Here is a 57,382-nt window from a genome sequence, read left to right as displayed (position 1 = left end):
TCACGAGACCGGATGTCGCTCGCGTTCGGTCTCGTGACGCCAGCGCGCCTGCGGCGCGGTGGCTCCTCGACCTACGAAGCGGCAACGCCAGCGCGCCTGCGGCGCGGTGGCTCCTCGACCTACGAAGCGGCAACGCCAGCGCGCCTGCGGCGCGGTGGCTCCTCGACCTACGCGGCTGCGGCGCAGCCTCGCGCTTCTACGCCCGTAGGTCGAGGAGCGGGCGGCGAAGCCGCTCGCGTCACGAGACCGGATGGCTCCTCGACCTGCGCCGCAACGGCGCAGCCGCGCTAGAGGATGACCGCGCCGCGGACGCGGTGGCCCGAGGCGATCGATTCGCTCGAGACCGCCAGCCGCGGCGACAGCAGCATCACGACCAGGTCGGCCACCTGCTGCGGCGTCGAGTCGCCCGGCTTGCCCGGCGCTACCTCCGCGCTGGCAGCTGCGGTGACCGGGCCGGGATTGACGACGTTCACCGCGACCCCCGTCCCGGCGAGGTCGTCGGCCAGGCTCTCCGCGGCGATGATCAGAGCGGCGTTGCGCACGGCGCCGGTGATGTTGCCGGTCAGCAGTGCGTTCTGCCCGCTGACGCCGACGATCCGACCGGATCCCGCGCGGCGCATGGCGGGTATCACGGCGTTCGCGAGCCGCAGGAACGTCATCGCCTTGTCGTCGATGGCCTGCGCAACCTGCGCGGGGTCGTTCGCGCGCGCGGGATCGAGCGTCTGCGCCGCGGGCGCGGCGGCGACGACCAGCGCATCGATCCGCCCGTGGCGCTCGATCACGCGCTCGATCGCCTGCTGCACGGAGCGGTCATCGCCGGCGTCGAGCTGCACGTCCGCGCCCTCGCCGCGCGCCGCAGTGATGACGATCGCGCCCTCGGCGCGTGCGGTCGCGGCGACGGCGCTGCCGATGAGGCCGGTGCCGCCGACGATGAGGGTGACGTGGTCTGCGATGCCGAGGTCCATGGCGCCAAGGCTAGCCAGTTCCTGCGCGACCTCCCGAGAACGAGCAGAGCCGGCATCGTGGGATGCCGGCTCTGTGTGGTGGGCGATGCGGGACTCGAACCCACGACCTCTTCGGTGTGAACGAAGCGCGCTACCAACTGCGCCAATCGCCCGTGCCGCGGTGAAGCGGACCGCATAAGTCTGCCACATCCGACGGGCGGCGCGTGACCGCGCGCGCGGCCCGCTGGTTCCGCGCGGCTCGATTTGGTGCGCACCGGATCGGTCGGTATAGTCTTCCAAGTGCTCAGCGATGAGCCCCGCGGATGTGGCGCAGTGGTAGCGCATCACCTTGCCAAGGTGAGGGTCGCGAGTTCGAATCTCGTCATCCGCTCGACAGCAATGTCATGAGAGTCAATCTCACACCACCTGGTGGGGTGGCCGAGTGGTGAGGCAGCGGCCTGCAAAGCCGTCTACGCGGGTTCGAATCCCGTCTCCACCTCGTTCCCCCAAGAGGGCGATTGGCGCAGCGGTAGCGCGCTTCCCTGACACGGAAGAGGTCACTGGTTCGATCCCAGTATCGCCCACCACAAGGACCCGCGGCTTGCCGTGGGTCCTTGCTCGTATCCGCCTCCGGGTCGGGGACCGGCAGACGAGCTGGCGTCGGCCGGACGTCACTCGGTCTCGCGGGCTGCCCACACGTCGAGCGCATGGGTGCGCGCTGCAGCAGCCGCCGCGATGGCTCCCGAGACTATGACGCGCTACGGGTCGTACAGGCTGCCGAGCACGCTCACGATGCGTGCCAGCACGGTGCCGACACGGGCGACGATCGCCAGGGCAGGCGTTCAACTTCTGGCTGCGCGCTCGAGCACCGACGGACCGAGTGCAGATGAGGGTCCGCTCACGCGCGTCTCATCGCGGCGCGCTCACTCATCGGATAGACAGGTCGCGAACTGCTCACGGAGGAGAGGGTCCATGTCGCGCACCACCCCGATCGATCCACTCGGGCTGCGGGCAGTGCGCAGCGATCGGGCGTCGTTCACCCTGCTGTTGATGATGCTCGGTGTCGATGCCGTCCTCATCGCCCTGCACATCGCCGCCGCGGTGCGCGACGAGCAGGAGTCGCTCAACTACCTCGATCTCGAGTACGGCCACCCCGAGGCCGTGCAGGCGCTGCGCTGGCTCTGGTGCATCGGGCTGCTCGGTCTCTTCGTCCTCCGCACCCGGCGGTGGGAGTTCGCCACGCTCGCGCCGCTCCTGATCTTCATGCTCGTGACCGACGCGCTCGAGTTCCACGAGCGCAACGGCCGCGCGCTCTCCGAGGCACTGGGGATCCCCGGCGTGCTCGGCATGCGACCGCAGGACATCGGCGAGATCCTGGTGGTGATGCTCGCGGCGGCCGTGGTCATCCCGCTCGCAGTCTTCGGCATGCGCGTGGCCGCACGCGACCATCGTCGGCACTTCGTGCGGATCCTGATCATCGTCAGCCTCATCGCGTTCTGCGGCGTGGCCGTCGACGCGATCCACATCATCGCGGCCGATGACGTCGTCGCCCTCTCCAGCGGCAGCATCCTCGGGCTCGTGGAGGATGGCGGGGAGATGATCGGCGCCTCGCTGCTGGTCACCTACCTGTTCTGGCTATCGCTCGATCGCGCGGCCGACGCAGACGCAGCGGCGCACCGTTCGAAGGACACGCTGCCGCCCACGCGATAGCGCGTGGCGGCGCGCCGGAGGCTGTCTTGCAGTTGGGGTACAAGAGTAGCCTGGCAGGGTGACCGCGCTTCCCGCATCCACCCTCGCGCTGGCGAATCGCTACGCACGGGAGTTCCCGGAACTGGCGCTCCCGTGGCAGGCCGCGGAGGCGCTCGACCCCGAGCTGCTCGTGCTCAATGTGCCGCTCGCGCTCGAACTGGGCATGGATCCCGAGCGGCTGCGCAGCCCGGAGGGTGTGCGGATGCTGATCGGCACCGCCGTCCCGGCGGGCGCGACGCCGGTGGCGCAGGTCTACGCGGGACACCAGTTCGGCGGCTACTCGCCGCGGCTGGGCGACGGACGAGCGCTGCTGCTGGGCGAGATCGAGGAGGACGACGGACGACTGCGCGATCTGCACCTCAAGGGATCCGGTCGCACGCCGTTCGCGCGCGGCGGGGACGGGCTCGCCGCCGTGGGCCCGATGCTCCGCGAGTACATCGTCAGCGAGGCGATGCACGCCCTCGGCGTCCCGACGACGCGCTCGCTCGCCGTCGTCGAGACGGGTCGCACAATCCGGCGCGAGGAGCCGCTGCCCGGTGCGGTCCTCGCCAGGATCGCGAGCAGCCACCTGCGCGTGGGCACCTTCCAGTACGCACGGTCGACCGGTGACATCGAGCTGCTTCGCCGCCTCGCCGACCACGCGATCCGCCGGCACGCGCCGAGCGCCGCGGAGGCGGACCGACCGGGCCTCGCGCTGCTCGAGGGCGTGATCGGGGCCCAGGCGGAGCTGGTCGCGAAGTGGATGCTCGTCGGCTTCGTGCACGGCGTCATGAACACCGACAACATGACCATCTCGGGCGAGACGATCGACTACGGCCCGTGCGCGTTCATGGAGCGATTGGACCCTGCGACGGTCTTCAGCTCGATCGACGACCACGGCCGCTATGCGTACGGGAACCAGCCGGCGGTCGCCCGATGGAACCTCACGCGTCTCGCAGAGGCTCTGCTGCCGATAGTCGCCGACGACCAGGACGAGGCCGTTGCACTGGTGACGGCGGCGCTCGGGACGTTCCCCGCGCGGTACAACGCCGCGTGGTCGAGCGGCATGCGGGAGAAGCTCGGTCTGCGCCCCGGCGTCGACGACGCCGCTTCCACCCTTGCGACCGACCTGCTGCCCATGCTTGAGGACAGCCAAGTCGATCTCACCTCATTCTTCCGGAGCCTCAGCGGCCTCATCCGAGGCCGGCGGGATGCCGTGCGCGATGCGTTCGTCGACCGCGACGCGTTCGATGCGTGGACGCAGCGGTGGCTGCAGCTCGGACCGGATGCGGACGCGATGGACCGCGTGAACCCGACGTACATCCCCCGGAACCACCTGGTGGAGGAGGCGCTCGCGGCCGCGACCGAGGGCGACCTCGACCCGTTCGCGCGTCTGCTCGATGTCGTGCTCCGACCCTTCGAGGAGCGCCCGGGGCTCGAGCGCTACGCCGCCCCGAGTCCGCAGCGCAGCTTCCGCGCCTACCGCACCTACTGCGGCACCTGAGGATCAGAGCGCTCTGCAGAGCCGCTCGTTCGTTCAACAGCGGGCCGCTGATACCGCGAGCCGCTGGTCTCGGACGCGGGATGGCACCACGCACCGAGGCACTCGCACGCCTGCTCGCCGATGATCGATCGCCGTGGAGCCGTAGAACGGTGCGTTGAGCGCGAGCCGCGGTCCTTCGGCGGCGTCCTTACCAGGGTGGGAAGCTCGATGCGCCCGGCATCACGGGGCAGGCGCGAAGAACTCCAGTGCGTTGCCATCGGGGTCGCTGAAGCTCAGTGCGCTGCCGTACGCCGCATCCTGCACGTCGCTGTGGCGCACCCGCAACGCATCGAGGTGCTCCCCCCACGCCAGCAGCTCGTGCCGCGATGCGCAGGCGAACCCGACGTGGTCGAGTCCAGGATTCGTCGGATCGAACGGCCTCCCGCTCCCGGTGTCGTGCTGGGTGAGGCCGAGGTGCGTCGGCCCCGGCAGTGCGAGCACCGCTCGGCGGAACGGTCCGTCGTCCATCGTGCCCATCACGGACGCGCCCAGCACGGCCTCGTAGAAGGTGATGCTGGCGGCAAGGTCGATGACCGTCAGTGCGACGTGGTCGATTCCGGTGATCTCAGGCATGGCGTGCTCCTCGCCGGTCAGCCTACGGCGCTCGCCCCGTCGCATCGATGTGCGTGTCAGCCGGACGGGCGCGGCGATCTACGATGGATGCGTGACCACCGGATTCGATCTCTTCGCCGACCGTGCCATCGTCGCCATGCGCGTCGACGGCGAGCTGCAGGATCTCGCCCGCGAGGTGACCGAGACGCAGACGGTCGAGCCGGTCACGATCGACAGCCCGGACGGGCTCGACATCCTCCGTCATTCGGCCGCGCACGTGCTCGCGCAGGCTGTGCAGCGTGTGAACCCCGAGGCGAGGCTGGGCATCGGTCCGCCCATCCAGGACGGCTTCTACTACGACTTCGACGTGAGCGAGCCGTTCTCGAGCGATGATCTCAAGTCGCTCGAGAAGGAGATGCAGCGCATCGTCAAGGCCGGGCAGCGCTTCGTGCGTCGGGTCGTGACCGATGAGGAAGCCCGTGCCGAGCTCGCGGACGAGCCGTACAAGCTCGAGCTCATCGGGCTGAAGGGCGGCGCGGCCGCCGCCGCTGAGGGAGCAGCCGTCGAGGTCGGCGCGGGCGAGCTGACGATCTACGACAACACCGACCCGAAGACCGGGGAGGTGCTGTGGAACGACCTGTGCCGCGGGCCGCACCTGCCCTCCACCCGCCAGATCGGCAACGGCTTCGCGCTCACCCGAGTCGCCGGCGCCTACTGGCGCGGCAAGACCGACCTGCCGCAGCTGCAGCGCATCTACGGCACCGCCTGGCCGTCGAAGGACGAGCTGCGCGCGCATCAGGAGCGCCTCGAGGAGGCGGCCAAGCGCGACCACCGCAAGCTCGGGCGCGAGCTCGACCTCTTCTCGTTCCCGGAGGAGATCGGCTCCGGCCTCTCGGTCTGGCACCCGCGCGGCGCGATCGCCCGCGGCGAGATGGAGCAGCATGCGCGCAAGCGCCACATCGAGCAGGGCTACAGCTACGTCTACACGCCGCACATCACGAAGCAGGACCTGTTCGCGACTTCCGGCCACCTCGAGACCTACGCCGACGGCATCTGGCCGCCCATCCACATGGATGAGGAGCGCGACGAGGCGGGCAACGTCACCAAGCAGGGCGTCGACTACTACCTGAAGCCGATGAACTGCCCGATGCACATCCTCGTCTACAAGGATCGCGCGCGCAGCTACCGTGACCTGCCGCTGCGGCTGGCCGAGAACGGCACCGTCTACCGCAACGAGCTCTCGGGCGCGCTGCACGGCCTCACGCGCGTGCGCGGCTTCACGCAGGACGACGCGCACCTATTCGTCACCCCTGAGCAGCTGGAGACGGAGACCACGAAGGTCCTCGAGTTCGTGCTGTCGCTGCTGGGCGACTTCGGCCTCACCGACTTCCGCCTCGAGCTCTCGATGCGCGACGACGAGAAGGAGAAGTGGATCGGTGACGAGGCCATCTGGGAGACGGCCACGGATGCGCTGCGGCGCGTCGCACGCAACTCGGGCCTTGACGTCGTGGAGGAGCCGGGCGAGGCCGCGTTCTACGGACCGAAGATCGACCTGAAGGTCACGGACGCCATCGGTCGCTCGTGGCAGCTCTCGACGGTGCAGCTCGACTTCAACCTGCCGGAGCGCTTCGACCTGGAGTTCACCGCCGCCGACGGCTCGAAGCAGCGCCCGATCATGATCCACCGCGCGCTGTTCGGCTCGGTCGAGCGGTTCTTCGCCATCCTGCTCGAGCACTACGCGGGCGCCTTCCCCGTCTGGCTCGCGCCCGTGCAGGTCGTCGGCGTGCCGGTCGCCGCGGACTTCGCCGACTACCTCGAGGACATCGCCGACAGGCTGCGCGCGAAGGGCGTGCGCGTGGAGGTCGATCGATCCGACGAGCGCATGCAGAAGAAGATCCGCAGCCACACGCTGCAGAAGGTGCCGTTCCAGCTCATCGCCGGTGCGAAGGACCAGGAGGCCGGCAGCGTCTCGTTCCGATTCCGCGACGGCACGCAGGACAACGGCGTGCCCGTCGACGAGGCCATCGCGCGCATCGTCGATGCGATCGAGACGAAGGCCCACGTGTGAGCGAGGAGACGCCACGTCACCTGGACGAGCCCGCGGAGCGCGCGGCCGTGCATCGCGACTCGCTGCCGCAGTTCGAGCCTGCGCCGGACCAGCAGCCTCCGCTCGTGGGCGAGCACGCGTGGGGCGCGCCGACGCAGATGTCGAGCGAACTGCCGGGGGTGCCGGACCACTTCCAGCGGCTCTGGACGCCGTACCGGATGGTCTACATCCAGCAGGGTCAGATGCCCGATGAGCACGCGTGCCCGTTCTGCCGGGCGCCGGAGCTGAGCGATGACCAGGGGCTCATCGTCGCGCGCGGCGAGACATGCTTCGTGCTGCTGAACCTCTTCCCCTACAACACCGGCCACATGATGGTGTGCCCCTACCGTCACGTCGGCATGTACGACCAGGCGACGACCGACGAGGTCGCGGAGATGGCCGTGCTGACGCAGACCGCCATGCGCGTGCTGTCCCAGGTGACGAACTGCCAGGGCTACAACATCGGCATGAACCAGGGCCGCATCGCGGGCGCCGGCATCGCCGACCACCTGCACCAGCACATCGTGCCGCGATGGAGCCTGGACTCGAACTTCTTCCCGATCATCGCGAAGACGAAGGCGCTGCCCATCCTGCTGGAGGACATGCGCCAGGACATCCAAGCCGCCTGGCCCGCCTGATCCGCCAGCCGCCGACCCGCACGAGAGACACACCATGACTGAATCCACCACCGGCTCCGCACGCGTCAAGCGGGGTCTCGCCGAGATGCTGAAGGGCGGCGTCATCATGGACGTCGTCACGGCAGAGCAGGCCCGCATCGCCGAGGACGCCGGCGCCGTCGCCGTCATGGCGCTCGAGCGCGTGCCGGCCGACATCCGCGCGCAGGGCGGCGTCGCGCGCATGTCCGACCCCGACCTGATCGATGCGATCAAGGCGGAGGTCTCGATCCCGGTGATGGCGAAGGCGCGCATCGGGCACTTCGTCGAGGCGCAGGTGCTCGAGGCGCTCGAGGTCGACTACATCGACGAGTCCGAGGTGCTGAGCCCCGCCGACTACGTCAACCACATCGACAAGTGGCCCTTCACGGTGCCGTTCGTCTGCGGCGCCACCAACCTGGGCGAGGCGCTCCGCCGCATCACCGAGGGCGCGGCGATGATCCGCTCGAAGGGTGAGGCCGGCACCGGCGACGTGTCGGAGGCCACGAAGCACATCCGCACGATCAAGGGCGAGATCCGTCGCCTGCAGAGCCTGTCGAAGGATGAGCTGTTCGTGGCAGCCAAGGAGCTGCAGGCGCCCTACGAGCTCGTCGCCGAGGTGGCCGAGCGCGGCTCGCTGCCCGTCGTGCTCTTCGTCGCCGGCGGTGTCGCGACGCCTGCCGATGCGGCGATGATGATGCAGCTGGGCGCCGACGGCGTGTTCGTGGGCTCCGGCATCTTCAAGTCGGGCCAGCCCGAGGCGCGCGCGGCGGCGATCGTCAAGGCGACGGCGGCGTTCGAGGACCCCAAGGCGATCGCGGATGCCTCCAGGGGCCTCGGCGAGGCGATGGTCGGCATCAACGTGGCAGACCTGCCGGCGCCGCACCGCCTCGCAGAGCGCGGCTGGTAGCCGTGATCGGCCGACGCGGCGGCAGCCGCGTCGGCGTCCTTGCGCTGCAGGGCGACGTGCGCGAGCACGTGGCCGTGCTCGCATCGCTGGGCGCCGACGTATCGCTCGTGCGCACGCCCGCCCAGCTGGCCGACGTCGATGGCCTCGTGCTGCCCGGCGGCGAGTCGAGCGTGATCGACAAGCTCGCCCGGCTGTTCGACCTGCGCGAGCCCATCGTGGCGCGCATCCGCGACGGCATGCCTGTCTACGGCACCTGTGCTGGCATGATCATGCTCGCCGATCGGATCCTGGACGGCCTGCCGACGCAGCTGCCCTTCGGCGGTCTCGACATCGATGTGCGGCGCAACGCCTTCGGCAGCCAGGTCGACTCCTTCGAGGCCGAGCTCGACGTGCCCGTGCTGGGCTCCGCGCCCGTGCACGCGACGTTCATCCGCGCGCCGGCGGTCGAGCGCGTCGGTGAGGGCGTCGAGGTGCTGGCGCGCGCCGGTGGTCGCGTGGTGGCTGTCGAGCAGGGCGTGCTGCTGGCGACGGCCTTCCACCCCGAGGTCGACGGCGAGGTTCGGTTCCACCGCCGCTTCCTCGACCGCGTAGCCGGCCCGCGCCCGTGACGGTCGCGGCCGCAGGGTGGCGGCGATGACGGCGCTCGGTCGCGTCCCTTGGCAGGTGCTGTGGATCTCGCTCGCTGTCATCTGGGGCTCGTCGTTCCTGCTCATGAAGGTCGGGCTGGAGGCGCTGCACCCCATGCAGATCGCGACGCTGCGCATCGGCATCGCGGCCGTCACGCTCGTGCTGCTCGCGCTGGCGACACGCTCGAGGCTGCCGAAGGACGTCGGCACCTGGGGACTGCTCGCGGTGTGCTCGCTCTTCCTCACCGCACTGCCGTTCACGGCGTTCGTGGTCGCCGAGACGCGCGTGTCCTCTGCGGCGGCCGGGCTCGGCAACGCCATCACGCCGGTCGCGACGGTGCTGTTCGCGCTGCTGCTGCTGCCCAGCGACCGCCTCACCACCCGCAAGCTGCTGGCGGTGCTGCTCGGGCTCGCCGGTGTCGTGCTCATCGCGCAGCCATGGACGAGCGACTCCGGTCCCGACCTGCTCGGCTTCGGGATCGCCGTGCTGGGCGGCGCCTCCTACGGCGTGGGCTGGACGCTCAACCGGCGTCTGCTCGCGCACCGCGAGGTGCCGGGTCTCGCGCATCCCACTGCCATCATGATCCTGGGCCTGCCGATGGCGCTCGTCGCGCTGCTCGGCTGGAGCGCGGTCGAGGGATGGTCTCCCGTCGCCGTTCCAGGCGACCCGGATGCGCTGCCGCTGGCGATGCTCGCGGTGCTCGCGCTCGGCTCTGTCGGCACGGGGGTCGCCTACATCCTGCAGTTCGAGGTCGTCCGCGCCGTCGGGCCGACGGTATCGGCGACGGTGACCTACCTGATCCCGGTGGTCGCCGTCACGCTCGGCGTCGTCGTGCTGGGGGAGCAGCTGGGGCTCTGGCAGGTGCTGGGGGCCGTGGTCGTGATCGGCGCCGGCATCCTCGTGGGCCAGCGGCCGAAGCCACGGGTGGCGCCCGCCTGATCGGCTGCGCCGCGGCGCCATCGCTCACGAGCCCTGGTTGAATCGGCACCGTGCAGCTCTACTCCAGCCGACCCGTCCGCGCGATCTGGCAGGCGGTCGGCGACCTGGTCTCCATCGCCACCGTCGTCATCGCCATCTGGATCTCGCAGCAGGTGCGCGACGCGATCGCATCGCTGGGTGCCTTCGGCACCCAGATCGAGGATGCCGGTACCGGCTTCGCCACGACCATGACGGATGCGGGCGATGCGCTCGCGCAGGTGCCGCTCATCGGCGACGGCGTCGCCCAGCCCTTCCGCGACGCTGCGGCACCCGCCGGTGACCTCGCGCAGGCCGGTTCCACCCTGCGCGCCGGCGTCGAGACGCTCGCCGGCACCGTCGGCACCGCCCTCTGGCTGCTGCCGCTGCTGCTGGTGGTGCTGGTCTGGTGGCTGCCGCGGCTGCGCTTCGTCACCCGGGCGCGTGCCAGCCGGCAGCTGGCGCAGACGCCTCAAGGCCGCGACCTGCTCGCACTGCGCGCGCTCGTGGCGCAGCCGACGGCACGCGTGCTGCGGGCGGTGCCGGATCCGGTCGGCGCGTTCCGCAGCGCCGACCCCCGATCGCTCGAGGCGCTCGCCGACCTGGAGCTGCGCGCGGCCGGCGTGCGTGCCTGATGGCTCAGCCGCCGCCCGGATAGGATGGGGCGACCCCGACCCGCGATCAGGAAGCACCATGTCCGGACACTCCAAGTGGGCGACCACGAAGCACAAGAAGGCCGTCATCGACGCCCGCCGTGCCAAGTCGTTCGCGAAGCTCATCAAGACCATCGAGGTGGCGGCCAAGATCGGCGGTGCCGACATGAGCGGCAACCCGACCCTCGTCGACGCCGTGCAGAAGGCGAAGAAGACGAGCGTTCCCAACGACAACATCGACCGCGCCATCAAGCGCGGCGCTGGCCTCACGGGTGAGTCGATCGAGTACGCCACGATCCTCTACGAGGGCTACGGCGCGAACGGCGTGGCGCTCATGATCGAGTGCCTCACCGACAACCGCAACCGCGCGGCCGCCGAGGTGCGCACGGCCATGACCCGCAACGGCGGCACGATGGCGGACCCCGGCTCCGTCGCCTACAACTTCAACCGCAAGGGCGTCGTCTCGGTCACCAAGACCGACGACGTCACCGAGGACGACATCCTGCTCGCGGTCCTCGACGCCGGCGCGGAGGAGGTCACCGATCGCGGGGGCGGCTTCGAGATCATCTCCGAGGCGACCGACCTGGTCGCCGTGCGCACCGCGCTGCAGGACGCCGGCATCGACTACGACTCGGCGGATGTCGAGTTCGTGCCGAACCTCAAGGTCGAGGTCGACGCCGAGACCGCGCGGAAGGTCTTCCGCCTCATCGATGCGCTCGAGGACAGCGACGACGTGCAGAATGTCTACGCGAACGTCGACGTCACCCCAGAGGTGCAGGCGCAGCTCGACGAGGACGACGAGTAGCGCCCGTGCCGGGGTCGGTGCGCGTGCTCGGCGTCGACCCGGGCCTGACGCGCTGCGGCGTCGGCGTGATCGACGTCGTGCAGCGCACGCCGAGCCTGGTGCACGTGGAGGTGCTGCGCTCGGTCGCGGATGAGCCGATCGAACTGCGCCTGCTGCGCATCGGCCGCGGCGTGGAAGCGGCGATCGACGCCCACCGACCCGATGCGATCGCGCTCGAGCGGGTCTTCGCCCAGGCGAACCTGCGCAGCGTCATGGGCGTCGCGCAGATCTCGGGCATCGTGCTGCGGGCGGCGGCCGAGCGCGAGATCCCCATCTCGCTGCTGACGCCCACCCAGGTGAAGGCCGCCGTCACCGGCTACGGAGCCGCCGACAAGCGTCAGGTGGGCGAGATGGTGCGGCGCCTGCTGCGGCTCGACACGGCGCCGAAGCCCGCGGATGCGGCGGATGCCCTCGCGATCGCGATCGCGGAGGGCTGGCGGCCGCAGCGGGTGACGCGCAGCGCAGGAGCGGTGACCCCAGCCCAGCGCGCGTGGGCCGCGGCCGAGGCCAGCGCGCGCTCCGGTCGCGGTGGGCGCGGCTGAGGAGACTACTGCTGCGAGCGGCGGTGCTCGGCGCGCCAGAGCAGCACCGGGACGGCGGACGCGATGAAGAGCGTGATGAGACCGGCGGAGAACATGATGAGCTCGAGGCCGGGCGTGTCGAAGGCGTAGCCCATGAGCAGCAGGCCGCCGACGAAGAGGACCATCGCCAGCAGGAAGGTCAGCACGGTGGTGACGTTCATGGGACTCCGTTTCGCAGTGCAGGGGTGTCGGTACCCACCGTATCGTGCGGGCGCCGCCTAGGCTGACGTGGTGATCTCCAGGCTCGACGGCACCGTCCTCTCCGCCCGCGGGCAGCGTCTCGTCGTGGGCGTCGGCGGGATCGGCTACGCGGTCTCGGTCACGCCCCAGTGCTCGCTCGCCGCCGCGGCCGGCCGCGAGGTCTCGCTGCACACGCACCTGGTGGTGCGCGAGGACGAGCTCTCGCTCTACGGCTTCGAGAGCGAGGCCGAGCTCGGCGTCTTCGAGCTGCTGATCGGCGTGTCCGGCGTCGGGCCGAAGTCGGCGCTCGGCGTGCTCGCGCACCTCACGCCGGACGCGCTCGCTCGCGCCGTGGAGGAGGAGGACGAGCGCGCATTCAAGGCGGTCAGCGGCATCGGCCCCAAGACCGCGAAGCTGCTCATCCTGCAGCTGAGCGGCAAGCTCGCGGCGCCCGCGGCTCGCGCGACGGCCAAGGGATCGGATGCGCGGGCCGACGTGCTCACCGCGCTCACGGGCCTCGGATGGCCGGAGCGCACCGCCGCGGACGCCATCGAGCGCGCCGCCGTCGCCGCTCCCGACGCCGTCGGCACCACCGGTGCGCTGCTGCGCGCGGCCCTGGCGATCCTCGGCCCGGGAGCCCGGCAGTGACCGACCCGCTGATCGATCCGGGTGCGACACCGGACGAGCTCGCCTTCGAGGGCGCGCTGCGCCCCACGACGCTGCAGGAGTTCATCGGCCAGCCCAGGGTCAAGGGGCAGCTGGAGGTGCTGCTGCACGCAGCGCGCCTGCAGGACCGGGCGCCCGACCACATCCTGCTCGCTGGCCCCCCCGGGCTCGGCAAGACGACGCTCGCGACCATCATCGGCGTGGAGACGGGCAGACCCATCCGTCATTCCTCGGGACCGGCGATCCAGCACGCGGGCGACCTCGCCGCGGTGCTCTCGGCGCTGGTGCCGGGCGAGGTGCTCTTCATCGACGAGATCCACCGCATGTCGCGCGCCGCCGAGGAGATGCTGTACCTCGCGATGGAGGACTTCCGCATCGACATCATGGTCGGGAAGGGCGCCGGCGCCGCGTCGATCCCGCTGGAGCTCGCGCCGTTCACGCTCGTCGGCGCGACGACCCGCTCCGGGATGCTGCCGGCCCCTCTGCGCGACCGCTTCGGCTTCACCGCCCACCTGGAGTTCTACGAGACGGACGACCTCGAGCGCGTGCTCGCCCGATCGTCGCGGCTCATGGATCTGGGGATCGAGCCCGCTGCGCTCGCGGAGCTCGCGGGGCGCTCCCGCGGCACGCCGCGGATCGCGAACCGGCTGCTGCGCCGCGTGCGCGACTGGCTGCTCGTGCACGCCGGCTCGAGCGACCTGGACGGCGTGCGCGCTGCCCTCGACCTCTACGACGTGGATGCAGCGGGGCTCGACCGCATCGACCGCGCGGTGCTGCACGCGATCGCGCACCGCTTCGGCGGAGGGCCGGTCGGCCTCTCGACGCTCGCCGCAGCGGTGGGCGAGGAGGCGGACACCATCGAGTCGGTGGTCGAGCCGTTCCTGGTGCGGGAGGGCCTCATCGGACGCACGCCGCGCGGCAGGATCGCCACGCCCACCGGCATGCGCCACGTGCGGGCCGACACGGCAAGCGGCAACGGGGACGCGACGCTCGACGGGGTATGATGGGTGATTGGTCCTGGCGCAGATGCGCTGGACGAACCACCCCGAGAGGCCCCTTCAGACGATGCTGTTCCTGCAGACGACCGCCACCGCCCAGTCAGGGTTGCCCTTCGACCCGCTGACGATCATCATGCTGGTCGTCCTCGCGGCGATGATCTTCTTCATGTTCCGCAGCAACAAGAAGCGCAAGGCGCAGGCTTCGCAGCTGCAGGACCAGATGATCCCTGGGGCAGAGGTGATGACGAACTTCGGCCTCTTCGGCGAGCTGCGCGAGATCGACGAGGAGCGCAACGAGGCGCTGATCGAGATCTCTCCCGGCACCATCATCCGCGTGCACCGTCAGACGCTCGCGCGCGTGGTCGACGACCAGCCGGAGCTGACCGACGAGGCTGCTGACGACACTGGCGAGGCCGGCGAGCCCCGCGACCGCGCCTGAGCCGTGGCGAAGGCTCGTACCCGGGGCGCGCGCGTCCTCATCTGGCTGGCTGTGCTCATCGCCGGTCTGATCGGCGTCAACTTCGCGGCGGTCCAGTTCGGCGGCGGGGCGTGGACGCCGCAGCTCGCGCTCGACCTCGAGGGCGGCACGCAGATCGTGCTCGAGCCCAAGCTCGCCGAGGGCGACTCGATCTCGCAGGAGCAGCTCGACCAGGCCGTCGCGATCATCCGCCAGCGCGTCGACGCGTCCGGCATCTCGGAGACCGAGATCACCACGCAGGGTGGCCGCAACATCGTGGTGGCGCTGCCGGGCGAGCCCGACCAGGCGACGCTGCAGCGCATCCAGGCGAGCGCCAAGATGGAGTTCCGCCCGGTGCTGGCCGCAGCGCCGGCCACCGCTGACGGCTCGACCCCGCCGCCGGCCGAGCCGGTCGAGGAGTCGTCGTCGCCCGAGCCCACCGATCCGTGGGATCAGGCATGGGTCACGCCCGCTCTGCAGGCCCAGTTCGCGGCCTTCCAGTGCAGCGATGTCGACCCGACCCAGGTGGCGGACCCCGAGCAGCCGTTCCTCACCTGCTCCACCGACGAGACGGCGAAGTACATCCTCGGCCCCGTCGCCGTGGACGGTGCGAACATCGCCGACGCGCAGTCGACCCCCGCGGTCAACCAGCAGGGGCAGGCGACGGGCGGCTGGGCGATCAACGTCGAGTTCTCGGGCGAGGGTCCAGAGGCCTTCGAGGCCGTGACGCGCGCCATCACTGGCCTGCCGGAGCCGACCGATCAGTTCGCGGTCGTGCTCGACTCGAGCGTGCTGCTGTCGATCACGTCGAACACGATCATCACCGACGGCAAGGCGCAGATCACCGGTGGATTCACCCAGGAGGGGGCACAGTCGCTCGCCGACCAGCTGCGCTTCGGTGCGCTGCCCGTGAGCTTCCAGGTGCAGTCGAACGAGACGATCTCGCCCACGCTCGGCGCCAGCCAGCTGCAGGCCGGGCTCATCGCGGGTCTGATCGGCCTGCTGCTCGTGATCGGCTACTCGGTGCTGCAGTACCGGGCGCTCGGTGTGGTGGTCATCTTCTCGCTGCTCATCGCCGGCACCGTCAGCTACCTGGTCGTGACGTTCCTCTCGAGCACCGAGGGCTACCGCCTCTCGCTCGCGGGCATCGCGGGACTGGTGATCGCGATCGGCATCACCGCCGACTCGTTCATCGTCTACTTCGAGCGCATCAGGGATGAGCTTCGCGAGGGCAAGCACCTCTCGAGCGCGCTGGAGACCGGCTGGAGCCGCGCCTTCCGCACGATCCTGATCTCGGATGCGGTCAGCTTCCTCGCCGCCGTGATCCTGTTCCTGCTGTCGGTCGGCAACGTCCGCGGCTTCGCGTACACGCTCGGCATCACGACCTTCATCGACGTCGTGGTCGTCGCGCTGTTCACGCACCCGCTGCTCCGGATCCTGTCTCGCACCAGGTTCTTCTCCTCCGGCCACCGGCTTTCGGGGCTGAACCCGGATGAGCTCGGCGCCGTATACCGCGGCCGCGCGAAGTTCCGCGAGCCCGTCATGGCAGGCGGCAAGGGCGGCAAGTCCGCCAAGGAGGCGCAGCGGCGCCAGACCATCGCGGAGCGCAAGGCCGCTGCTGCGACGACGGGCAAGGAGTCCTGATGGCATCGCTGACCACCATCGGCAATGAGCTCTACACCGGGCAGCGCTCGGTGCCGGTCGTCCCGAAGCGCAAGCTGTGGTTCACCGTGACGGCCGTCATCCTGATCGTGCTGGCGCTCGGCACGATCGTGCGCGGCGGCTTCACGTTCGGCATCGAGTTCACCGGCGGCAGCGAGTTCCGCGTCGCGGGGCTCGAGTCGGCGTCCACCGAGGGTGTGCAGGAGACCCTCGACAGCATCGTGCCCGACAGCGCGGTGCGCGTCGCAACGCTCGGTACCGACACGGTGCGCGTGCAGACCGACGAGGTCTCGCAGGAGCAGGCCGCAGAGATCCGCGGCGCGCTGGCAGAGCAGTACGGCGTCGAGACCGGCGACGTCGCGTTCTCGTTCATCGGCCCGTCCTGGGGGCAGGACATCTCGCGGCAGGCGCTCATCGCGCTGGTGGTCTTCCTCGCGGTCGTCTCGCTCGTACTGGCGATCTACTTCCGCACCTGGAAGATGTCGCTCGCGGCGCTCTCCTCGCTGGCGTTCGACCTGCTCGTGACGGCCGGCGTCTACGGCGTGATCGGCTTCGAGGTGACGCCCGCTGCGGTGATCGGGTTCCTGACGATCCTCGGCTACTCGCTCTACGACACCGTGGTGGTATTCGACAAGGTGCGCGAGAACACCGCGCCCGGCTCCGGCGGCACGATGCTCGGCCAGATCAACCTGGCCGTCAATCAGACCCTGGTGCGGTCGATCAACACCTCGATCGTCGCATCGCTGCCGATCGCCTCGATCCTGTTCATCGGCGCGTTCGCCCTGGGTGCCGGCACGCTGCGCGACATCGCGCTCGCGCTGTTCATCGGCACCATCGTCGGCACCTGGTCGTCGATCTTCGTGGCCGCGCCTGTCTATGCTCAGCTGAGGCAGGGCGACGAGATCGGCGCGGAGCAGGTCAAGGTCAAGCGCGACCAGGGGGCCGTGGTCTGAGCCAGTAGGGGAGGGACAGCATGAGCGAGGTGCAGCCGAGCGGCTTCCGCACGCTGCTGCCGTTCCTCTTCTCGCGATCGCACCGAGTGGGCGCGATCGACGAGCTCATCCGTGCCGTCAAGGCCCAGCATCCGAAGGGCGACACGGGGCTGATCCAGCGGGCGTACATCGTCGCCGAGGAGGCGCACCGCGGGCAGTACCGCAAGTCGGGCGAACCCTACATCACGCACCCCGTCGCCGTCGCGCAGATCCTCGCCGACCTCGGCATCGGGGCGATCACGGTGGCGGCAGCGCTGCTCCACGACACGGTCGAGGACACCACCTACACGCTCGACCAGTGCCGCGCCGACTTCGGCGATGAGATCGCCATGCTCGTCGATGGCGTCACGAAGCTCGACAAGCTGAAGTACGGGCAGAGCGCGCAGGCCGAGACGGTCCGCAAGATGGTCGTGGCGATGTCGAAGGACATCCGGGTGCTCGTCATCAAGCTCGCCGACCGGCTGCACAACGCACGAACCTGGGGCTTCGTCTCGGACGAGTCCGCGCAGCGCAAGGCGCGGGAGACGATGGAGATCTACGCGCCGCTCGCGCACCGGCTCGGCATCCAGACCATCAAGGTCGAGCTCGAGGACCTCTCGTTCGCCGTGCTGCAGCCCAAGGTGTACCTGGAGATCAAGAACCTCGTGGATGCCCGGGCACCGGAGCGCGAGCGCTACCTCGACGAGGTCGTGGCGGCGCTGAGCGAGGACATGCGGGCGGGGAAGATCCGCGGTCGCATCGCTGGCCGCCCGAAGCAGTACTACTCCATCTACACGAAGATGCAGGTGCGCGGCCACGACTTCACCGACATCTACGACCTGGTCGGCGTGCGCGTGATCGTCGCGTCGGTGCGCGACTGCTATGCGGTGCTGGGCGCGATCCACGCGCGCTGGCAGCCCATGCCCGGCAGGCTCAAGGACTACATCGCGACGCCGAAGTTCAACCTCTACCAGTCGCTGCACACCACCGTGATCGGTCCGCGTGGGCATCACGTCGAGGTGCAGATCCGCACCGAGGAGATGCATCGCCGAGCGGAGTTCGGCGTCGCGGCGCACTGGAAGTACAAGCAGGGCACCGCCGGCAGCGGCGAAGTCTCGTCGACCGACATGGCCTGGCTCCAGCACATCAACGACTGGCAGGAGGAGACGACCGACCCGGGCGAGTTCCTGGATTCCCTGCGGTTCGAGATCGGGGCGAAGGAGCTCTACGTCTTCACGCCGAAGGGGAAGGTCATCGGGCTGCCGGCGGGTGCGACGCCCATCGACTTCGCCTACGCCGTGCACACCGAGGTCGGCCACCGCACGATGGGCGGCAAGATCAACGGCAAGCTCGTGCCGCTCGACACGAAGCTCACCACCGGCGACGTCGTCGAGGTGCTCACCTCGAAGAACCCCGACGCGGGCCCCAGTCAGGACTGGCTCTCGTTCGTCACGTCACCGCGTGCCCGCAGCAAGATCCGCCAGTGGTTCCAGCGCGAGCGGCGCGATGAGGCCGTCGAGGTCGGCAAGGAGGCGATCGCCAAGGCGATGCGCCGCCACGACCTGCCGCTGCAGAAGCTCATGGGGCGGGACGCATTCGCGCAGGTCGCGGCGCAGCTGAAGCACGACGACGTGACGGGGCTGTACGCGGCCGTGGGCGAGGGGCACGTCTCCACGCAGTCGGTGCTCGAGAAGGTGGTCGCCTACATCCGCGCGGAGGAGGGTTCCACCGACGACGGGCCGGCGGCGGTGCTTGCCCCCACGCGAGCGCCCAGGCCCGCATCGAGCGCCTCCGGCGTGCTCGTGCGCGGCGCCGACGACATCCTCGTGAAGCTGTCGAAGTGCTGCACGCCCGTGCCCGGCGATGACATCGTCGGCTTCGTGACCCGCGGCCAGGGCGTCAGCGTGCATCAGCGCAGCTGCCCGAACGTGCAGAGCCTGCTCACCGAGCCGGAGCGCATGATCGAGGTGGAGTGGGGAACGGGCTCGCAGGGACTGTTCCTCGTGAACATCCAGGTCGAGGCGCTCGATCGCGCCGCGCTGCTCAGCGACATCACCCGGGTGCTCAGCGAGCACCACGTCAACATCCTCTCCGCGAGCGTCGCCACCGGCACCGATCGCCTCGCGATCAGCCGCTTCTCGTTCGAGATGGGCGACGTCACCCACCTGGAGAGCGTGCTGAACGCCGTGCGCCGCATCGACGGCGTGTACGACGGCTACCGCATCACCACCGGCTGACGCACCGGTTCGGGGCCGCGCGGGTCGGGCTCACGCAGCACGGCCGGTCCCGGGGGTAACCCCGCAGACCGGCCGTGTCGGCGCGGCGCGTCAGCCCGCGGCTGCCACGACCTTCAGCCAGGAGCGCTTGGTCTCCAGCTCGGTCTCGATCTCGGACGTGCGCTTGGCGTCGGTGGTGGAGGCGAGCTCTGCCTCGAGCTTCTCGATGGCCTCCTCGAGCTGCCCGGCGACGCCCTCGGAGCGTGCCTTGCGCTCGGGGTTGTTGCTCTTCCAGTGCTGCTCGTCGAGCTCGCGCACGTGCGTCTCGATCTTGCGCATGCGATCCTCGACCTCGCGCAGCGACGCGCGCGGCACGCGGCCGATCTCGTCCCAGCGCTGCTGGATGCGGATCAGGGCGTCGCGGGCGGCGGTGCGGTCGCGCATCTCGAGGATCGGCGCAGCCTCGTCCAGCAGCGCCTGCTTCTTCACCAGGTTCTCGGCGAACTCCTCGTCGTCGACCGCCGACTGCTCGGCCTTCGCCTGGAACAGCACATCGCCGGCGTCCTTGAACTGCGCCCAGAGCGCGTCATCGACCTTGCGGCCCGCGCGGCCGGCTGCCTTCCACTGGTCCAGCAGCGTGCGGTAGGCGGGGATGCCGTCGACACCCTTCGGCGCGAGCGCCTGCGCCTGCTCGACAAGGGCCTGCTTGCGGGCGCGGACGTCCTTGTGCGAGGCATCGAGCTCGGCGAAGAACTTGCGACGCGCGGTCTCGAGCGTGCTGCGGGCATCGCGGAAGCGCTTCCAGAGCGCATCCGCCTGCTGCTTCGGCACCCGCGGTCCGTCCTTCTGCAGCCGCTGCCAGTCGGCGAAGAGCGCGTCGACCTTCTGCATCATCTGCTTCCACTGCACGTCGGAGAGGTCGCCGGCTGCCAGCCGCTCGATCGACTCGACGACGCTCGTGCGCTCGGCGACCGCTGCCTCGACCTCTGCCTTGCTCGCAGCCTGCTGCTGCTGCTCGAGCTCACCGAGCTCGCCGCGCAGCGCGTCGAGGCGACCGAGCAGCGATGCCAGGTCGCCGACGGCGTTGGCGCTCTGGACGTTCTTGTGCAGGTGACTCGCGGCCTTGGCGACATCCTTCGCGTTCGCACCGCCGCGGATGCGCTGCTCGAGCAGGCGCACCTGGCCCTCGAGGTCCGCGAACTTGCGCTCGAAGTAGGCGAGCGCCTCCTCCGGTGACACATCCGGGAACTGGCCGACGACGCGCCACTGGTCGCCGTCGCGCACTGCGACGGTGCCGGCGGCATCGACGCGACCGACGCCGCGCTCGATGACGTGCTCACCCATGGTGGGGCCGGCCGGTGCGGCCGGCTTCTCGGCGGCGGGCGCCTCTGCCGCGGGTGCCTCGGCCTCGGCCGCGGGTGCGGCAGCGTCTGCCGCGGGTGCCTCTGTCTCGGTGGCCGGGGCCTCCGCCTCCGCGGCGGGTGCCTCTGCGTCAGCGGCGGGAGTCGCGCTCGGGCTCGACTCCTCCGCCTGGGGCTGCGCGTCCGCGCTGGCTCCCGCGGCGTCGGGCGCGACTGCTTCGTCGGCGCTGTGCTGCGAGTCGGAGTCGGTGGGCTGGATGGGCTCAGGCATGACGGAGTCTCTCGTACGAGGGAACGGGCACGACGAGCGTACCGCGATGCAGCCCATGCAGGGGCCACGCGCGGCCCCTGCAGGGCTGTCCTACTGCAGGACGAAGTCGTCGATCGACACCGGCTCCGCGGGTGCGCCATCCGGGGCGTCGTCGACGGTGCCCTTGGCGATGACCTGCTCCCGCAGCTCGTCGAGTCCCGAGGTCACCTGGCCGACGACGGAGTAGCCGCCCGCAGCATCTGCGGGGATCGTGGTGTCGTCGTAGACCAAGAAGAACTGGTGACCGTTCGAATCGGCGTTGCCGCCCGCGCGCGCCATGGCGATGGTGCCCGCAGGATAGACGTCGTCCGCCGGTGCGTTCTCGATCGGGCCGTACTGGTAGGACGGGTCGCCGGCGCCGGTGCCGTCGAGCGAGCCGCACTGCAGCACGCTGAAGCCCTCGCCGGTCGTCAGTCGGTGGCAGGTCTTGCCGTCGTAGAAGTCGACCTGCGTGTCGTTGAGCACGGCGGACACCGCCTGCGGCGCTGCCTCGCCGTCGAGCTCGACGCCGAGCTCGACGCCGTTGATCGTCAACGTGCCCGTCCACGTGCGATTCTCAGCGAGCGAGGGATCGGGCACGGTGGAGTCGGCGGCATCGGGAGTCGCCGGCGCGCTCTCGGTCGCGGCGGGGTCGACAGGCTCGGCGGAGGGGCTCGTCAGCGCGATGATGCCGATGCCGCCGAGCAGCACGACGCCCGCGAGCAGCGCGCCGACGATCGAATCGCGCGTCTCCCGACGCCTCCTGCGCTCGTGCACCGTCTTGCGTGCGCGATAGTCGCGCACGCGGCGCTCCTGCTCCTGCTTCGTGACCACACGTTCTCCTCGTTGGACCTGCCGCAGTGCCTCTGTCATGTTCCAGGCGCGGCCGTCGATCACGCTACCGGCTGGCGAGCCGATCGTCAGCACCGGGCCGCGTCAGCGGTCGCATCTAGCATGGAGGCATGGCCAGGGGGACGACAGCGCCGCTCGCGGTGCGCATGCGCCCCACGAGCCTCGACGAGGTCGTCGGCCAGCGGCACCTGCTGGGGCCCGGCTCGCCGCTGCGTCGGCTCGCCGCTCCCGGCGATGGCGCGAGCGGCCAGAGCGTCATCCTGTGGGGCCCGCCCGGCACAGGCAAGACCACCCTCGCGCAGTCGATCGCGCACACCTCCGACCGCAGGTTCGTCGAACTCAGCGCCGTCACCGCCGGCGTGAAGGACGTGCGACAGGTGATGGAGGATTCGCTGAACCAGCGCGACCTCTTCGCCCAGTCGACCGTGCTGTTCCTCGACGAGATCCACCGCTTCTCGAAGGCGCAGCAGGATGCGCTGCTGCCGGGCGTCGAGCAGGGCTGGGTCACGCTCATCGCCGCGACCACCGAGAACCCGTCGTTCAGCGTCGTGAGCCCCTTGCTGTCGCGCTCGCTGCTGCTCACGCTCGAGCCGCTCGAGGACGACGACATCGCCGAGCTCATCGACCGCGCCGTCGCCGACCCGCGCGGGTTCGGCGCGGGCATCGTGCTCGACGACGACGCGAAGTCGCAGCTCATCCGGCTCTCGTCCGGCGACGCGCGCCGCGCGCTCACCGCACTCGAGGCCGCCGGCGCACATGCGCTGGAGGCCGCTGACGCGGCCGGAGCGACGGATGCCGCTGCCCCGGTCACAGCCGAGGCGGTGGCGAGCGCGGTCGACCGGGCGTTGCTGCGGTACGACCGGCAGGGCGATGAGCACTACGACGTCATCTCCGCATTCATCAAGTCGGTGCGCGGCTCCGACCCCGATGCCGCGCTGCACTACCTGGCGCGCATGATCGAGGCGGGGGAGGACCCGCGCTTCATCGCTCGGCGTATCATCGTGCTCGCGAGCGAGGACATCGGCATGGCCGACCCGCAGGGCCTGGTGATCGCGACCGCCGCCGCCACCGCCGTGCAGATGATCGGGATGCCGGAGGGGCGCATCCCGCTCGCGGAGGCGACCGTCTACCTCGCGACCGCGCCGAAGTCGAACCGCGCCTACCTCGGGATCGACGCGGCGATCGCCGACGTGCGATCCGGCGACTTCGGCCGTGTGCCCATGCATCTGCGCGATGGCCACTATCCGGGCGCGAAGCGGCTCGGGCACGGCAGGGGCTACCGCTACGCCCACGATGCGCCGCACGGTGTCGCGACGCAGCAGTACCTTCCCGACCCGCTCGTGGGCGTGCGCTACTACGACGCCGGGCAGCACGGCTTCGAGCGCGAGGTCGCGGCGCGCCTGGAGCGCATCCGCGCGATCCTGAGTGCCAAGCGCTGATCTGGTAGGCTCGTCCACGGTCCTGCAGGCTTCGTCCTGCGCTCTCGGGCCCGCAACCCTCCTTAGGTCGCGGCATTCCGCCGTGACAGCCGCTCACGCGGCAGCGACTCAGCGAAGGAAGTCATGTCCACGAAGTCCCGTTCCCGTTCGAAGGTGCGCCTGTCGCGCGCCCTCGGCGTCGCCCTCACTCCGAAGGCGGCCCGTTACCTCGAGAAGCGCCCCTATGGCCCCGGCCAGCACGGGCGCACCAAGCGCAAGGCTGACAGCGACTACGCCGTCCGTCTGCGCGAGAAGCAGCGTCTGAGGGCCCAGTACGGCCTTCGCGAGGCGCAGCTGCGCATCGTCTTCAACGAAGCCCGCCGCCAGCGCGGCCTGACGGGTGAGAACCTCGTCGAGCTGCTCGAGATGCGTCTGGACGCGCTCGTGCTGCGTGCCGGCTTCGCCCGCACCACGTCGCAGGCTCGCCAGCTCGTCGTGCACCGTCACATCATGGTCGACGGCCAGCGCGTCGACCGCCCGTCCTTCCGCGTGAAGGAGGGTCAGACGATCCACGTGCACGAGCGCAGCGAGGGCATGGAGCCCTTCCAGGTCGCAGCAGCGGGCGGTCACGCCCAGGTGCTGCCCCCGGTGCCGCCGTACCTCGAGGTGCAGCTCGACCGCCTGCAGGCGCGCCTCGTGCGTCGCCCCAAGCGCGCAGAGGTGCCCGTCGTCGCCGACGTGCAGCTCGTCGTCGAGTACTACGCCGCTCGCTGATCCAGCGATCGAGAGGAGGGGTCGCCCAGGTGGCGGCCCCTCTTCGTCGTTACACTTGGCTTTCGCCCCGGTGCCGATCCGGCTCGGGGCAAGCGACACACGAGGGGAACCCGCTGTGAAGAAAGTCCTGCTCCTGGCCGTCGGCGTCGTGATCGGCGTCCTTGCCGCCCGGCGCATCGAGGAGACCGAGAAGGGCAAGGCGTTCCTCGATGGTGTCGACGACCGCTCCCGTGAGTTCACCGATGCTGTCAAGGATGGCTACCAGTCTCGCGACCGCGAGCTGCGAGGCGAGTGACACCACCCGATTCGAACCCGGGCGCATCGCGCCCGGGTTCGTCAGGCCCTGATGGGGCTGGAAAGACCTGACCGAATGCAGACCGCAGAGATCCACCGCCGATTCCTGGCCCACTTCGAGCAGCGCGATCACACGATCCTCCCCTCCGCGTCACTCGTGAGCGACGATCCGGCGATCATGTTCACGATCGCCGGCATGGTGCCGTTCATCCCGTACCTGTCGGGCAGCGTGCCAGCGCCCTGGCCCCGCGTCGCCGACGTGCAGAAGTGCATCCGCACCAACGACATCGAAGAGGTCGGCCGCACGCCGAGGCACGGCACGTTCTTCCAGATGGCGGGCAACTGGTCGTTCGGCGACTACTTCAAGCGCGAGGCGATCGACTACGCCTGGCAGCTGCTGACGAATGCAGAGGACGCGGGCGGCTACGGCTTCGATCCGAAGCGCCTCTGGGCGACGGTGTACCTCACCGATGACGAGGCCGAGCAGCTGTGGCTCGAGGTCACCGACATCGATGCGGAGCGCATCCAGCGACTCGGCCTCGAGGACAACTACTGGATGACCGGGCAGCCCGGCCCCGCCGGACCCGACTCCGAGATCTTCTACGACCTGGGGCCCGAGTACGGTCCCGACGGCGGGCCGGCCACAGGCTCCGACCGCTACGTCGAGATCTGGAACCTCGTCTTCATGCAGGACGAGATCGCCGATGTGCGATCGAAGACCGAGTTCACGATCGTGCGAGAGCTGCCGAAGAAGAACATCGACACCGGCATGGGCCTCGAGCGCATCGCATTCCTCAAGCAGGGCGTGCAGAACATGTACGAGATCGACCAGGTGCGCCCGGTGCTCGATCTCGCGAGCGAGCTCTCCGGTCGGCGCTACGGCGCCGACCACGAGGATGACGTGCGGATGCGCGTGGTCGCCGACCACGTGCGCTCCTCGCTCATGCTCATGGGCGACGGCGTCACCCCCGGCAACGACGGTCGCGGCTACATCCTGCGCCGCCTCATGCGCCGCTCCGTTCGCGCGATGCGCCTGCTGGGCGTGCACGAGGCGACCTTCCCCACGCTCTTCCGCGCCAGCTACGACGCGATGTCGATCGCCTACCCCGATCTGCAGCAGACCTTCCCGCGCATCGAGCGGATGGCGATCGCAGAGGAGGAGACGTTCCTGAAGACGCTCGAGTCCGGCTCGACCGTGCTCGATCTCGCGATGCAGGATGTGCGCAGCTCCTCCAGCCAGGTGGTGCCGGGCAAGACCGCGTTCCTGCTGCACGACACCTACGGCTTCCCGATCGACCTGACGATGGAGATCGCCGAGGAGGCGGGCCTCGAGGTCGACCGCTCGACGTTCGAGTCGCTCATGAGCGAGCAGCGCACGCGCGCCAAGGCGGACGCGAAGGCGCGTCGCAGGCAGCTCGCCGACCTGTCGGTCTACTCCGAGCTGCGCGGCAGGGGAGAGACGGCCTTCCTCGGCTACGACGAGCTGGAGGCGGACGGTGAGGTCATCGGCATCATCGCCGACGGCGCGACCGTCGCATCCGCCTCCGTCGACCAGGAGGTCGAGGTCATCCTCACCGCCACGCCGCTGTACGCGGAGGCCGGCGGCCAGGACAGCGACCAGGGCCGACTGATCGGCAACGGGTTCGAGGCGGAGGTGCTCGACGTGCAGCGCCCCGTGCAGGGCCTCATCAGCCACACGGTGCGCGTCACGAGCGGCGAGATCGCCGTCGGCGACGTCGCGCGAGCCGTCGTCGATCCGCGCTACCGGCGCGGCGCCAACACCGCGCACTCGGCCACGCACGTCGTGCACGCGGCGCTGCGGCAGCTGCTCGGCCCGGATGCCGTGCAGGCGGGCTCCTACAACAAGGCCGGCTACATGCGGCTCGACTTCTCGTGGACCAACCCGCTCTCGGGCGACATGCGCCAAGAGCTCGAGGGCATCGCGAACAGCGCGATCCGCGACGACCTGCCGGTCGAGACCCGCGTCATGCCGCTCGACGAGGCGAAGGCCCTCGGCGCCATGTCGCTGTTCGGCGAGAAGTACGGCTCCACCGTGCGCATGGTCGACATCGGCGGACCGTGGTCACGTGAGCTCTGCGGCGGCACGCACGTCGCGGCCTCCAGCCAGATCGGACTCATCTCGATCACGAGCGAGTCGAGCGTCGGCTCGGGAGCGCGCCGCGTCGAGGCAGCGGTGGGCGCGGATGCGTTCGAGCAGCTGGTGGCGGAGCGCACGCTCGTGAGCGAGCTGACCTCCATGCTCAAGACCCCGAAGGAGCAGCTCCCCGGCCGCATCCAGGAGATCGTCGCGTCGCTCAAGACGGCCGAGAAGCGCATCGCCGAGTTCGAGTCGAAGCAGCTCGCGGGTCGCGCGACGCCGATCGCCGAGGCCGCGGAGCGCGTGGGCGGCGTCCGCCTGGCGAGCGTCGACCTGGGCGCCGTGGGCTCGCAGGACGACCTGCGCTCGCTCGCCGCGCAGGTGCGGGAGCGACTCGGCGCCGAGCCCGCGGTCGTCGCCATCGGCGGTGCCGTCGACGGTCGCCCGGCGATCGTGGTCGCCACGAACCAGTCGGCTCGCGACGCCGGCGTCGCGGCCGGCCCGCTGGCCAAGGCCGCGGCCACCGCGCTCGGCGGCGGCGGCGGCGGCAAGCCCGACATGGCGCAGGGCGGCGGTCAGGATGCCGCAGCGATGCCGGCAGCGCTGGCAGCCGTGCGCGACGGGATCCAGCGCTGAGCGCGGCAGGCACGATGCGGCGCGGCGTGCGGATCGGTGTCGACGTGGGCAGAGCCCGCGTCGGTGTCGCCCGCTGCGATGTCGATGGCCTGCTCGCGACGCCGGTGGAGACGATCCAGCGCGCATCCGTCGAGCCCGTCGCGCGGCTGCGCGAGATCGCGGCGGAGCTGGGTGCGATGGAGGCGGTCGTCGGTCTGCCGATCTCGCTCTCCGGGCGCGACACGCCGAGCACGCAGGACGCCCGCGACATGGCCGCCATGCTCGCGGCGACGATGCCGGTGCGGCTCGTCGATGAGCGGCTGTCGACCGTGACAGCGTCGGCGGGCATGCGCGCATCCGGCAAGTCGTCGCGCCAGCAGCGTGCCACGATCGACCAGGCGGCGGCGGTCGTCATCCTGCAGCACGCGCTCGACAGCGAGCGCGCATCCGGGCGAACGCCGGGCGAGCTGCTCACCGGCGGGCAGGCCCCGCAGCGAGAAGAGGACTGACATGGCTGGACGTCGAGCACGCGCGCAGGAAGCGCGCAGGCAGCAGGCGCGCAAGCGGATCATCGGCGCGGTCATTGCGCTCGTCATCCTCGGCGGCCTCGTCGCCGTCGGCGTCTGGGGCGTGTCGAAGCTCTCGGAGCGCTTCGCGGGCCCCGAGGACTACCCGGGCCCCGGCACCGGTGAAGCGATCATCCAGGTCCAGTCGGGCGAGAATGGCTACGACGTCGCGGCGACGCTGCTGGAGGAGGACGTGATCGCCAGCACCGAGGCGTTCACCGACATCCTCGTGGACGATCCGAGCATCCAGCTGCATCCCGGTGCCTACCGCGTGCAGCAGCAGATGTCGGCGCAGGGCGCGCTCGACGCGATCCTCGACCCCGCGAACAAGGTCGAGCTGCGCGTCACCGTGCCGGAGGGGTACACGCTGCCGCAGGTGTTCGAGCGACTCGAGCGCGATCTCGGGATCCCGCAGGAGGAGTTCCTGCAGCTGGCCGGCAACTTCACGCAGTTCGACCTGCCGGAGGACGCGATCTCGCTCGAGGGGTGGCTGTTCCCTGCCACCTACACCTTCGACGACGGCATCACCGCGGAGGGCGTGCTGGAGACGATGATCGCTCGTCAGCACGAGGCGCTCGAGCAGTACGGCGTCGCGGACGCGGATGCGCAGCGCGTGCTCACGTTTGCGTCCGTCGTGCAGCGCGAGGCCCGCTTCGCCGAGGACTTCGGCAAGGTGGCGCGCGTGTTCCAGAACCGCCTCGACATCAACATGCCGCTGCAGTCGGATGCCACCGTCGCGTACGGCACCGGCAATCTGCACGTCGTGACGACGACGGCCGAGGAGCGGGCCGACGCATCCAATCCCTACAACACCTACCAGGTTCCGGGCCTGCCGGTCGGGCCCATCGGTGCGCCGGGAGATCAGGCGATCCAGGCGGTGCTGGAGCCGACCGAGGGGCCGTGGCTCTACTTCGTGACGGTGAACCCGGAGACCGGCGAGACGATCTTCTCCGAGACCTACGACGAGCACCAGCAGGCGGTCGCGCAGTTCCAGCAGTTCCTGCGCGACAACCCGGGCTGGGGCGGCTGAGTTGTCGCTCCCGGGCGCGCATACTCGCCGACTGGCGGTGGTGGGCTCGCCGATCGATCACTCGCTCTCGCCCGTGCTGCAGGGAGCGGCCGCCCGCGAGCTCGGGCTCGACTGGCGCTGCGAGCGGCGGCTGGTCGCAGCCGGAGAGCTGAGCGACTTCGTCGACGTGCTCGACCACGCGTGGCTCGGGCTGTCGGTCACGGCGCCGCTCAAGGAGGAGGCTCGCGCGCTCGCCGCGAGCGTCGATGATCGCGCGCAGCGCACGGGCGCGGTGAACACGCTGCTGCTCGGCAGCCGGGTGCGCGGGTTCAACACCGACGTCGGCGGCATCGTGCGGGCGTTCACGGATGCCGGCGTCGCCGCGATCACGACCGGCGCGATCGCCGGCGCGGGCGCCACGGCGCTGTCGGCGCTGCTCGCGCTCGCCGAGCTGGGCGCGACGAGCGTGACGGTCGGGCTGCGCACCGCGGCACGCGGGGAGCGGCTGGAGGAGCTCGCAGCGCAGCTGGGCGTCTCGCTGACGCTCCAGCCGCTCGACGCGGCACTGCCGGCTGCGGATGCCGCGGTCTCCACGCTCCCCGCGTCCGCTGCGGTCGTGCCGACCTTCCTGTCGCCGCCCACGCGGCTGCTCGACGCGGACTACGCGCGGGCCGATGGGTCACGGTTTGCGTCCGCCCTGCCGACCGCGTGCCTCATCGACGGGCGCGAGATGCTGCTCGGTCAGGCGGTGCTGCAGGCCCGCATCTTCTCGCTCGGCGACGTCGACGCCCCGCTCGCGGACGAGCCGCGCGTCGTGGCGGCCATGCGCGCGGCGATGCGCGGCGCCGCCGACGTCGAAGCGGCATCCGCTCGTCTGGAAGAATCGTAGGCATGCTGCGCTGGTTGACTGCCGGGGAATCCCACGGCCCCGAACTGATCGCCATCCTCGAGGGGCTTCCCGCGGGGGTGCCGATCACCGCCTCGCAGATCCAGGACGACCTGCAGCGGCGCAAGCTCGGCGCCGGTCGCGGCGCGCGGATGAAGTTCGAGCAGGACGCATTGTCGATCTCCGGCGGGGTGCGCCACGGCCGCACCCAGGGTGGGCCGATCGCGCTCCGCGTCGGCAACACGGAGTGGCCGAAGTGGATGGAGGTCATGTCCGCAGCGCCGCTCGAGACGGAGCTCACCGGGGCCCGCGCGGCGAAGCTCACGCGGCCCCGCCCCGGCCACGCCGACCTGGTCGGCATGCAGAAGCACGGCTTCGACGAGGCACGACCGGTGCTCGAGCGCGCGAGCGCGCGCGAGACGGCAGCCCGGGTCGCGCTCGGCGCCATCGCCCGTGCGTTCCTCGGCGAGCTGGGGGTGCGGCTCGTGAGCCACACCCTCTCGATCGGGCCCGTGCGCGTGCCGGACGACGCTGAGCTGCCGACGCCCGACGACGTCGACCGCCTGGACGCCGACGAGCTGCGCTGCCACCACGCTGCGACGAGCGCCGCCATGCTGGCGGAGGTCGAGGACGCCCGGCGCGCGGGCGACACCCTCGGCGGCATCGTGGAGGTGCTCGCCTACGGGCTGCCCCCCGGCATCGGCTCCTACGTGCACTGGGACCGCAGGCTCGACGGACGCCTCGCTCAGGCGCTCATGGGCATCCAGGCCATCAAGGGCGTCGAGGTCGGCGACGGCTTCGAGACCACCCGTCGCCGCGGCAGCGCGGCGCACGACGAGCTGCTCGTCGGGGAGGCGGGCGTCCACCGCCCGACCAGCCGCGCCGGCGGCATCGAGGGCGGCATGTCCACGGGCGATGCGCTGCGCGTGCGCGCGGGCATGAAGCCGATCGCGACGGTGCCGCGAGCGCTGCGCACCATCGACACCGCCACGGGCGAGGCCGCGCAGGCGCATCACCAGCGCAGCGATGTGTGCGCGGTGCCGGCCGCGGGCGTGGTCGCAGAGGCGATGGTCGCGCTCGTGCTCGCCGACGCGATGGTGGAGAAGTTCGGGGGCGACTCCGTCGCCGAGACCCGCAGGAATCTGGACGGCTACCTCGCCGCGATCCCCGAGCAGCTGCGCACGGTGCCGGAGGCGCACTGATGCGCCTGTTGCCGCCATGACGGCCGACGGCCCGCGCCCGGGCGACGAGGCGAGCGCGACGCCGCCGGTCGTGCTCATCGGCCCGATGGCCGCTGGCAAGACCTCGATCGGTCGCAAGCTCGCCTCGCGCATGGGCCGCACCTTCGCAGACACCGACCGCCTGATCGCACTCGAGCACGGGCCGATCCCGGAGATCTTCGCCGCCCACGGCGAGCCGACGTTCCGGCAGTGGGAGGCCGAGACCGTGCGGCGAGCGCTCACGCCCGGCACCGTCGTCGCGCTCGGCGGCGGCGCCGTGCTCGACGAGGGCACGCGCGCGCTGCTGCGCGCCCACGCCACGGTCGTGCTCGTCACGGTCGACGCGATCGCCGCCGAGCGACGGATCGGCGGCGGCGGACGACCGCTCGTCGCCGACGGCATCGACGCGTGGCGCCGCATCGCGGCCGAGCGCGACGCCGTCTACCGCGACCTCGCCGACACGAGCGTCGACACCTCCCGCACACCCATGGCCGTGCTGGTCGACCAGCTGGAGGCCTGGCTGGTGGAGCGGGGGCTCTGAACCGCATGACCGATAGCCACGCCGCACACCGCACGCAACCCCAGGGAGCACGCGCATGACCACGATCCACGTTCCGACCACCGAGCCCTACGACGTCCACGTCGGTCGGGGCATCCTGGTCGAGCGCCTGCAGCAGCAGCTCGACGGGGTGCAGCGACTGCTGGTCGTGCACCAGCCGGCGATGTCGCGCATCGCCGACCATCTGAAGGCCTCGCTCGACGTCGAGGTGCTGCTCGCGGAGGTGCCGGACGCCGAGGAGGCCAAGCGCATCGAGGTCGCGCAGTTCCTGTGGCAGATCATGGGGCAGGCCGACTTCACGAGGTCGGATGCCGTGCTCGGCCTCGGCGGCGGTGCCGTGACCGATCTGGCCGGCTTCGTGGGCGCGACCTGGCTGCGGGGTGTGCGGGTCGTGCAGGTGCCGACCAGCGTGCTCGGCATGGTCGACGCGGCGGTCGGGGGCAAGACGGGCATCAACACCGAGCAGGGCAAGAACCTGGTCGGCGCATTCCACCACCCGGCGGCCGTCATCGCCGACCTCGAGCTGGTCGACTCGCTGCCGCGCAACGAGCTGCTGACCGGCTTCGCCGAGATCGTCAAGGCCGGCTTCATCGCCGACCCGCGCATCCTCGAGCTGCTGGAGACCGAGCTCGACGCATCCACCGACCCGACGACGCCGCAGTTCGCCGAGATCGTGGCGCGCTCGATCGAGGTCAAGGTGCGAGCGGTTGCGAAGGACTTCCGCGACACGGGGGAGCGCGAGTTCTTGAACTACGGGCACACGCTCGGCCACGCGATCGAGCACAACGAGCGCTATCGCTGGAGGCACGGCGCTGCGGTGTCGATCGGCATGGTGTTCGCTGCCGAGCTCTCGCGCCTCGCCGGCCGGCTGCCGGAGCGCGTCGTCGATCAGCACCGCGAGATCCTCGGGTCGCTGGAGCTGCCGATGACCTATCCCGTCGGACGCTGGCAGACGCTGCTGGCGTCGATGCGCAAGGACAAGAAGACGCGCGGCTCGATGCTGCGGTACGTGGTGCTCGACGACGTTGCGAAGCCGCGGATCCTCGAGGGCCCCGACGAGGGCCTGCTGTTCATGGCCTACCAGTCGCTCGCCGACTGACGCCCGGCGCTGCTGCGGCCCGGTCTCGTGACGGCAGCGGGCTGCGCCCGCCGCCTCCTCGACCTGCGGCCGTTGGTCGAGGAGCTCCGCCGGTCGAGCAGCGCCCGTCGGTCGAGGAGCTCCCGTTGGTCGAGCAGCTCCCGTCGGTCGAGGAGCGTGCGGCGCAGCCGCGCGCGTCACGAGACCCGGCAATGCAGCGGTTCGGTCGCTCCGTCGGTCGAGGAGCGTGCGGCGCAGCCGCGCGCGTCACGAGACCCCTGGCGCATCGCGCGGTGCGCGAGCAGACTCACAGCCATGGCACACGGAGACATCACACACATCGAGATCCCTGTCGCGGATCTGCAGCAGGCATCCGCCTTCTACTCCGACCTCTTCGGCTGGCAGTTCGCCGAGATGGAAGGATTCGAGGGCTACCCCATGTTCCAGGCGCCCAACGGCGTCTCGGGCGGCGCGCTCACGCAGCGCGCGGAGGGGTTCACGCAGCCTCGGAGCATGGTCGAGGTCGACTCCATCGACGAGACGCTGGAGAAGGCGACGGCGCGGGGTGCGACGGTCGTCATCGCCAAGGCCGAGATCACGCCCACGAGCTGGTGGGCCGTGCTCGCCGACCCCGACGGCAACCACGTGGGGCTGGCCGAAGGCATGATGTAGCGGCTGCTCTGTCAGTCGGGGTGCGGGGGATCGGTCTCGTGACGGCGGCGGGCTGCGCCCGCTGCCTCCTCGACCTGCGGCTGCTCCGTCGGTCGAGGAGCGCGTGGCGGAGCCGCGCGCGTCACGAGACCAAGGCGGCAGAGCATCGCGCGTCACGAGACCGCGGCGGCTGCGCCGCGCGGATGCGGCAGACTGGCCGCATGCGCATCCTGGTCCTGAACGGCCCGAACCTCGGCAGGCTCGGCACGCGCGAGCCCGAGGTCTACGGCACCATGACGATCGCCGACATCGCGCCGCTCGTCGCCTCAGCCGGCACGAGCGATGCCCCCGTCGAGCCGGACGTGCGGCAGACCGACGACGAGGCCGAGCTGGTCGGCTGGCTGCACGAAGCCGTCGATGCGCGCACGCCGGTGATCCTCAATCCAGCGGCGTTCACCCACTACTCCTACGCGCTCCGAGACGCGTGCGCACAGCTGCAGGGTGTTGCGCCGCTCGTCGAGGTGCACATCTCAAACCCCCACGCTCGCGAGGCGTTCCGCCACACGTCCGTCGTCTCGGCCGTTGCGACGGGCGTGATCGCCGGCTTCGGGCTCGACGGCTACCGGCTCGCAGCGCAGGCCATCGTCGGCCGCTGAACGCCGCGCTCCGCTCCGACGCCGCGCCGCTCGGGGCAGCGTCAGTCGCGCACGGCAGCGATCGTCAGCGATGCGGGCACGAGCAGTCGCTCGTGCTCCGGCAGTGCGTAGCCGCCCTCGACAGCGACCATCCGCGGGTGCGCGTCCCACTCCAGCACCGTGCCCTCATCGAGCAGGACGATCCGCAGCCCGACGCCGAGCAGGGCGGACACGATCTCGGCGACCGAGTGCGGCCATTCGAGCGTGCGCGGATGCGCGACCCGTTCGCCGTCGCTCGCGTAGGTGGTGTCGTCGATCCACTCCAGCGCGGTGCCGTTCTCGAAGTAGCGGTAGGTGAGCGTGAGCGCTTCGGCGTTCGCGTCGTCGAGCGCGAGCATCGCCGGATGCGCGTCGCGGTAGTAGAGCAGCCCACCGGGCTCGAGCAGCTCGGCGATCTGCGCGGCCCACCGATCGAGTTCGCGGAACCAGCAGATCGTGCCGATCGACGTGTAGACCACGTCCACGCGCGTGCCGATCGCCGCCGCCGCGTCCAGCACGTCGCTGTGCACCCAGCGCGCGTCGATGCCGCACGCGTCCGACAGCCGGGCCGCGACCTCGAGCGCCGGCTCCGAGAAATCCAGGCCGATGACGGATGCACCGGCGTGCGCGAGCGAGACGGTGTCGGTGCCGATGTGGCACTGCAGGTGCGCCAGTGACCGCCCCGCGAGCGGCCGCGCGTCGTCCGCTGCGGCGCCGAGCAGTCGTGCGAGCACCGGCAGGTCTCGCCGCACGACGTCGGTGAGGGCGAGCGGATCCTGCGGCAGGATCCGCAGGCCGTCGTAGTGTCGTTGGTGGATCGGCACGCGATCGTCCCAGTTCGCACGATTGACTGCGACGCCCTCCTCGTGGGAGATGTGATGGCCGTCCGAGTGCGCGGCGTCGCTGTTGTCCTGCACGAGGCAACACTAGGGGCCAGCGTGCGCCAGGTACACTCATCTGTCGGCCCCGCCAGGGTCATCACTCGACGGAACGGATCTCGGCATGGCAACCACGAACGACATCAAGAACGGCGCGGTGCTCAACCTCGACGGCCAGCTCTGGACCGTCATCGAGTTCCAGCACGTCAAGCCCGGCAAGGGCGGTGCGTTCGTCCGCACCAAGCTGCGCAATGCGCGCAGCCAGAAGACGGTCGACAAGACCTTCAATGCCGGCACCAAGATCGAGTTCGCGACGGTCGACCGCCGCGACTACCAGTTCCTCTACAACGACGGCACCGACTTCGTGTTCATGGACAACGACACGTACGAGCAGCTGCCGATTCCGGCAGACATCGTCGGCGACGGCGCCAAGTTCCTGCTCGAGAACGGCACCGCGACCATCTCGATGCACGAGGGCGAGGCGCTGCAGGTCGAGCTGCCCGCATCCGTCGTGCTCGAGATCACCTACACCGAGCCCGGCCTGCAGGGCGACCGCTCGAGCGCCGGCACCAAGTCCGCCACCGTCGAGACGGGCGCGGAGATCCAGGTGCCGCTGTTCGTCGAGCAGGGCACCCGCGTCAAGGTCGACACGCGCGACGGCAGCTACCTCGGCCGGATCAACGACTGACGTGTCGTCGACGAATCCCGCGACCGAGTCCTATCCGTCGCGCCGCAAGGCACGCAAGCACGCCGTCGAGGTGCTGTACTCGGCGAACGCGCGCGACGAGGCGCCGACGACGGTGCTGCGCGACACCGCCGACAGGCTGGGCTGGGCATCGCACGGCTGGTTCGCGTTCGCGCGCGAGATCGTGGCGGGCGTCGCCGACGAGACCGCGTCGATCGATGAGCTGATCGCGTCGTCCAGCGAGCACTGGCCCATCGAGCGGATGCCGCGCACCGATCTCGCGATCCTGCGGGTCGGCGCCTGGGAGCTCGAGCACGAGACGGCGCCCGTGAGCGTCATCATCTCGGAGGCCGTGCACCTCGCGAACGAGCTGTCGACGGACCGCTCCGGCGCGTTCATCAACGGCGTGCTCGGCAAGATCGCCGCGCAGCGCGCCTGACCTCGGCGCGGTCGACGCCGCGGAGCGCGCCTGACCTCGGCGCGGTCGACGGCGCGGAGCGAGCCGTATGGCAGACTCCGCTCGTCGAGGGACGCTCACACTGGCGTGACGATCCCGCTGCTGAGAGGAGCGCTGTGCCGTGCAGACCCCCGCAACGGTGAGAGGGCTGCTCGCCGCCCTGACGACCGCCACGATCGTGGCATCCGCTGTGGTCGCAGCACCCGCGCCCGCGAGGGCAGCCGCGGCGTCGGGCGCGGCAGCGGTGGAGGCGTGCCTCGTGCGCTCAGCGATCGTGCCCGTCGAGGCCGAGCCGACGGCCGATGGGTCCGCGCTGCGCGAGGCGGCCGCACGCACCCTGCAGCACGAGCTGCTGCTGCGGCATCCGGATGCGCTCGCCGGGGCCGAGATCGCACGAGCCGACGACGGTGCCGCGACGGCGCTGCACGTCATCGCTCTGGCGGGAGCAGGGAATGCGGCCGCGCTCGTGCCCGCGCAGATCGAGCAGCTCGAGGCGCACCTGCAGACCGACGCGCGGGCCCTGGAGGTTACCACCTCGACTGCTGCAGGGCAGCCGCTCACGGCGCTGTGCGACGCGCAGGAGCGCGTGATGCAGATCGGTGGCAGGGCGGGCGATGCCATCATCTCGGTGTCGATCGACCATCGACAGGCGAGCCTGCGCATCGGTCTCGACAGCAGCACCGCTGCGCTCGGCCCGACGCTGACTCGAATGATCGAATCGCTGCCGAGCGCGGTGGACGGGGAGCGGGCGGAGGCAGCCGATGACGTGTCATCCGTGCTCGGACTCGCAGACCTCGGCGTGCCCGTCGACCTCGTCGCAGACGTCGCTGATGAGCCCGTCAGCCGGATGCACGATGCCGACGGCTACGGCGGTGGCAACGCGATCCGGGTTGGTGGCCTGGCATGCACGACCGGCTTCGCCGTCCGCACAGCGGACCGAGCGCCCGCCGTCATGAGTGCGGGGCATTGCGCCTCCCCGCTCGGCTCGAACGGCGCGTTCGTTGCCAGCGGGCACGCAGCGCAGATCTGCGGCCTGGGCAGTGGCGCCACGATCGGCCGCGTCTCGCAGAACCTGATCGGGGCGGGGAAGAACGTCGATTCGCTGCTCGTGCGCACCGCGGCGGCCCGACCGACGATGTGGCTGGGGCGCGCCTGCAGCGGCTCGAGCGAGGTCGCGGTGCACGGCGCGACGCAGGTCGCTCCGGGTGCATCCGTCGGGTTCTCCGGCACCCGTCAGGGAGAGCGCTACGCCACCCGCACCAGCGAACCCGCGGGCTGCTACGACTTCGGCTTCTGGGCGTGCTCGACGTTCCGTGCCATGGCGCGCCAGAGCGTGCCCCCATCGTCGAACTACGCGTGCCTGCCGGGCGACAGCGGCGGCCCCACCTTCCGGCATCGATCCGGCGGCGGTGTCCTCGCCCTTGGTGTCATCTCCGCATCCGGCTACGACCTCGGCATCAACCGCTGCAGCTGGGTCGACATGGGCACCGCGCTGCACCTCAGCGGTGCGACGATCATGACGCACACCTCGCTCACGATGGCGCCGCCGTCGCGCATCGCTGGCGCGAATCGCTACGAGACGGCGGCGCTCGTCGCGCGGCAGGGCTACCCGAACGGTGCGCAGCAGGTCTATGTGGCGAGCGGCGAGCTGTTCGCGGACGCGCTCAGCGCCGGAGCAGCCGCAGCGCACGTGCGTGCACCACTGCTGCTCACGACGGGCGGCGTGCTGCCGAGCAGCACCGCGGAGGCGCTCCGTCGCCTCGCTCCGACGTCGATCGTGCTCGTGGGCGGGGAGCCGTCCGTCTCCGCGTCCGTGGAGGCGGCGCTGGCACGGATCGCGCCCGTGACACGCATCGCGGGAGCCAATCGCTCGGCAACGCGAGTCGCGGGCGAGAATCGCTACGCGACCGCTGTGCTGGTCAATTCGGCGTTCACGCAGTCGCGCTCGACGATGTACATCGCGGCCGGCAATCGGTTCCCGGACGCGCTGGCCGCGTCTGCCGTCGCCGGAGCGCAGGGCGCACCGCTGTACCTGACGCCGAGCAGCTGCCTGGCTCCGGCACTGCCCGCGGAGCATCGCCGACTCAGCGCGCCTCGGGTGCTGCTGCTCGGAGGAACGCCGACGCTGACCCAGGATGTGGCCAGCTACGAGCTCGGCGGCTGACGCGACAATTCACTCGCCCCTGAGGCGCACGCCGCCCGTACCCCGTCGCGGTGGCACGGCGCTGTGCCACGGTGCACACCGGCTCAGCCATGTGGGTGGCCCGTTCTACTCTGGCCGCAACGAGGGAGTCGCAGGTGACGAGCATCGAGCAGGTGACGGCAGCGGTCGAGGCGGCGCGTGCGGCCTTGGCTGATGCTGGCTCGCTGTCTCGGGCGCGGCACGAGGAGATCGCGGTGCTGCTGGCGCGCTCGGCCGAGCTCGCTCGGGTGGTGGGTGGTCTGCAGCTGCGGGTGGTGGAGCAGGTCTCCGCGCGCTCGACCGGGCCCGCGGAGGAGGCCCTGTGTCGGCGGCTCGGGCAGCGCAGCGCCAAGGAGGCGGTGGCGAACGCGTTCGGCATCCGTGCCGGTGAGGCGCAGGGGCTGCTCGCGCTGGCCGCCGCCACGACTGCCGGGGTGGGGCTGTCCGGGGCTGCGATCGCAGCCCGCTACCCGCGGGTGGCGGTGGCGGTCGGGGAGGGTGCGGTGTCGGTCGCGCAGGCGCGCGCGATCGTCGGCACGCTCGAGCCGGTGGCGCCGCGTGCCGATCCGGGGCTGCTGGCGTGGGCGGAGGGGCAGCTGGTCGATGTCGCGGCCGATCCGACCGCGCCGTTGGTGCCGGAGCTGCTGGTGACGCAGGCGCGCGCCTACGCCGCCGCGCTCGACCCCGACGGGGTGCTCCCGGCAGACGAGCGGCTGCGGGCGATGCGCAGCCTGCGGCAGCGGCAGCGCGCCGACGGCATCTGGGAGACGATCCTCCTGTCCCCGCCCGAGGAGGGCTCGGAGCTGAACGCGTTCCTTGACGCCTACGCCAGCCCCCGTGTGCAGGTCGCGTTCCGCGACACCGGCCCGGATGCCGACACCGACAGCGAGCCCGGTGCCGGCGCCGATGCTGGACTCGAGGTGGTGGATGACCGCACACCCGAGCAGCGGCGCCACGACGTGATGATGGCGCTGGTGCGCCAGCACGCCGCCTCCGCGAGCGCGCCCACCGCCGGCGGCGAGCCGCCCACGCTCGTCTTCCACGGCGACATCGCCGCCTACACCGCCTACCTGCAGGGCATCGAGCATCCCGACCGCAGCCTCCGCATCGAGCACACCGGCAACCTCGTGCCGATCGAGACCGTCGAGCGGCTCCTGTGCTCGGCGAACGCGCAGCACAGCATCGTCGACGCGAACGGCCACGTGCTCGCCCTCGGCCGCACGCAGCGCTTCTTCAGCCGCGCCCAGCACCGGGCCCTTGCCATCCGCGACCGCGGCTGCCGCGTGCGCGGCTGCGGCATGCCCGTCGCCTGGACCGAGGCCCACCACATCCTCTGGTGGCAGCACGGCGGCCCCACCGACATCGACAACGGGATCCTCGTCTGCAGCTACCACCACCACGAGATCCACGCTGGCCGCCTCCGCGTCGAACGCGCAGGCGAGAAGCCTGGGAGCTGGCGCATCGTCGCCGAACTCCGACCCCCGGACCGCTCCGCACGTGTCATGCGCGCCCCGGCCGCAGCGTGCGCGACCACCATCGCGAGCAATGCGGCGGCGCCGCAGTACGAACCGATCATCCAGCCAACGGTGAACGACGTCGCGGCGGCGCACCCCGTGCGGGTCCCAAGCGGCCGGAGCCCGGGCGATGTCGTTCCCCGAGTCGCGAGCACGCGGCCCCGTCGACGCGTCCCCAGCCTGATCGAGCGCTCATTGCGGCACCGCGTCCCCGCTCGCGACCCTCGCACACGCCCGCTGACGGCATGCGACCACCCACCTCAGACGCAGATCATCCTGCGCAGATGAGCCGGTATGCGCAGATGGGCGTCACCGCTGCACCGAGCCTCCCAGTCACCCCTCGTGCCCGCGCACAAACGCGCGCACCATAGGGCCATGACCGAGATCGCCCCCATCGAGCGCATCGAGCGCATCGAAGGCACCGAGCGCACCGAGCGCACCGAGGGCACCGAGCGAACCGATCGCACCGAGCGAACCGAGCGCGACTGCGTCGTCGTGGGCGGCGGACCGGCGGGCCTCATGCTCGGGCTGCTGCTCGCCCGTGGCGGCGTGCGCGTGACCGTGCTCGAGCAGCACGGCGACTTCCTGCGCGACTTCCGCGGCGACACAATCCATCCGTCCACGCAGGAGGTGCTGCACGAGCTCGGACTGCTGGATCGCTTCCTGGCGCGCCCGCACGAGGATCTGCCCCGGGTGACCATGTCGTTCTCCGGCCGCAGCCTGGTGCTCGCCGACTTCACCCGCCTGCCGACGGAGCGCACGGCGATCGCGTTCATGCCGCAGTGGGACTTCCTCGATCTGCTGGCGGAAGCCGGCCGCGAGCACGCGGGCTTCTCGCTGCGCGTGCGCACCGCAGGCACAGCGCTGCTGCGCGATGGGGCGCGCATCACGGGTGTCGTGGCAGAGGGCCCCGATGGCCCGGTTGAGATCCGCGCCAAGCTGACCGTGCTCGCCGATGGCCGCGACTCCGAGCTGCGTGCCGCGGCGGGACTGAGGACGCTCGGCGCCAGGAGCGCGATCGACGTGCTGTGGTTCCGCATCCCGAGAGCTGTCAACGAGCAGATGCCGTTCCTGCTCGCCGGCGACGGCGCGCTGCTGTCGATCCCACGCGGCGACTTCTACCAGTGCGCCCACATCGTCCGGAAGGACGCGTGGCACGGCGATGCCGCATCGTTCGAGGCGATGCGGCGACGGATCGCGCTGCTCGCCCCGCTGTTCGAGCAGCGGATGTCGGCGCTGCGTCTCGACGAGGTGCGGGTGCTGCACGTGCGCATCGAGCGGCTCGAGCGCTGGTATCGGGACGGGCTCCTCGCGATCGGCGACGCCGCGCACGCCATGTCGCCGGCTGGCGGCGTGGGCATCAATCTCGCGATCCAGGATGCGGTCGCGACAGCGAACGCGCTCGTCCCGCAACTCCGGCACGCGCGACCCAGCGAGGCGCTGCTGCGCGAGATCCAGCGGCGTCGGGAGCGACCCGCCCGTGTGACGCAGGCGTTCCAGCGCCGTCTCGAGACGGTGCTCGTGCGGCTCGCCGAGCCCGGCGAGCGCGTGCCGGTGCCGCTGCCCCTGCGCGCCCTGCAGCACCTGCCGGCGCTGCGGCACCTCATGGGCCGCTTCATCGGGCTGGGGCTCCGACCGGAGCACGTGGCGCGGTAGAGTGGAGCAATCAGACAACCTTGAAGCCCGTCCTGTGAGGCGGAGAAGGGAGTCGCAGTGACTCAGCGCACAGCGCCCGACACCAATGCGCCCGCACGAACCGTGCTCGGCCCCGACGAGATATCCAGGGCCCTCACACGCATCGCCCACGAGATCCTCGAGGCGAACCACGGATCCGACGATCTCATCCTGCTCGGCATCCCCACGCGCGGCGTGCATCTCGCGCAGCGCCTCGCCGACCGGCTCAGCGACATCACGGGTGAGGACTTCGCCCCGCGCACCGGGGCGCTCGACATCACGATGCACCGCGATGATCTGCGCGGCCGTCCGACTCGCGCCTCGCACCCCACGCACATCCCTGCCGACGGTGTCGACGATCGCGTCGTGGTGCTCGTCGACGACGTGCTCTACTCGGGCCGCACCATCCGTGCCGCGCTCGACGCGCTCTCCGACATCGGCCGGCCCCGCGCCGTGCGGCTCGCGGTGCTCGTCGACCGCGGTCACCGAGAGCTGCCGATCCGCGCCGATTCCGTGGGCAAGAACCTGCCAAGTGCGCGGAGCGAGCACGTGTCGATCCTGCTCGACGAGGTGGACGGACGGGATGCGGTGCTGATCCAGGATGCGTCGCACGCGAGCGACATCGCATGAAGCACCTGCTGACCGCGGCCATGCCCCGCGACGAGGCGATCGCCCTGCTCGACCTCGCCGAGGACATGCATCAGATCCAGGATCGCGAGCTGAAGAAGCTGCCGGCGCTGCGCGGCCGGACGGTCGTCAACCTGTTCTTCGAGGACTCGACGCGCACCCGCTCGTCGTTCGAGATCGCCGGCAAGTGGCTCTCTGCCGATGTCATCAACGTCTCTGGCAAGGGCTCCAGCGCGTCGAAGGGCGAGTCGCTGCGCGACACCGGCCTGACGATCGCTGCGATGGGCGTCGACGGCGTCGTGGTGCGCTCCGGCTCATCCGGGGCACCGGCGCTGCTGGCCGACTGGATCGGCCGCCCGGTCGTCAACGCCGGCGACGGCACGCACGAGCATCCGACGCAGGCGCTGCTCGACGCGTTCGCGCTGCGCCGACGCATCCACGGCGACGCGGCACGCGGCAGGGGGCTCGACGGCCTGAGGGTCGCGATCGTCGGCGACATCGCCCACTCCCGTGTCGCCCGGTCGAACGCGCTGCTGCTGCCGTCGCTCGGCGCCGAGGTCACGGTCGTCGGGCCGCCCTCACTGCTGCCGCTCACGGCCGCCGACGGCACGAGGCTCGGCGTCCGCGCCGAGACCAGCCTCGACCTGGTGCTCGCCGAGCAGCCGGATGCGCTGATGCTGCTGCGCGTGCAGCTGGAACGGCAGGCGGGCAGGGTCGCACCGAGCGCCGCCGAGTACATCACCGGCTGGTCGCTCACGGATGAGCGCCTCGCTCGCATCCCCGGCACGCAGATCATGCACCCGGGCCCCATGAACCGCGGCCTCGAGCTCTCGAGCCGTGCCGCAGACAGCGACGCCTCGACCGTGCTCGAGCAGGTCACCGCCGGCGTCTCGGTGCGCATGGCCGTGCTGTACTCGCTGCTCGCATCCGATCAGGGAGACGCACGATGACCACGACGCAGCCGACAGTCGCGCGCCGGCGCCGAGCCACGCTGGTGACCGGTGCCTCGATCCTCGGCCGTGAGGCGCGCGATCTCGCGATCCTCGACGGCACCTTCGTCGATCCCGGCACCATCGATCGCGATGCGGCGGACGTCGTGGACGCATCCGGCCTCATCGCGCTCCCGGGTCTGGTCGACCTGCACACGCACCTGCGACAGCCCGGCGGCGAGCAGGCCGAGACCATCGCGACCGGCGTCCGCGCCGCAGCCGCAGGCGGCTACACGTGCGTCTTCGCGATGGCGAACACGACGCCCGTCGCCGACACGCAGGCGGTCGTCGAGCAGGTCCACCGGCTCGGCATCGAGGCCGGTCTTGCGACCGTGCGACCGATCGGCGCCGTGAGCGTCGGGCTCGCGGGAGAGCGGCTCGCCGACCTGGGGATGCTCGCCGGCAGCGCGGCCCGTGTGCGGGTCTTCAGCGACGACGGCCACTGCGTCGCCGACGCGGAGCTCATGCGCCGTGCGCTCGAGCACGCCGCGTCGCTGGATGCCGTCGTCGCGCAGCACGCGCAGGATCCCGCCCTCACCCGCGGCTCCGTGATGCACGAGAGCCCGCTCGCAGCCGAGCTCGGCCTCACCGGGTGGCCATCGGTCGCGGAGGCGTCGATCGTCGCGCGCGACGCGATGCTCGCCGAGGCCGCGGGGGCTCGCCTGCACGTGTGCCATGTCTCGACGGTCGAGACCGTCGAGGTGGTGCGCGCGGCGAAGGCGCGGGGCATCGCGATCACGGCGGAGGTCACCCCGCACCACCTGCTGCTCACCGAGGAGCTCGTGCGCGGCTACGACGGCCGCTTCAAGGTGAACCCGCCGCTGCGCGCAGATCGCGACGTCCTCGCCCTTCGCGAAGCGCTCGCCGACGGCACGATCGACATTGTCGCCACCGACCACGCACCGCACACGCCCGAGGCGAAGCAGACGGCGTTCGCGGATGCCGCCTTCGGCATGGTCGGGCTCGAGACGGCACTCAGCGCCGTGCAGCTGGCGTGCGTCGAGACGGGCCTGCTCGACTGGGCGGCGGTCGCGCGGGTCATGTCGACCACCCCCGCCGCGATCGGCCGGGAGCCGGGCTACGACGCGCCGCTCGAGATCGGCTCGCCTGCGCACCTCGTGCTCGTCGACGCCGCCGCGCGCGGCACGGTCGAGGCCGCGCACCTCAAGGGACGCTCGACGAACTCCCCGTTCCTGGGGACGGAGCTGCCGGGCCGCGTCACGCACGTGTGGCACGCGGGCCGCCGCACCGTCGCCGACGGCGAGATCGCCGCAGCGCCCGGCACCGATGCCACCGCCAGAGCGGAGGCGACCGCATGACGAAAGAGCTCTTCGCGCTGCTGAGCGCGGCGTTCGTGGTCGTGGTCGCACTGCTCGTCGTGCTCGGCCTCTGGTCGAAGCGCCGGCGCCAGCGCGACATCGACGAGCCGGCGGGCTGGATCGAGACCCTGCCGACGCTCGTCACCGAGGCCTTCTACGTCGCCACCACCCGCGCCGGCGACCCCTACGAGCGCATCTTCGCGCACGGACTGGGCTTCCGAGGGCGCACGCAGCTCACGGTCGACGGCGACGGCGTGCAGCTGCTCGCCGACCGGCGCGAGGTGCGCATCCCCGCCTCCAGCATCCGCGGCGTCGACCGCGCCACCTGGACCATCGACCGCGTCGTCGAGCCGGGCGGGATCCTCGTGATCGCGCACACGCTCGGGGCGGATGTCGACACCTATCTCCGCGTCATCGGCGATGACGCTCCCGTGCTCGAGGCGCTCAGCAGCCTCGTGCGCGCACCCAAGACCACGACCACCGGGGAAGGGACCACCCCATGACCGCACCATCCGCACCAGCAGCGCTTGTCCTCGAGGACGGCACGATCTACCGTGGCGCCGCCTACGGCGCCGCCGGGCAGGCGCTCGGCGAGGCTGTCTTCGCGACCGGCATGACCGGCTACCAGGAGACGCTCACCGATCCCAGCTACGCGAGCCAGATCGTCGTGCAGACCTCTCCGCACATCGGCATCACGGGCGTGAACGCCGAGGATGACGAGTCCAGTCGCATGTGGCCGTCGGGCTACGTCGTGCGTGCCGCCAGCCGCATCACGTCGAACTGGCGCTCGGAGGAGCCGCTCGGCGCGCAGCTCGAGCGCGACGGCGTCGTGGGCATCGCCGGCGTCGACACCCGTGCCATCACCCGTCGGCTCCGCGATGTGGGCGCGATGCGCGCCGGTGTCTTCTCTGGCGACGCGCTCACCGACGACGACGCGATGCTCGCCATCGTGCGCGACAGCCCCGCCATGGCAGGCCGCAGCCTCGCGGCGACGGTCAGCACCGAGGAGGCCTACCGTCTGGAGGCGCTCACCGACTCGATCGGCACCCTCGCGGTGCTGGATCTGGGCGTGAAGGCCTCGACGCTCACCTACCTGCGCGAGCAGGGCTTCGACCTCGTCGTGCTGCCGCAGGACGCCACGCTCGAGCAGGTGCTCGAGCACGAGCCCGTCGCCGCCTTCTACTCGAACGGCCCCGGTGACCCCGCGGCATCCGACGCGCAGGTCGAGCTGCTGCAGGGTCTGCTGCGCGAGGAGCTGCCCTTCTTCGGCATCTGCTTCGGCAACCAGCTGCTCGGCCGTGCCCTCGGCTTCGGCACCTACAAGCTGCCCTTCGGCCACCGCGGCATCAATCAGCCCGTGCTCGACGTCGCCACCGGGCGCGTCGAGATCACCAGCCAGAACCACGGCTTCGCCGTCGATGCCGCCATTGGCGAGGAGCTCGTGAGCCCAGCGGGCTTCGGCCGGGTCGAGGTGAGCCACGTCTCGCTCAACGACCGTGTCGTCGAGGGGCTGCGCGCGCTCGACATCCCGGCGTTCAGCGTGCAGTACCACCCGGAGTCGGCGGCAGGCCCGAACGACGCCCACCACATGTTCGAAGAATTCCGCGAGACGGTGCTGCAGCACCGTCGAAGCGGGTCGAGCGACGGATCGAGGAGGCCTCAGCGCGTCACGAGATCGAGCGCCGAAGGCGCGTCACGAGACCAAGCGCACGGAGCGACCGCCGAGGAGGCCAACTGACATGCCCAAGCGCGACGACATCAACTCCGTCCTCGTCATCGGCTCCGGGCCGATCGTGATCGGCCAGGCCGCGGAGTTCGACTACTCCGGCACGCAGGCCTGCCGCGTGCTGCGCGAAGAGGGCGTGCGCGTCATCCTCGTCAACTCGAACCCGGCGACGATCATGACCGACCCAGACTTCGCCGACGCGACCTACATCGAGCCGATCACGCCGGAGGTGATCGAGACGATCATCATGAAGGAGCGCCCCGACGCGATCCTGCCGACGCTCGGTGGCCAGACCGCGCTGAACGCAGCGATCGCGCTGCACGAGCAGGGCATCCTCGCCCGGCACGGTGTCGAGCTCATCGGCGCGCGCGTCGAGGCCATCCAGCGCGGCGAGGACCGGCAGATCTTCAAGCAGCTGGTGCTCGACGCCGGCGCCGACGTCGCCTCCAGCGTCATCGCCAAGAACATCGACGACGCGCTCGCCTTCACCGAGGAGTACGGCTACCCGGTCGTGGTGCGTCCCTCGTTCACCATGGGCGGCCTCGGCTCCGGCTTCGCCCACGACGAGGCGGAGCTGCGCCGCTTCGTGGGCGACGGCATCCACTCGTCGACCATCGGCGAGGTGCTGCTCGAGGAGTCGATCCTCGGGTGGAAGGAGTACGAGCTCGAGCTCATGCGCGACACCGCCGACAACACCGTCGTCATCTGCTCGATCGAGAACGTCGACGCGGTCGGCGTGCACACGGGTGACTCGATCACTGTGGCGCCCGCGCTGACGCTCACCGACAAGGAGTACCAGCGGATGCGCGACATCGCCATCCGCGTGATCCGCGACGTCGGCGTCGACACCGGCGGCTGCAACATCCAGTTCGCCGTCGAGCCGCTGACGGGCCGCATCATCGTCATCGAGATGAACCCTCGCGTCTCCCGCTCCTCGGCGCTCGCCTCAAAGGCGACGGGCTTCCCGATCGCCAAGATCGCCGCGAAGCTCGCGCTCGGCTACCGCCTGGACGAGATCCCCAACGACATCACGAAGGTGACGCCCGCTTCGTTCGAGCCCGCGCTCGACTACGTGGTCGTCAAGGTGCCGCGCTTCAACTTCGAGAAGTTCCCGGCAGCGGACGCGACGCTCACGACGACCATGAAGTCGGTCGGCGAGGCGATGGCCATCGGCCGCACCTACACGCAGGCACTGCAGAAGGCGCTGCGCTCGCTCGAGAAGCAGGGCTCCTCGTTCCACTGGACGGGTGAGCCGGGTGATGCAGCCGCGCTGCTGGAGATCGCACGCACCCCCACCGACGGCCGCATCGTCACGCTGCAGCAGGCGCTGCGCGCTGGCGCGACGATCGCGCAGGCGCACGAGGCGACCGGGATCGATCCCTGGTTCCTCGACCAGATGGTGCTCATCAACGAGGTTGCGGACCGGATCCGTGCGGGCGAGCTCGACGAGGATCGCCTGCGCCTGGCGAAGGAGCACGGCTTCTCGGATGCGCAGATCGCGCAGCTGCGCGGCGTGACGGAGGCCGAGGTGCGTCAGGCGCGGTGGGCCATCGGGCTGCGGCCGGTCTACAAGACGGTCGACACCTGCGCCGGCGAGTTCCCCGCAGAGACGCCCTACCACTACTCGAGCTACGACCTCGAGACCGAGGTCGCGCCGTCGGACCGCCGGAAGGTGATCATCCTCGGCTCCGGGCCCAACCGCATCGGTCAGGGCATCGAGTTCGACTACTCCTGCGTGCACGCGTCGTTCGCGCTCGCCGAAGCGGGGTTCGAGACCATCATGGTGAACTGCAACCCTGAGACGGTCTCGACCGACTACGACACGAGCGACCGGCTCTACTTCGAGCCGCTCACGCTCGAGGACGTGCTCGAGATCGTGCACGTGGAGCAGGGGGCAGGCGAGCTCGTCGGCGTCATCGTGCAGCTCGGCGGGCAGACGCCGCTGGGCCTGGCTCGCGGGCTCGAGGAGCACGGCGTCCCGATCCTCGGCACGACGCCGGATGCGATCGACGCGGCAGAGGAGCGCGGCCTGTTCCAGCGCATCCTCGACGACGCCGGTCTCATCGCGCCGCGCAACGGCATCGCGACCACCGAGGATCAGGCCGTCGAGATCGCGGAGCGCATCGGCTACCCGGTCCTTGTGCGCCCTTCATTCGTGCTCGGCGGGCGCGGCATGGAGATCATCTACGACACGCCCAGCCTGCACGGCTACTTCGACCGCATCGCCGGCCACGGCATCGTCGGGCCCAAGGCGCCGCTGCTCGTCGACCACTTCCTCGACGATGCGATCGAGATCGACGTGGACGCCATCTACGACGGGCACGAGCTCTTCGTCGGCGGCATCCTCGAGCACATCGAGGAGGCGGGCATCCACTCGGGTGACTCGTCCTGCACGCTGCCGCCCGTCGGGCTCGGCCGCTCGCAGCTGCTGGAGATCCGCGACGCGACGCTGCGGATCGCCGAGGGGCTCGACGTGCGCGGCCCCATCAACGTGCAGTTCGCGTACGCCACGGGCGTGCTGCAGGTGATCGAGGCGAACCCGCGCGCGAGCCGCACGGTGCCGTTCGTCGCCAAGGCGATCGGCACGCCGATCGCGAAGGCGAACGCGCGCGTGCTCGCGGGCGCCACGATCGCCGAGCTGCGCGCGGAGGGCATGCTGCCCGAGGGCGACGGCACGATCATGCCGATCGACGCGCCGATCGCCGTGAAGGAGGCGGTGCTGCCGTTCCGGCGCTTCCGCACCGCCGACGGCCGCATGGTCGACAGCCTGCTGGGGCCGGAGATGCGCTCCACGGGCGAGGTGATGGGGATCGACCGCGACTTCCCGACCGCATTCGCGAAGAGCCAGGCCGCCGCCTACGGCGGACTGCCGACGAGCGGCACCGTGTTCGTCTCGCTCTCTGACCGCGACAAGCGACAGGCGGTGCTGCCCATCCACCGCCTGCAGCAGCTGGGCTTCCGCATCGTCGCGACCATCGGCACGGCAGAGGTGCTGGCGCGCAACGGCATCCGGGTCGAGACCGTGCGCAAGCACTCCGAGGCCGGGGATGAGCCCTCGATCGTCGACCTGATCGACGCGGGCGAGATCGACATCATCATCAACACGCCGACGGGCGGCATCGCGCGTGCCGACGGCTATGAGATCCGCGCAGCGACCGTGGCGTCCGACAAGGCGCTCTTCACGACCGTCGCGCAGCTGGGTGCCGCTGTCGCGGCGGTCGAGGCATCGCGGGAGCCGTTCGAGGTGACCAGCCTGCAGGAGTACCACGGGCGGACGTTCGCATGACGTTCCTGATCCGTCTCCGCGAGGCCGTCGACCGGCACGGCGAGCTGTGCGTCGGCATCGACCCGCACCGGTCGCTGCTCGACGCGTGGGGCGTGCCCTCGGATGCCGCTGGGCTCGAGCGCTTCGGTCGAGCCGTCGTGGAGGCGTGCGCGGGGCGAGTGGCGGTCGTGAAGCCGCAGGTGGCGCTCTTCGAAGCGCACGGCTCGACCGGCCTGGCGGCACTGGAGGCGGTGCTGGCGGATGCCCGCGCGGCGGGCCTGCTCGTGATCGCCGACGCGAAGCGGGGCGACATCGGGTCGACGAATGCCGGCTATGCGGCCGCCTGGCTCGCGCCGGGCTCGCCGCTGGAGGCGGATGCGCTCACCGTCAGTCCGTATCTGGGCGTCGGCGCGCTCGACGGGCTGTTCGCAGCTGCGGAGTCGGGCGGCAAGGCGCTGTTCGTGCTGGCGGCGACCTCGAACCCCGAGGGCTCGGCGCTCCAGCTCGCGCGGCTGGGCGATGGCCGCACGGTGGCCGCATCCGTCGCCGACGCGGTCGCGCAGCGCAACGCGCGCACTGCCGCCGGCCACGGGCTGGTGGTGGGTGCGACCGTCGATCGGGCGGACTTCGGCATCGATGCGACCGGCAGCACCCCGATCCTCGCGCCCGGATTCGGCGCGCAGGGAGCGCAGCTGTCGTCGCTGCGCACCCTCTTCCCGTCGGACGCGCTCGTGCTCGCGAGTGCGTCGCGCAGCATCCTGCAGGCGGGGGAGCGCGGGCTCGTCGACGCGATCGACGCTGCCCGGGCAGCGCTGCCGGCGTGAGCTCGACGGGAGATCGCTCGCTGCCGGACCCCGGCGCGGCCGGCCGCGCCGCGGTCGAGGCCCGTCGGGGCCGCGCTGCGGTGAAGCGCGCACTCGCCGCGGGGCAGCGCGGCCCGCGCGATGTCGCGGAGCGCGCGTGGCAGGAGCCGGAGGGTCCGGAGGGACGGCTGCGGGTGAGCGAGTACCTCGGCAGCCTGCGCGGCATGGGTCCCGCGCGCGTGACATCGCTCATGGCGAAGCTGTCGATCGCGCAGTCGAAGCGGCTCGGCGGGCTCGGCGGTTTGCAGCGCGAGCGCGTTCGCGGTTGGCTTGACGACGTGGATCCCTCGCGTCGCCCCCGTCTCATCGTGCTCGCCGGCCCGACCGCGGTCGGCAAGGGCACGGTCGCGCAGTACGTGCGCGAGCACTTCCCGCAGATCCGCCAGTCCGTGAGCGCCACGACGCGCAGCCCGCGACCCGGCGAGATCGACGGCGTGCACTACGCGTTCGTCTCGGACGCCGACTTCGATCGGATGGTCGACGAGCGCGAGTTCCTGGAGTGGGCGACCGTGCACAACCGGTCGCGCTACGGCACGCCGCGCTCCAGCGTGCAGGCAGCGCTCGACGAGGGCTCGTCGGTGCTGCTGGAGATCGACCTGCAGGGTGCGAGGCAGGTGCGCGAGTCGTTCCCGGATGCGGTGCTGCTGTTCCTCGCGCCGCCGTCGTGGGACGAGCTCGTGCGCAGGCTCGTCGGCCGCGGCACCGAGACCGAGGACGAACGCACGCGGCGCCTCGAGACGGCGAAGGTCGAGCTCGCCAGCCAGCCGGAGTTCGACGCGACCGTCGTCAACACCGACATCGCCGAGGCGGCTCGCGAGGTCGTCGAGCACATCCTCGTCGCGGAGGGAGACATGACGAGCGGTGCGAGTTGACGGGGTGGCGAGATGACTCCTCCGTGACCCTGGGGGCACGGATGGTCGCGTGCGGCGTCGGATAAGGGGAGCGACGCCGCGCCTTCGCGTGTGACGTCAGCCGCGCGTGTGCCGTCTACGAACTCGGTCCAGCACGACCCGACCAACGACGACGGGCACCAGGGATCCGAGGACGAGCCAAGCTGCCACATCAGGACCTATCGGCGTCAACAGTCTCGCGAAGACGAGAAAGCCTACACCGGCTGATAGGTAGACTATTGAGATCCACCAACGCGACCGCGCAACGGACCGGATGATCGTCTTCGGCGCCGATTGGTCTGCCGCTCGCGACGTGCTCCGCAGCTACCCGCTCGCGATCGAACCCGTCACCGTCGCCGACGCGGAGATCGCGGCAGCCCTCTGGCGCAGGGGAACCGGGCTGTCGCTCGCCGATCGGCGATGGCTCGCGCTCGGACGCCGCCTGGAGGCCGACATCGTCACGGTCGGCCGCGCCTGGGCGGATGTGGATGGCGTACGCGTCATCCGATGAATCCTGCCCCGCACGGTCCTGGCCGCCCTCGACCGGGTAGGATGGTTCCTTGCGCCCACCGGCGCACGAGCTTTCGCGGGCCGCGCCCGCATCCATCACCACGCAGGAGGCACCCATGGCCAGCAAGGGCATCATCAACCCGCCGATCGACGAGCTGCTCGAGAAGGTCGACTCCAAGTACCAGCTGGTGATCTTCGCGTCGAAGCGCGCGCGCCAGATCAACGACTACTACACCGACATCCACGAGGGCTCGATGTTCGACAACGTGGGCCCGCTGGTCGACTCGACGATCGAGGACAAGCCGCTGTCGGTCGCGCTGCACGAGATCCACGAGGACAAGCTCGCGCTGACCAAGGACGAGGCGACCTCGGTGTGATGCGCGTCGTCGTCGGGATCTCCGGCGGGATCGCGGCGTACAAGGCTGCGCTCGCCATCCGCGAGCTCGTGCAGGCGGGCCACGACGTGCATGTCGTGCCCACGGCATCCGCGCTGCGCTTCATCGGGCGCCCGACGCTCGAGGCGCTCAGCCGCAACCCCGTCACCGACGAGGTCTTCGACGATGTCGCGGCCGTGCGCCACGTGGCGCTCGGCCAGCAGGCCGACCTCATCGTGGTGCTGCCGGCGACCGCCAACACGATTGCGAAGCTCGCGCTCGGGCTCGCCGACGACCTGCTCGGCACCACCATCCTCGCCTCGCGAGCGCCGCTCGTCATTGCCCCGGCGATGCATACCGAGATGTGGGACCAGGCCGCCGTGCAGGCGAACGTCGCGACGCTCCGCGGCCGCGGCACGATCGTGGTGGGCCCCGTCGCGGGCCAGCTGACGGGCACCGACTCCGGCATGGGCCGCATGGCGGAGCCCCACGACGTGGTCGCTGCGGCAGTGGCGGTCGTGGCCGGCCGGATCGCCGATGGGCCGCTCGCGCGCCGCCGGGTCGTCGTCTCCGCCGGCGGCACGCGGGAGCCGATCGACCCGGTGCGCTTCCTCGGCAACCGCTCCAGCGGTGCGATGGGCGTCGCTGTCGCGACCGCGGCACGCGATGCCGGTGCCGCGGTGACGCTCGTGGGCGCGAACCTCGACGTCGCGGTGCCGGATGGCGTCGAGCTCGTCGCGGTCGAGACGACCGCGCAGCTCGCCGCCGCCATGGAGGCGCACGCGAGCGCGGACGTCGTGGTGATGGCAGCCGCCGTCGCCGACTACCGCGTCGCCGACGTCTCCGACGGCAAGCGCTCCAAGGAGGAGTGGGGCGCAGAGCCCACGCTGCAGCTCACCGAGAACCCCGACATCCTCGCTGGGCTCGCGCAGCGCGACCGCACGAACCTGGTGGTCGGCTTCGCGGCCGAGACCGAGGACGACGATGCGGCGCTGCTCGAGCGGGGCCGGGCGAAGCTCGCGCGCAAGGGCGCCGACCTGCTGGTGCTCAACCGCGTCGGCCACGAGACGGGCTTCGGCGACGTGGGCACCCACATCCGCGTGCTGGATGCCTCCGGCGTGATCGCTGAGGCGACGGGTCAGAAGGCGTCAGTGGCACGCGAGATCGTCGATCAGGTCGCGCAGCGGCTCGCCGCGCGTACCGGCACCATCCAGAACCACTGAGGAGCATCCGTTGAGCCTGCGCCTGTTCACCTCGGAGTCGGTCACCGAGGGTCACCCCGACAAGATCTCCGACCAGATCTCCGACGCCGTGCTCGACGCGATGCTCGCGCAGGACCCGGAGGCGCGGGTCGCCGTCGAGACGCTCGTCACCACCGGTCTCGTGCACGTCGCCGGCGAGGTGCGCACGAGCGGCTACGTCGACATCGCCTCGCTCGCGCGCCGCACGATCGTCGACATCGGCTACGACTCCAGCGAGGTGTCGTTCGACGGCAACTCGTGCGGCGTGACGGTCTCGATCGGCGAGCAGTCGACCGAGATCGCGACCGGCGTCGACACCGCCGTCGAGGCGCGCGCCGGCTCCGACGACCCGCTCGACCTCATCGGCGCGGGCGACCAGGGCATCATGTTCGGCTTCGCGACCGACGAGACGCCCACGTTCATGCCGGCGACCGCCTGGGCGGCGCACCGGCTGGCCGAGCGGCTTGCAGCCGTACGCCGATCCGGCGACATCGAGTGGCTGCGGCCGGACGGCAAGACGCAGGTGACGATCGGCTACGACGGCTTCACACCTGTCACGGTCGACGCCGTGCTCGTCTCGACGCAGCACGCGCCGGGCGTCACGGGCGACGAGATCCACGCGGCCGTCTCCCGGCACGTGATCGAGCCGGTCGTGGCCGAGCTGGGCCTGGACGCATCCGGGATGCGCACGATCGTGAACCCCTCCGGCTCCTTCCTCACGGGCGGGCCGAAGGGCGATGCCGGCCTCACGGGCCGCAAGATCATCGTCGACACCTACGGTGGCGCCGCTCGGCACGGCGGCGGCGCGTTCAGCGGCAAGGACCCGTCGAAGGTCGACCGTTCGGCTGCCTACGCACTGCGCTGGGTGGCGAAGAACGCGGTCGCTGCGGGTCTCGCCTCGCGGCTCGAGGTGCAGGCCGCGTACGCGATCGGCATGGCGCAGCCGGTGGGCGTCTACGTCGAGACGTTCGGCACCGGCACCGTCTCCGACGACGCCATCCAGGCGGCGATTCTGGAGGTCTTCGACCTGCGCCCGGGCGCGATCGTGCGCGATCTGGACCTGCGCAAGCCCATCTACCGCCAGACGGCCGCCTACGGGCACTTCGGCCGCGAGCTGCCCGGCTTCACCTGGGAGCGGCTCGACCGCGTCGACGCGCTGCGCTCCGCCGCGGGGCTCTGAGGTCCTTGCCCGGCGAGTCCGACGCGAGCGGGCCCGACGTGACGGCGGGCGAGGCAACGCGGTTCGCGCGAGTCGTGGTCGACTCGCGGCTGCCGCAGCTCGACCGGCTCTTCGAGTACCGGGTGCCGCCGGGCATGACCGGCATCGAGGCGGGCGTGCGCGTGCGCGTGCCGCTGCGCGGCGACCGCATGACCACCGGCTGGGTCGTCGAGACGACGGCCGAGCGCGGCTGGGACGGGGAGGTCGCCGACGTCGAGAAGGTGATCTCGCCCGTGCCGGTGCTGCAGCCGGAGGTCTGGGCGCTCGCGCAGGCCGTCGCCGAGCGGGCTGCCGGTGGCGTGGCCGACGTGCTGCGCGTGGCGATCCCCGGGCGCCAGGCGCGCATCGAGAAGCAATGGCTCGCGGCCGAGCGGGAGGCGCTGCCAGCCCTGCCGGAGCTCGCTGAGCCGACGACGCCGAGTGGGAAGCGCGCCGAGTCGGACGCGCTGCTCGGCCTCGTGGAGGCACGCCGACGGGTGGCGCTCGAGTGCGCGGGGGGCGTCGCTTCGGTCACCGATGCCGAGGGCGCAAGCGTCTGGGTGGGCCGCTGGGCGATCACGCTCGCGGGGCTCGCCCGCCAAGCCATCGAGCGCGGCGAGCAGGCGATCATCGTGGTGCCGGACCACCGCGATCAGCGGCAGCTGCGCATCGCGCTCACCGCGGCGCTCGGCGCCGAGCGGGTGGTCGAGCTCGACGCGCGGCAGAAGAATCCGGAGCGCTACCGCGGGTTCCTGCGCTGCCTCGACGGCGACCCGATCGCGATCATCGGGCCGCGCTCCGCCGTCTACGCACCGGCGGCGAAGTTGGGTCTGCTCATGATCTGGGAGGACGGCGACCCGTTGCTCTCCGAGCCGCTGTCGCCCTGGGTGCATGCGCGCGACGCCGCGCTCGTGCGCCAGGGCCAGACCGGTTGCGCCCTGCTGCTCGCGGCCCACGCCAGGTCGACCGATGCCGAGCGGCTCGTCGAGCTCAGCTTCCTCGAGCACGAGCGCGCGGGCAGCCACCGCGTGCGCGTGCTGCCCTCGGCGCTCACCGATGACGGGCGGCGGGTGCCCGCATCCGCCTTCCGCGCGGCACGCGAGGCGCTGTCGTTGAAGCCGGTGCTCGTGCAGGTCGCCCGCCCGGGCCACGCACCGGGGCTTCGCTGCGGCGACTGCGGTGCCCGCGCGCGCTGCACGTTCTGCTCCGGCCCGCTCGGGCAGCGGTCTCGCGGCTCTGCGCCCGCGTGCCGGCTGTGCGGCAGGCTGGCCGCCGCGTGGCGCTGCCCGCACTGCAAGGGGCAGCGGCTCGTCGAGGTCGGTCGCGGGTCGACCCGCGTCGCAGAGGAGCTCGGGCGCGCGTTCCCCGGCGTGCCCGTCGTGGTCGCCGACGGTGAGCACGAGCGGCTCACGATCGACGCGAAGCCGCGCCTGGTGGTCGCCACACGCGGCGCGGAGCCGCTCGCAGATGGCGGCTACGGCGCCGTGCTGCTGCTCGACGGCGACTCGCTGCTCTCGCGCGAGGGCCTGCGGGTGGGGGAGGAGGCGGTGCGCCAGTGGGCGACGGCGCGCGCGCTCGCCGCCGATGGCGCCACCATCGTGCTCACCGGTGCGGGCGGCGCGGCCGCGTCGGCGATCACCGGCGACACCACCGTGCCGTTCGCAAAGACGGAGCTGGCCGAGCGCCGGAGCCTGCGGTTCCCGCCCGCGGTGCGCACGGCATCCGTCGTCGGGCATCCGGACGCCGTCGCCGAGGCACTCGAGGCGCTCGGGGAGATCGAGCACCTCGACGTGCTGGGCCCGGTACCGGCGGAGGGCGCGAGAGACGGCGATCTGGAGCGCGCGATCGTGCGCTTCGCCTATGCCGATGGCGCCCGTGTCGCCGGCGTCGCGCGCGGCCGCGTGCTCGCCTCGGCTGCGCGCCCGCGGAAGCCCGGGGCGCCCGCGCGCCTCCGCATCCGCTTCGATGACCCCGAGCCCTTCGACGGGCTCTGAGTGGGGTTGCCCGCCTCGCGCCCCCGCAGCACGCTCGTCCCACTGCACCGAGGGCTCGCCGCACTGTCGGCCATCGGGTGAGCGGTACCACGTCGTCGCCAGGGAGTCCTCGTGGCGACATCCGCGTACCGGACGCCGGCTGCGGCCCGAATCGCGGCGCTGCCCCGGCCCCGTGGTGGTACCAGGTTGCCGCGTGCGCACCCGCTGAGCGACGATTCGGTACCGGAGCAGCGTGCGGGGCGTGCCGGCCGTGCCGCCCGTGCCGCCCGTGGCGCTGGTGCTGCGCGGGATGCCTCGGGCGCGATGCGGGATGATGGATGCGGGGCCGAGTGCCTCGAACGCTCCACCCATCGTGAAGGAACCATGCGCATCGTCTTCGCCGGCAGCCCGGAAGCCGCCGTCCCCAGCCTCGAGGCGCTCGCCGCGCGGCACGAGATCGCCGCGGTCATCACGCGCGCGGCCTCGCCGCAGGGTCGCAAGCGCGTGCTCACCCCGACGCCGGTGGCGCAGGCCGCGGAGGCACTGGGCCTGCCGGTGATCGAGGCGAACCGGCTGGACGCGGCTGCGACCGCGCGGATCATCGCGCTCGAGCCCGAGCTGGCCGTCGTGGTCGCCTACGGCGGCCTGGTGCGCGAGCCGCTGCTCTCGATGCCGCGGCACGGCTGGATCAACCTGCACTTCTCGCTGCTGCCCGACTACCGCGGCGCCGCGCCCGTGCAGCGCGCGCTCATCGAGGGTCGCCGGGTCACGGGCGTGAGCGTCTTCCGCCTGGTGCCGGAGCTCGACGCCGGACCCGTGGTGCGGATGCGCGAGGCCGAGATCCCGGACGGCGCGACCGCGGGCGCGCTGCTCGCGAGCCTCGCAGAGCTCGGCGCGCACGAGCTGCTCGAGGCGGTCGACGCGATCGCCGACGGCACGGCCATCTTCGAGGAGCAGACCGGTGCGCCGACGCTCGCCCCGAAGCTCACGCTCGCCGATGGCGCGCTCGACCTCACCCAGACGGCTCCAGCGCTGCTGGCGCGCTTCCGGGGCGTCACGCCAGAGCCGGGCGCTCACGCGATGCTGCGCGAGCACGGCGGCGAGCGCGTGAAGCTGCTGGCGCTCGCGCGCTCTGGCGCCGAGCCGCTGCCCCCCGGTGAGGCCGCGCTCGCCGGCAGGACGGCCGTCGTCGGCACCGGCAGCGCGCCGCTCGAGCTGCTGGAGGTGCAGCCCGCCGGCAAGCGCCCGATGGCAGGCGCCGACTGGCTGCGCGGCCGCGGCGGCACGGCCAGCTTTGCACTCGCGACCCCCGCCGCCGGCGCTCCCGCCGGTCGAGGAGCGTCCGCTGAGCTTCCCTCCGCAGGCAGAGGAGCGTCCGCCGAGCTTCCCTTCGTAGGTCGAGGAGCGTCCGCCGAAGGCGGCCGCGTCACGAGACCGGAGCCCACCCC

The 57,382-nt window shown here is 71.3% G+C and carries 52 protein-coding genes, 4 tRNA genes and 1 pseudogene; 50 read left to right on the top strand and 7 right to left on the bottom strand.

Annotated features, from left to right (window positions below; genetic code table 11):
- Window positions 1–287: 287 nt before the first annotated feature.
- The gene (locus tag ACJJVL_RS01855) at window positions 288–965 is read right to left on the bottom strand and encodes an SDR family oxidoreductase (protein ID WP_405216403.1); all 678 of its coding nucleotides are present in this window, start codon (window positions 963–965) and stop codon (window positions 288–290) included.
- Window positions 966–1,041: 76 nt separating this feature from the next.
- A tRNA-Val gene (locus ACJJVL_RS01850) sits at window positions 1,042–1,117 on the bottom strand.
- Between the two features lie 146 nt (window positions 1,118–1,263).
- Between ACJJVL_RS01850 and ACJJVL_RS01845 the strand changes: the two genes are divergently transcribed.
- From ACJJVL_RS01845 to ACJJVL_RS01825, 5 genes are all read left to right on the top strand, one after another.
- Window positions 1,264–1,335: transfer RNA gene (locus ACJJVL_RS01845), tRNA-Gly, on the top strand.
- 37 nt (window positions 1,336–1,372) lie between these two features.
- Window positions 1,373–1,443: transfer RNA gene (locus ACJJVL_RS01840), tRNA-Cys, on the top strand.
- A gap of 13 nt (window positions 1,444–1,456) precedes the next feature.
- Window positions 1,457–1,531, top strand: a tRNA-Val gene (locus ACJJVL_RS01835).
- Between the two features lie 385 nt (window positions 1,532–1,916).
- The gene (locus tag ACJJVL_RS01830; protein ID WP_405216401.1) at window positions 1,917–2,654 is read left to right on the top strand and encodes a hypothetical protein; all 738 of its coding nucleotides are present in this window, start codon (window positions 1,917–1,919) and stop codon (window positions 2,652–2,654) included.
- A 58-nt stretch (window positions 2,655–2,712) separates the two neighbouring features.
- A complete protein-coding gene (locus tag ACJJVL_RS01825; RefSeq protein WP_405216399.1) occupies window positions 2,713–4,176 on the top strand; it encodes a protein adenylyltransferase SelO in 1,464 nt (487 codons plus the stop codon).
- A 219-nt stretch (window positions 4,177–4,395) separates the two neighbouring features.
- Here ACJJVL_RS01825 and ACJJVL_RS01820 read toward each other — a convergent pair whose 3' ends face one another.
- Entirely contained in the window at window positions 4,396–4,788 is a 393-nt protein-coding gene (locus tag ACJJVL_RS01820; protein ID WP_405216397.1) for a VOC family protein, read from the bottom strand.
- Window positions 4,789–4,924: 136 nt separating this feature from the next.
- Between ACJJVL_RS01820 and thrS the strand changes: the two genes are divergently transcribed.
- From thrS to ruvC, 8 genes are all read left to right on the top strand, one after another.
- The gene (thrS, locus tag ACJJVL_RS01815) at window positions 4,925–6,835 is read left to right on the top strand and encodes a threonine--tRNA ligase (RefSeq protein ID WP_405216407.1); all 1,911 of its coding nucleotides are present in this window, start codon (window positions 4,925–4,927) and stop codon (window positions 6,833–6,835) included.
- A gap of 137 nt (window positions 6,836–6,972) precedes the next feature.
- Window positions 6,973–7,491, top strand: coding sequence for an HIT family protein (locus tag ACJJVL_RS01810; protein ID WP_405216405.1), 519 nt, complete (start codon window positions 6,973–6,975; stop codon window positions 7,489–7,491).
- Between the two features lie 34 nt (window positions 7,492–7,525).
- Window positions 7,526–8,416 carry a pyridoxal 5'-phosphate synthase lyase subunit PdxS gene (gene pdxS / locus ACJJVL_RS01805; protein ID WP_405216395.1) on the top strand — a complete coding sequence of 297 codons (891 nt, stop codon included), beginning with the start codon at window positions 7,526–7,528 and terminating at the stop codon, window positions 8,414–8,416.
- Between the two features lie 2 nt (window positions 8,417–8,418).
- The gene (gene pdxT, locus ACJJVL_RS01800; protein WP_405216393.1) at window positions 8,419–9,024 is read left to right on the top strand and encodes a pyridoxal 5'-phosphate synthase glutaminase subunit PdxT; all 606 of its coding nucleotides are present in this window, start codon (window positions 8,419–8,421) and stop codon (window positions 9,022–9,024) included.
- Between the two features lie 25 nt (window positions 9,025–9,049).
- Window positions 9,050–9,982: a DMT family transporter gene (locus ACJJVL_RS01795; protein ID WP_405216391.1), complete on the top strand. Its 933-nt coding sequence runs from the start codon at window positions 9,050–9,052 to the stop codon at window positions 9,980–9,982.
- A 50-nt stretch (window positions 9,983–10,032) separates the two neighbouring features.
- A complete protein-coding gene (locus ACJJVL_RS01790; protein ID WP_405216389.1) occupies window positions 10,033–10,632 on the top strand; it encodes a hypothetical protein in 600 nt (199 codons plus the stop codon).
- A gap of 58 nt (window positions 10,633–10,690) precedes the next feature.
- A complete protein-coding gene (locus ACJJVL_RS01785; RefSeq protein ID WP_405216387.1) occupies window positions 10,691–11,455 on the top strand; it encodes a YebC/PmpR family DNA-binding transcriptional regulator in 765 nt (254 codons plus the stop codon).
- 5 nt (window positions 11,456–11,460) lie between these two features.
- Entirely contained in the window at window positions 11,461–12,036 is a 576-nt protein-coding gene (ruvC, locus tag ACJJVL_RS01780) for a crossover junction endodeoxyribonuclease RuvC (RefSeq protein WP_405216386.1), read from the top strand.
- Window positions 12,037–12,041: 5 nt separating this feature from the next.
- On the opposite strand, the gene ACJJVL_RS01775 is transcribed toward ruvC, so the two are convergent.
- A complete protein-coding gene (locus ACJJVL_RS01775) occupies window positions 12,042–12,236 on the bottom strand; it encodes a hypothetical protein (RefSeq protein ID WP_405216384.1) in 195 nt (64 codons plus the stop codon).
- 70 nt (window positions 12,237–12,306) lie between these two features.
- Between ACJJVL_RS01775 and ruvA the strand changes: the two genes are divergently transcribed.
- From ruvA to ACJJVL_RS01745, 6 genes are all read left to right on the top strand, one after another.
- Window positions 12,307–12,903, top strand: a complete 597-nt coding sequence (ruvA, locus tag ACJJVL_RS01770; RefSeq protein ID WP_405216382.1) for a Holliday junction branch migration protein RuvA — start codon at window positions 12,307–12,309, stop codon at window positions 12,901–12,903.
- Entirely contained in the window at window positions 12,900–13,925 is a 1,026-nt protein-coding gene (ruvB, locus tag ACJJVL_RS01765) for a Holliday junction branch migration DNA helicase RuvB (protein ID WP_405216380.1), read from the top strand. Before ruvA ends, ruvB begins: the two co-directional genes overlap by 4 nt.
- A gap of 61 nt (window positions 13,926–13,986) precedes the next feature.
- Window positions 13,987–14,358, top strand: a complete 372-nt coding sequence (gene yajC, locus ACJJVL_RS01760) for a preprotein translocase subunit YajC (RefSeq protein WP_405216378.1) — start codon at window positions 13,987–13,989, stop codon at window positions 14,356–14,358.
- A 3-nt stretch (window positions 14,359–14,361) separates the two neighbouring features.
- Entirely contained in the window at window positions 14,362–16,020 is a 1,659-nt protein-coding gene (secD, locus tag ACJJVL_RS01755; RefSeq protein ID WP_405216376.1) for a protein translocase subunit SecD, read from the top strand.
- On the top strand, window positions 16,020–16,991 hold the full coding sequence (secF, locus tag ACJJVL_RS01750) for a protein translocase subunit SecF (RefSeq protein ID WP_405216374.1): 972 nt from the start codon (window positions 16,020–16,022) through the stop codon (window positions 16,989–16,991). The genes secD and secF overlap by 1 nt, the downstream gene beginning before the upstream one ends.
- Before the next feature lie 20 nt (window positions 16,992–17,011).
- Window positions 17,012–19,246, top strand: a complete 2,235-nt coding sequence (locus ACJJVL_RS01745; protein ID WP_405216372.1) for a RelA/SpoT family protein — start codon at window positions 17,012–17,014, stop codon at window positions 19,244–19,246.
- A 90-nt stretch (window positions 19,247–19,336) separates the two neighbouring features.
- Here ACJJVL_RS01745 and ACJJVL_RS01740 read toward each other — a convergent pair whose 3' ends face one another.
- Together ACJJVL_RS01740 and ACJJVL_RS01735 are read right to left on the bottom strand one after the other, a co-directional pair.
- On the bottom strand, window positions 19,337–20,857 hold the full coding sequence (locus ACJJVL_RS01740; protein ID WP_405216370.1) for a DUF349 domain-containing protein: 1,521 nt from the start codon (window positions 20,855–20,857) through the stop codon (window positions 19,337–19,339).
- A gap of 90 nt (window positions 20,858–20,947) precedes the next feature.
- Window positions 20,948–21,709 (bottom strand): peptidylprolyl isomerase, encoded by a 762-nt coding sequence (locus ACJJVL_RS01735; protein ID WP_405216368.1) that lies wholly within the window; start codon window positions 21,707–21,709, stop codon window positions 20,948–20,950.
- 128 nt (window positions 21,710–21,837) lie between these two features.
- On the opposite strand from ACJJVL_RS01735, the gene ACJJVL_RS01730 reads away from it, so the two are divergent.
- The 12 genes from ACJJVL_RS01730 (at window position 21,838) to aroQ (ending at window position 33,551) form a co-directional block, all read left to right on the top strand.
- A complete protein-coding gene (locus ACJJVL_RS01730) occupies window positions 21,838–23,166 on the top strand; it encodes a replication-associated recombination protein A (RefSeq protein ID WP_405216366.1) in 1,329 nt (442 codons plus the stop codon).
- Between the two features lie 123 nt (window positions 23,167–23,289).
- Window positions 23,290–23,919: a 30S ribosomal protein S4 gene (gene rpsD, locus ACJJVL_RS01725; protein WP_405216364.1), complete on the top strand. Its 630-nt coding sequence runs from the start codon at window positions 23,290–23,292 to the stop codon at window positions 23,917–23,919.
- A gap of 115 nt (window positions 23,920–24,034) precedes the next feature.
- Window positions 24,035–24,214: a hypothetical protein gene (locus ACJJVL_RS01720; RefSeq protein ID WP_347757364.1), complete on the top strand. Its 180-nt coding sequence runs from the start codon at window positions 24,035–24,037 to the stop codon at window positions 24,212–24,214.
- A gap of 75 nt (window positions 24,215–24,289) precedes the next feature.
- Complete coding sequence (alaS, locus tag ACJJVL_RS01715) at window positions 24,290–26,947, top strand: alanine--tRNA ligase (protein WP_405216361.1); 2,658 nt, start codon at window positions 24,290–24,292, stop codon at window positions 26,945–26,947.
- A 14-nt stretch (window positions 26,948–26,961) separates the two neighbouring features.
- Window positions 26,962–27,435 carry a Holliday junction resolvase RuvX gene (gene ruvX, locus ACJJVL_RS01710; protein ID WP_405216359.1) on the top strand — a complete coding sequence of 158 codons (474 nt, stop codon included), beginning with the start codon at window positions 26,962–26,964 and terminating at the stop codon, window positions 27,433–27,435.
- 1 nt (window position 27,436) lies between these two features.
- Window positions 27,437–28,522, top strand: a complete 1,086-nt coding sequence (gene mltG, locus ACJJVL_RS01705; RefSeq protein WP_405216357.1) for an endolytic transglycosylase MltG — start codon at window positions 27,437–27,439, stop codon at window positions 28,520–28,522.
- A 40-nt stretch (window positions 28,523–28,562) separates the two neighbouring features.
- Window positions 28,563–29,390 carry a shikimate dehydrogenase family protein gene (locus ACJJVL_RS01700; protein ID WP_405216355.1) on the top strand — a complete coding sequence of 276 codons (828 nt, stop codon included), beginning with the start codon at window positions 28,563–28,565 and terminating at the stop codon, window positions 29,388–29,390.
- A gap of 2 nt (window positions 29,391–29,392) precedes the next feature.
- Entirely contained in the window at window positions 29,393–30,589 is a 1,197-nt protein-coding gene (gene aroC, locus ACJJVL_RS01695) for a chorismate synthase (protein WP_405216353.1), read from the top strand.
- Between the two features lie 16 nt (window positions 30,590–30,605).
- Window positions 30,606–31,148: a shikimate kinase gene (locus tag ACJJVL_RS01690; protein WP_405216351.1), complete on the top strand. Its 543-nt coding sequence runs from the start codon at window positions 30,606–30,608 to the stop codon at window positions 31,146–31,148.
- A gap of 55 nt (window positions 31,149–31,203) precedes the next feature.
- A complete protein-coding gene (gene aroB, locus ACJJVL_RS01685; RefSeq protein ID WP_405216349.1) occupies window positions 31,204–32,265 on the top strand; it encodes a 3-dehydroquinate synthase in 1,062 nt (353 codons plus the stop codon).
- Between the two features lie 294 nt (window positions 32,266–32,559).
- A complete protein-coding gene (locus ACJJVL_RS01680) occupies window positions 32,560–32,916 on the top strand; it encodes a VOC family protein (protein WP_405216347.1) in 357 nt (118 codons plus the stop codon).
- A 200-nt stretch (window positions 32,917–33,116) separates the two neighbouring features.
- Window positions 33,117–33,551: a type II 3-dehydroquinate dehydratase gene (aroQ, locus tag ACJJVL_RS01675; protein ID WP_405216346.1), complete on the top strand. Its 435-nt coding sequence runs from the start codon at window positions 33,117–33,119 to the stop codon at window positions 33,549–33,551.
- Between the two features lie 41 nt (window positions 33,552–33,592).
- Here aroQ and ACJJVL_RS01670 read toward each other — a convergent pair whose 3' ends face one another.
- On the bottom strand, window positions 33,593–34,486 hold the full coding sequence (locus ACJJVL_RS01670; protein WP_405216344.1) for a class I SAM-dependent methyltransferase: 894 nt from the start codon (window positions 34,484–34,486) through the stop codon (window positions 33,593–33,595).
- A gap of 85 nt (window positions 34,487–34,571) precedes the next feature.
- On the opposite strand from ACJJVL_RS01670, the gene efp reads away from it, so the two are divergent.
- The 19 genes and pseudogenes from efp to ACJJVL_RS01575 all read left to right on the top strand — a co-directional run.
- The gene (gene efp / locus ACJJVL_RS01665; RefSeq protein ID WP_405216342.1) at window positions 34,572–35,135 is read left to right on the top strand and encodes an elongation factor P; all 564 of its coding nucleotides are present in this window, start codon (window positions 34,572–34,574) and stop codon (window positions 35,133–35,135) included.
- Window position 35,136: 1 nt separating this feature from the next.
- On the top strand, window positions 35,137–35,571 hold the full coding sequence (nusB, locus tag ACJJVL_RS01660) for a transcription antitermination factor NusB (RefSeq protein WP_405216340.1): 435 nt from the start codon (window positions 35,137–35,139) through the stop codon (window positions 35,569–35,571).
- 139 nt (window positions 35,572–35,710) lie between these two features.
- Window positions 35,711–37,753, top strand: a complete 2,043-nt coding sequence (locus tag ACJJVL_RS01655) for a cell wall-binding repeat-containing protein (protein ID WP_405216338.1) — start codon at window positions 35,711–35,713, stop codon at window positions 37,751–37,753.
- Window positions 37,754–37,887: 134 nt separating this feature from the next.
- A complete protein-coding gene (locus ACJJVL_RS01650; protein WP_405216336.1) occupies window positions 37,888–39,573 on the top strand; it encodes a DUF222 domain-containing protein in 1,686 nt (561 codons plus the stop codon).
- 87 nt (window positions 39,574–39,660) lie between these two features.
- The gene (locus ACJJVL_RS01645; protein ID WP_405216334.1) at window positions 39,661–40,941 is read left to right on the top strand and encodes an FAD-dependent oxidoreductase; all 1,281 of its coding nucleotides are present in this window, start codon (window positions 39,661–39,663) and stop codon (window positions 40,939–40,941) included.
- 57 nt (window positions 40,942–40,998) lie between these two features.
- Window positions 40,999–41,589 carry a bifunctional pyr operon transcriptional regulator/uracil phosphoribosyltransferase PyrR gene (gene pyrR / locus ACJJVL_RS01640; RefSeq protein ID WP_405216332.1) on the top strand — a complete coding sequence of 197 codons (591 nt, stop codon included), beginning with the start codon at window positions 40,999–41,001 and terminating at the stop codon, window positions 41,587–41,589.
- Window positions 41,586–42,536 carry an aspartate carbamoyltransferase catalytic subunit gene (locus tag ACJJVL_RS01635; RefSeq protein ID WP_405216330.1) on the top strand — a complete coding sequence of 317 codons (951 nt, stop codon included), beginning with the start codon at window positions 41,586–41,588 and terminating at the stop codon, window positions 42,534–42,536. The genes pyrR and ACJJVL_RS01635 overlap by 4 nt, the downstream gene beginning before the upstream one ends.
- Entirely contained in the window at window positions 42,533–43,894 is a 1,362-nt protein-coding gene (locus tag ACJJVL_RS01630; protein WP_405216328.1) for a dihydroorotase, read from the top strand. Before ACJJVL_RS01635 ends, ACJJVL_RS01630 begins: the two co-directional genes overlap by 4 nt.
- Window positions 43,891–44,397, top strand: a complete 507-nt coding sequence (locus ACJJVL_RS01625; RefSeq protein WP_405216326.1) for a hypothetical protein — start codon at window positions 43,891–43,893, stop codon at window positions 44,395–44,397. The genes ACJJVL_RS01630 and ACJJVL_RS01625 overlap by 4 nt, the downstream gene beginning before the upstream one ends.
- Entirely contained in the window at window positions 44,394–45,632 is a 1,239-nt protein-coding gene (gene carA / locus ACJJVL_RS01620) for a glutamine-hydrolyzing carbamoyl-phosphate synthase small subunit (protein WP_405216324.1), read from the top strand. Before ACJJVL_RS01625 ends, carA begins: the two co-directional genes overlap by 4 nt.
- 1 nt (window position 45,633) lies before the next feature.
- A complete protein-coding gene (gene carB / locus ACJJVL_RS01615) occupies window positions 45,634–48,906 on the top strand; it encodes a carbamoyl-phosphate synthase large subunit (RefSeq protein ID WP_405216322.1) in 3,273 nt (1,090 codons plus the stop codon).
- Window positions 48,903–49,709, top strand: coding sequence for an orotidine-5'-phosphate decarboxylase (pyrF, locus tag ACJJVL_RS01610; protein WP_405216320.1), 807 nt, complete (start codon window positions 48,903–48,905; stop codon window positions 49,707–49,709). The genes carB and pyrF overlap by 4 nt, the downstream gene beginning before the upstream one ends.
- Window positions 49,706–50,620, top strand: a complete 915-nt coding sequence (gene gmk, locus ACJJVL_RS01605; RefSeq protein ID WP_405216318.1) for a guanylate kinase — start codon at window positions 49,706–49,708, stop codon at window positions 50,618–50,620. The genes pyrF and gmk overlap by 4 nt, the downstream gene beginning before the upstream one ends.
- A gap of 292 nt (window positions 50,621–50,912) precedes the next feature.
- Window positions 50,913–51,149, top strand: coding sequence for a hypothetical protein (locus ACJJVL_RS01600; protein WP_405216316.1), 237 nt, complete (start codon window positions 50,913–50,915; stop codon window positions 51,147–51,149).
- Window positions 51,150–51,264: 115 nt separating this feature from the next.
- The gene (gene rpoZ / locus ACJJVL_RS01595; protein WP_405216314.1) at window positions 51,265–51,525 is read left to right on the top strand and encodes a DNA-directed RNA polymerase subunit omega; all 261 of its coding nucleotides are present in this window, start codon (window positions 51,265–51,267) and stop codon (window positions 51,523–51,525) included.
- A complete protein-coding gene (gene coaBC / locus ACJJVL_RS01590) occupies window positions 51,525–52,745 on the top strand; it encodes a bifunctional phosphopantothenoylcysteine decarboxylase/phosphopantothenate--cysteine ligase CoaBC (protein WP_405216312.1) in 1,221 nt (406 codons plus the stop codon). Before rpoZ ends, coaBC begins: the two co-directional genes overlap by 1 nt.
- 10 nt (window positions 52,746–52,755) lie before the next feature.
- Entirely contained in the window at window positions 52,756–53,943 is a 1,188-nt protein-coding gene (metK, locus tag ACJJVL_RS01585) for a methionine adenosyltransferase (RefSeq protein ID WP_405216310.1), read from the top strand.
- Window positions 53,944–53,948: 5 nt separating this feature from the next.
- Entirely contained in the window at window positions 53,949–55,955 is a 2,007-nt protein-coding gene (locus ACJJVL_RS01580) for a primosomal protein N' (protein ID WP_405216309.1), read from the top strand.
- 363 nt (window positions 55,956–56,318) lie between these two features.
- Window positions 56,319–57,209 (top strand): annotated as a pseudogene (locus tag ACJJVL_RS01575) (methionyl-tRNA formyltransferase); the annotation flags it as partial.
- Window positions 57,210–57,382 lie beyond the last annotated feature (173 nt).

The sequence above is a fragment of the Agrococcus sp. Ld7 genome (assembly GCF_045064095.1).
Lineage (GTDB): Bacteria > Actinomycetota > Actinomycetes > Actinomycetales > Microbacteriaceae > Agrococcus.
Note: the sequence above shows the minus strand (reverse complement) of the source record. Positions and strands in the feature narration are given on the sequence as shown.

Excerpts from the sequence above, each read along its gene's own strand:
- ACJJVL_RS01690 (WP_405216351.1), top strand. The coding sequence starts at position 30,606 with ATGACGGCCGACGGCCCGCGCCCGGGCGACGAGGCGAGCGCGACGCCG.
- pyrF (WP_405216320.1), top strand. The coding sequence starts at position 48,903 with ATGACGTTCCTGATCCGTCTCCGCGAGGCCGTCGACCGGCACGGCGAG.
- ACJJVL_RS01745 (WP_405216372.1), top strand. The coding sequence starts at position 17,012 with ATGAGCGAGGTGCAGCCGAGCGGCTTCCGCACGCTGCTGCCGTTCCTC.
- thrS (WP_405216407.1), top strand. The coding sequence starts at position 4,925 with ATGCGCGTCGACGGCGAGCTGCAGGATCTCGCCCGCGAGGTGACCGAG.
- pdxS (WP_405216395.1), top strand. The coding sequence starts at position 7,526 with ATGACTGAATCCACCACCGGCTCCGCACGCGTCAAGCGGGGTCTCGCC.
- ACJJVL_RS01810 (WP_405216405.1), top strand. The coding sequence starts at position 6,973 with ATGTCGAGCGAACTGCCGGGGGTGCCGGACCACTTCCAGCGGCTCTGG.
- ACJJVL_RS01785 (WP_405216387.1), top strand. The coding sequence starts at position 10,691 with ATGTCCGGACACTCCAAGTGGGCGACCACGAAGCACAAGAAGGCCGTC.
- secF (WP_405216374.1), top strand. The coding sequence starts at position 16,020 with ATGGCATCGCTGACCACCATCGGCAATGAGCTCTACACCGGGCAGCGC.
- ACJJVL_RS01635 (WP_405216330.1), top strand. The coding sequence starts at position 41,586 with ATGAAGCACCTGCTGACCGCGGCCATGCCCCGCGACGAGGCGATCGCC.
- ACJJVL_RS01600 (WP_405216316.1), top strand. The coding sequence starts at position 50,913 with ATGATCGTCTTCGGCGCCGATTGGTCTGCCGCTCGCGACGTGCTCCGC.
- ACJJVL_RS01630 (WP_405216328.1), top strand. The coding sequence starts at position 42,533 with ATGACCACGACGCAGCCGACAGTCGCGCGCCGGCGCCGAGCCACGCTG.
- ACJJVL_RS01730 (WP_405216366.1), top strand. The coding sequence starts at position 21,838 with ATGGCCAGGGGGACGACAGCGCCGCTCGCGGTGCGCATGCGCCCCACG.
- ACJJVL_RS01740 (WP_405216370.1), bottom strand. The coding sequence starts at position 20,857 with ATGCCTGAGCCCATCCAGCCCACCGACTCCGACTCGCAGCACAGCGCC.
- rpsD (WP_405216364.1), top strand. The coding sequence starts at position 23,290 with ATGTCCACGAAGTCCCGTTCCCGTTCGAAGGTGCGCCTGTCGCGCGCC.
- ACJJVL_RS01855 (WP_405216403.1), bottom strand. The coding sequence starts at position 965 with ATGGACCTCGGCATCGCAGACCACGTCACCCTCATCGTCGGCGGCACC.
- ACJJVL_RS01645 (WP_405216334.1), top strand. The coding sequence starts at position 39,661 with ATGACCGAGATCGCCCCCATCGAGCGCATCGAGCGCATCGAAGGCACC.
- mltG (WP_405216357.1), top strand. The coding sequence starts at position 27,437 with ATGGCTGGACGTCGAGCACGCGCGCAGGAAGCGCGCAGGCAGCAGGCG.
- alaS (WP_405216361.1), top strand. The coding sequence starts at position 24,290 with ATGCAGACCGCAGAGATCCACCGCCGATTCCTGGCCCACTTCGAGCAG.
- efp (WP_405216342.1), top strand. The coding sequence starts at position 34,572 with ATGGCAACCACGAACGACATCAAGAACGGCGCGGTGCTCAACCTCGAC.
- carA (WP_405216324.1), top strand. The coding sequence starts at position 44,394 with ATGACCGCACCATCCGCACCAGCAGCGCTTGTCCTCGAGGACGGCACG.
- ACJJVL_RS01795 (WP_405216391.1), top strand. The coding sequence starts at position 9,050 with ATGACGGCGCTCGGTCGCGTCCCTTGGCAGGTGCTGTGGATCTCGCTC.
- rpoZ (WP_405216314.1), top strand. The coding sequence starts at position 51,265 with ATGGCCAGCAAGGGCATCATCAACCCGCCGATCGACGAGCTGCTCGAG.
- ruvX (WP_405216359.1), top strand. The coding sequence starts at position 26,962 with ATGCGGCGCGGCGTGCGGATCGGTGTCGACGTGGGCAGAGCCCGCGTC.
- aroB (WP_405216349.1), top strand. The coding sequence starts at position 31,204 with ATGACCACGATCCACGTTCCGACCACCGAGCCCTACGACGTCCACGTC.
- ACJJVL_RS01820 (WP_405216397.1), bottom strand. The coding sequence starts at position 4,788 with ATGCCTGAGATCACCGGAATCGACCACGTCGCACTGACGGTCATCGAC.
- yajC (WP_405216378.1), top strand. The coding sequence starts at position 13,987 with ATGCTGTTCCTGCAGACGACCGCCACCGCCCAGTCAGGGTTGCCCTTC.
- ACJJVL_RS01775 (WP_405216384.1), bottom strand. The coding sequence starts at position 12,236 with ATGAACGTCACCACCGTGCTGACCTTCCTGCTGGCGATGGTCCTCTTC.
- aroQ (WP_405216346.1), top strand. The coding sequence starts at position 33,117 with ATGCGCATCCTGGTCCTGAACGGCCCGAACCTCGGCAGGCTCGGCACG.
- ACJJVL_RS01830 (WP_405216401.1), top strand. The coding sequence starts at position 1,917 with ATGTCGCGCACCACCCCGATCGATCCACTCGGGCTGCGGGCAGTGCGC.
- ACJJVL_RS01625 (WP_405216326.1), top strand. The coding sequence starts at position 43,891 with ATGACGAAAGAGCTCTTCGCGCTGCTGAGCGCGGCGTTCGTGGTCGTG.
- ACJJVL_RS01680 (WP_405216347.1), top strand. The coding sequence starts at position 32,560 with ATGGCACACGGAGACATCACACACATCGAGATCCCTGTCGCGGATCTG.
- carB (WP_405216322.1), top strand. The coding sequence starts at position 45,634 with ATGCCCAAGCGCGACGACATCAACTCCGTCCTCGTCATCGGCTCCGGG.
- aroC (WP_405216353.1), top strand. The coding sequence starts at position 29,393 with ATGCTGCGCTGGTTGACTGCCGGGGAATCCCACGGCCCCGAACTGATC.
- coaBC (WP_405216312.1), top strand. The coding sequence starts at position 51,525 with ATGCGCGTCGTCGTCGGGATCTCCGGCGGGATCGCGGCGTACAAGGCT.